At 60.1% G+C, this 57,671-nt stretch carries 47 protein-coding genes, 1 pseudogene and 1 riboswitch (2 of these 49 running past the window's edge); of the genes and pseudogenes, 26 read left to right on the top strand and 22 right to left on the bottom strand.

All coding sequences use genetic code 11. The features are described 5' to 3' along the window. The 3 genes in view from FHT78_RS10545 to FHT78_RS10535 are tightly spaced (each overlapping or abutting the next) and all read left to right on the top strand, a layout consistent with a single transcriptional unit that may run on beyond the window. A protein-coding gene (locus tag FHT78_RS10545) for an acyltransferase (protein WP_183743207.1) crosses the window boundary here: on the top strand, positions 1 to 626 show its 3' portion. Its footprint begins 94 nt before the window's first position; the window shows 626 of its 720 coding nt (coding positions 95-720); the start codon falls outside the window, past its left edge; its stop codon occupies positions 624 to 626. Further along, entirely contained in the window at positions 623 to 1,597 is a 975-nt protein-coding gene (locus FHT78_RS10540; protein WP_183743205.1) for an NAD-dependent epimerase/dehydratase family protein, read from the top strand. Before FHT78_RS10545 ends, FHT78_RS10540 begins: the two co-directional genes overlap by 4 nt. Beyond that, positions 1,594 to 2,811 (top strand): DegT/DnrJ/EryC1/StrS family aminotransferase, encoded by a 1,218-nt coding sequence (locus tag FHT78_RS10535; RefSeq protein WP_183743203.1) that lies wholly within the window; start codon positions 1,594 to 1,596, stop codon positions 2,809 to 2,811. The genes FHT78_RS10540 and FHT78_RS10535 overlap by 4 nt, the downstream gene beginning before the upstream one ends. Before the next feature lie 74 nt (positions 2,812 to 2,885). Here the strand turns inward: FHT78_RS10535 and FHT78_RS10530 are convergent, their stop codons facing one another. The 4 genes from FHT78_RS10530 to FHT78_RS10515 all read right to left on the bottom strand — a co-directional run bounded on the left by FHT78_RS10530 (position 2,886) and on the right by FHT78_RS10515 (position 7,291). Next, positions 2,886 to 4,394 (bottom strand): O-antigen translocase, encoded by a 1,509-nt coding sequence (locus tag FHT78_RS10530; protein ID WP_183743201.1) that lies wholly within the window; start codon positions 4,392 to 4,394, stop codon positions 2,886 to 2,888. Between the two features lie 80 nt (positions 4,395 to 4,474). Continuing rightward, complete coding sequence (locus FHT78_RS10525; RefSeq protein WP_183743199.1) at positions 4,475 to 5,785, bottom strand: polysaccharide biosynthesis/export family protein; 1,311 nt, start codon at positions 5,783 to 5,785, stop codon at positions 4,475 to 4,477. Between the two features lie 284 nt (positions 5,786 to 6,069). Beyond that, complete coding sequence (locus FHT78_RS10520) at positions 6,070 to 6,606, bottom strand: OmpA family protein (RefSeq protein WP_183743197.1); 537 nt, start codon at positions 6,604 to 6,606, stop codon at positions 6,070 to 6,072. Positions 6,607 to 6,619: 13 nt separating this feature from the next. After that, complete coding sequence (locus FHT78_RS10515; protein ID WP_183743195.1) at positions 6,620 to 7,291, bottom strand: L,D-transpeptidase; 672 nt, start codon at positions 7,289 to 7,291, stop codon at positions 6,620 to 6,622. Positions 7,292 to 8,164: 873 nt separating this feature from the next. On the opposite strand from FHT78_RS10515, the gene FHT78_RS10510 reads away from it, so the two are divergent. Then, positions 8,165 to 9,889: a penicillin-binding protein 2 gene (locus tag FHT78_RS10510; protein WP_183743193.1), complete on the top strand. Its 1,725-nt coding sequence runs from the start codon at positions 8,165 to 8,167 to the stop codon at positions 9,887 to 9,889. 103 nt (positions 9,890 to 9,992) lie between these two features. On the opposite strand, the gene FHT78_RS10505 is transcribed toward FHT78_RS10510, so the two are convergent. The 3 genes from FHT78_RS10505 to FHT78_RS10495 all read right to left on the bottom strand — a co-directional run bounded on the left by FHT78_RS10505 (position 9,993) and on the right by FHT78_RS10495 (position 13,847). Next, the gene (locus FHT78_RS10505) at positions 9,993 to 10,739 is read right to left on the bottom strand and encodes a phosphoglycerate mutase family protein (protein ID WP_183743191.1); all 747 of its coding nucleotides are present in this window, start codon (positions 10,737 to 10,739) and stop codon (positions 9,993 to 9,995) included. Between the two features lie 456 nt (positions 10,740 to 11,195). Then, positions 11,196 to 12,329, bottom strand: coding sequence for a sn-glycerol-3-phosphate ABC transporter ATP-binding protein UgpC (gene ugpC / locus FHT78_RS10500; RefSeq protein WP_183743189.1), 1,134 nt, complete (start codon positions 12,327 to 12,329; stop codon positions 11,196 to 11,198). A gap of 315 nt (positions 12,330 to 12,644) precedes the next feature. After that, positions 12,645 to 13,847 (bottom strand): ROK family transcriptional regulator, encoded by a 1,203-nt coding sequence (locus FHT78_RS10495; protein ID WP_183743187.1) that lies wholly within the window; start codon positions 13,845 to 13,847, stop codon positions 12,645 to 12,647. On the opposite strand from FHT78_RS10495, the gene FHT78_RS10490 reads away from it, so the two are divergent. Both FHT78_RS10490 and FHT78_RS10485 read left to right on the top strand, forming a co-directional pair. Further along, positions 13,841 to 14,974, top strand: a complete 1,134-nt coding sequence (locus tag FHT78_RS10490) for an ROK family protein (protein WP_183743185.1) — start codon at positions 13,841 to 13,843, stop codon at positions 14,972 to 14,974. The genes FHT78_RS10495 and FHT78_RS10490 overlap by 7 nt on opposite strands. A 16-nt stretch (positions 14,975 to 14,990) precedes the next feature. Then, entirely contained in the window at positions 14,991 to 16,733 is a 1,743-nt protein-coding gene (locus tag FHT78_RS10485) for a GH116 family glycosyl hydrolase (RefSeq protein ID WP_183743183.1), read from the top strand. Positions 16,734 to 16,829: 96 nt separating this feature from the next. Here the strand turns inward: FHT78_RS10485 and FHT78_RS10480 are convergent, their stop codons facing one another. Genes FHT78_RS10480 through FHT78_RS10470 form a run of 3 tightly spaced genes read right to left on the bottom strand, consistent with a single transcriptional unit; the run spans position 16,830 to position 19,785 of the window. Beyond that, entirely contained in the window at positions 16,830 to 17,648 is an 819-nt protein-coding gene (locus tag FHT78_RS10480; RefSeq protein ID WP_183743181.1) for a carbohydrate ABC transporter permease, read from the bottom strand. Then, positions 17,645 to 18,598, bottom strand: a complete 954-nt coding sequence (locus tag FHT78_RS10475) for a sugar ABC transporter permease (protein ID WP_183743178.1) — start codon at positions 18,596 to 18,598, stop codon at positions 17,645 to 17,647. The genes FHT78_RS10480 and FHT78_RS10475 overlap by 4 nt, the downstream gene beginning before the upstream one ends. Continuing rightward, positions 18,595 to 19,785, bottom strand: coding sequence for an extracellular solute-binding protein (locus FHT78_RS10470; RefSeq protein ID WP_246715225.1), 1,191 nt, complete (start codon positions 19,783 to 19,785; stop codon positions 18,595 to 18,597). Before FHT78_RS10470 ends, FHT78_RS10475 begins: the two co-directional genes overlap by 4 nt. 266 nt (positions 19,786 to 20,051) lie before the next feature. On the opposite strand from FHT78_RS10470, the gene FHT78_RS10465 reads away from it, so the two are divergent. Further along, on the top strand, positions 20,052 to 21,353 hold the full coding sequence (locus FHT78_RS10465; RefSeq protein WP_183743174.1) for a glycoside hydrolase family 28 protein: 1,302 nt from the start codon (positions 20,052 to 20,054) through the stop codon (positions 21,351 to 21,353). A 300-nt stretch (positions 21,354 to 21,653) separates the two neighbouring features. Here the strand turns inward: FHT78_RS10465 and FHT78_RS10460 are convergent, their stop codons facing one another. Then, a complete protein-coding gene (locus tag FHT78_RS10460; protein ID WP_183743172.1) occupies positions 21,654 to 22,940 on the bottom strand; it encodes an ISNCY family transposase in 1,287 nt (428 codons plus the stop codon). Between the two features lie 260 nt (positions 22,941 to 23,200). Between FHT78_RS10460 and FHT78_RS10455 the strand changes: the two genes are divergently transcribed. Further along, positions 23,201 to 23,470 (top strand): antitoxin, encoded by a 270-nt coding sequence (locus FHT78_RS10455; protein WP_183743170.1) that lies wholly within the window; start codon positions 23,201 to 23,203, stop codon positions 23,468 to 23,470. Then, positions 23,467 to 23,870: pseudogene (locus tag FHT78_RS10450) on the top strand (type II toxin-antitoxin system VapC family toxin). Before FHT78_RS10455 ends, FHT78_RS10450 begins: the two are co-directional and overlap by 4 nt. 296 nt (positions 23,871 to 24,166) lie before the next feature. On the opposite strand, the gene FHT78_RS10445 reads toward FHT78_RS10450, so the two are convergent. The 5 genes from FHT78_RS10445 to FHT78_RS10425 are packed head-to-tail and all read right to left on the bottom strand — an operon-like array spanning position 24,167 to position 30,492. Beyond that, positions 24,167 to 25,396: an amidohydrolase family protein gene (locus tag FHT78_RS10445; protein ID WP_183743168.1), complete on the bottom strand. Its 1,230-nt coding sequence runs from the start codon at positions 25,394 to 25,396 to the stop codon at positions 24,167 to 24,169. 9 nt (positions 25,397 to 25,405) lie between these two features. Continuing rightward, positions 25,406 to 26,755, bottom strand: a complete 1,350-nt coding sequence (locus FHT78_RS10440) for an 8-oxoguanine deaminase (RefSeq protein WP_183743166.1) — start codon at positions 26,753 to 26,755, stop codon at positions 25,406 to 25,408. A gap of 37 nt (positions 26,756 to 26,792) precedes the next feature. Continuing rightward, positions 26,793 to 27,989 (bottom strand): amidohydrolase, encoded by a 1,197-nt coding sequence (locus FHT78_RS10435; protein ID WP_183743164.1) that lies wholly within the window; start codon positions 27,987 to 27,989, stop codon positions 26,793 to 26,795. Between the two features lie 17 nt (positions 27,990 to 28,006). Further along, on the bottom strand, positions 28,007 to 29,044 hold the full coding sequence (locus FHT78_RS10430; protein ID WP_183743163.1) for a questin oxidase family protein: 1,038 nt from the start codon (positions 29,042 to 29,044) through the stop codon (positions 28,007 to 28,009). Continuing rightward, positions 29,041 to 30,492, bottom strand: coding sequence for an NAD(P)/FAD-dependent oxidoreductase (locus tag FHT78_RS10425; RefSeq protein WP_183743161.1), 1,452 nt, complete (start codon positions 30,490 to 30,492; stop codon positions 29,041 to 29,043). The genes FHT78_RS10430 and FHT78_RS10425 overlap by 4 nt, the downstream gene beginning before the upstream one ends. 220 nt (positions 30,493 to 30,712) lie before the next feature. Here FHT78_RS10425 and FHT78_RS10420 point away from each other — a divergent pair, with 220 nt between their 5' ends. The 3 genes from FHT78_RS10420 (at position 30,713) to FHT78_RS10410 (ending at position 34,023) form a co-directional block, all read left to right on the top strand. Then, positions 30,713 to 31,999 carry a sugar ABC transporter substrate-binding protein gene (locus FHT78_RS10420; protein WP_183743159.1) on the top strand — a complete coding sequence of 429 codons (1,287 nt, stop codon included), beginning with the start codon at positions 30,713 to 30,715 and terminating at the stop codon, positions 31,997 to 31,999. Between the two features lie 267 nt (positions 32,000 to 32,266). Beyond that, positions 32,267 to 33,208 carry a sugar ABC transporter permease gene (locus tag FHT78_RS10415; RefSeq protein ID WP_348644726.1) on the top strand — a complete coding sequence of 314 codons (942 nt, stop codon included), beginning with the start codon at positions 32,267 to 32,269 and terminating at the stop codon, positions 33,206 to 33,208. Beyond that, positions 33,205 to 34,023, top strand: coding sequence for a carbohydrate ABC transporter permease (locus tag FHT78_RS10410; RefSeq protein ID WP_183743157.1), 819 nt, complete (start codon positions 33,205 to 33,207; stop codon positions 34,021 to 34,023). The genes FHT78_RS10415 and FHT78_RS10410 overlap by 4 nt, the downstream gene beginning before the upstream one ends. A 13-nt stretch (positions 34,024 to 34,036) precedes the next feature. On the opposite strand, the gene ugpC (FHT78_RS10405) is transcribed toward FHT78_RS10410, so the two are convergent. Then, positions 34,037 to 35,185, bottom strand: a complete 1,149-nt coding sequence (gene ugpC / locus FHT78_RS10405) for a sn-glycerol-3-phosphate ABC transporter ATP-binding protein UgpC (protein ID WP_183743155.1) — start codon at positions 35,183 to 35,185, stop codon at positions 34,037 to 34,039. 44 nt (positions 35,186 to 35,229) lie between these two features. Beyond that, positions 35,230 to 36,015: an SDR family NAD(P)-dependent oxidoreductase gene (locus FHT78_RS10400; RefSeq protein ID WP_183743153.1), complete on the bottom strand. Its 786-nt coding sequence runs from the start codon at positions 36,013 to 36,015 to the stop codon at positions 35,230 to 35,232. Between the two features lie 161 nt (positions 36,016 to 36,176). Between FHT78_RS10400 and FHT78_RS10395 the strand changes: the two genes are divergently transcribed. The 13 genes from FHT78_RS10395 (at position 36,177) to atzF (ending at position 52,265) form a co-directional block, all read left to right on the top strand. Next, positions 36,177 to 37,028, top strand: coding sequence for a DeoR/GlpR family DNA-binding transcription regulator (locus FHT78_RS10395; RefSeq protein WP_183743151.1), 852 nt, complete (start codon positions 36,177 to 36,179; stop codon positions 37,026 to 37,028). A gap of 69 nt (positions 37,029 to 37,097) precedes the next feature. Beyond that, a complete protein-coding gene (locus tag FHT78_RS10390; RefSeq protein ID WP_183743149.1) occupies positions 37,098 to 37,898 on the top strand; it encodes a BtpA/SgcQ family protein in 801 nt (266 codons plus the stop codon). A 15-nt stretch (positions 37,899 to 37,913) separates the two neighbouring features. Beyond that, positions 37,914 to 39,410, top strand: a complete 1,497-nt coding sequence (locus FHT78_RS10385) for an FGGY-family carbohydrate kinase (RefSeq protein ID WP_183743147.1) — start codon at positions 37,914 to 37,916, stop codon at positions 39,408 to 39,410. 56 nt (positions 39,411 to 39,466) lie between these two features. Further along, positions 39,467 to 41,032: a gamma-glutamyltransferase family protein gene (locus FHT78_RS10380; protein WP_183743507.1), complete on the top strand. Its 1,566-nt coding sequence runs from the start codon at positions 39,467 to 39,469 to the stop codon at positions 41,030 to 41,032. Positions 41,033 to 41,225: 193 nt separating this feature from the next. Beyond that, positions 41,226 to 41,630: a GFA family protein gene (locus FHT78_RS10375; protein WP_183743144.1), complete on the top strand. Its 405-nt coding sequence runs from the start codon at positions 41,226 to 41,228 to the stop codon at positions 41,628 to 41,630. A gap of 245 nt (positions 41,631 to 41,875) precedes the next feature. After that, positions 41,876 to 42,193, top strand: a complete 318-nt coding sequence (locus FHT78_RS10370; protein WP_183743142.1) for a hypothetical protein — start codon at positions 41,876 to 41,878, stop codon at positions 42,191 to 42,193. Positions 42,194 to 42,479: 286 nt separating this feature from the next. After that, a riboswitch (guanidine-I (ykkC/yxkD leader) is annotated at positions 42,480 to 42,591 on the top strand. 73 nt (positions 42,592 to 42,664) lie between these two features. Then, on the top strand, positions 42,665 to 43,738 hold the full coding sequence (locus tag FHT78_RS10365; protein WP_183743140.1) for a putative urea ABC transporter substrate-binding protein: 1,074 nt from the start codon (positions 42,665 to 42,667) through the stop codon (positions 43,736 to 43,738). A 57-nt stretch (positions 43,739 to 43,795) separates the two neighbouring features. Beyond that, a complete protein-coding gene (locus FHT78_RS10360) occupies positions 43,796 to 44,614 on the top strand; it encodes an ABC transporter permease subunit (protein WP_183743138.1) in 819 nt (272 codons plus the stop codon). Beyond that, positions 44,611 to 45,435 carry an ABC transporter ATP-binding protein gene (locus tag FHT78_RS10355; RefSeq protein WP_183743136.1) on the top strand — a complete coding sequence of 275 codons (825 nt, stop codon included), beginning with the start codon at positions 44,611 to 44,613 and terminating at the stop codon, positions 45,433 to 45,435. Before FHT78_RS10360 ends, FHT78_RS10355 begins: the two co-directional genes overlap by 4 nt. Continuing rightward, positions 45,432 to 46,253, top strand: coding sequence for an urea amidolyase associated protein UAAP1 (locus tag FHT78_RS10350; protein ID WP_183743134.1), 822 nt, complete (start codon positions 45,432 to 45,434; stop codon positions 46,251 to 46,253). The genes FHT78_RS10355 and FHT78_RS10350 overlap by 4 nt, the downstream gene beginning before the upstream one ends. 10 nt (positions 46,254 to 46,263) lie before the next feature. Then, complete coding sequence (locus tag FHT78_RS10345; protein ID WP_183743132.1) at positions 46,264 to 46,914, top strand: urea amidolyase associated protein UAAP2; 651 nt, start codon at positions 46,264 to 46,266, stop codon at positions 46,912 to 46,914. A 2-nt stretch (positions 46,915 to 46,916) separates the two neighbouring features. Continuing rightward, the gene (gene uca, locus FHT78_RS10340) at positions 46,917 to 50,456 is read left to right on the top strand and encodes an urea carboxylase (protein ID WP_183743130.1); all 3,540 of its coding nucleotides are present in this window, start codon (positions 46,917 to 46,919) and stop codon (positions 50,454 to 50,456) included. Positions 50,457 to 50,459: 3 nt separating this feature from the next. Continuing rightward, positions 50,460 to 52,265, top strand: coding sequence for an allophanate hydrolase (gene atzF / locus FHT78_RS10335; RefSeq protein WP_183743128.1), 1,806 nt, complete (start codon positions 50,460 to 50,462; stop codon positions 52,263 to 52,265). A gap of 157 nt (positions 52,266 to 52,422) precedes the next feature. Here the strand turns inward: atzF and FHT78_RS10330 are convergent, their stop codons facing one another. Then, on the bottom strand, positions 52,423 to 53,598 hold the full coding sequence (locus FHT78_RS10330) for an adenylate/guanylate cyclase domain-containing protein (RefSeq protein ID WP_183743126.1): 1,176 nt from the start codon (positions 53,596 to 53,598) through the stop codon (positions 52,423 to 52,425). Between the two features lie 231 nt (positions 53,599 to 53,829). Here FHT78_RS10330 and FHT78_RS10325 point away from each other — a divergent pair, with 231 nt between their 5' ends. Beyond that, positions 53,830 to 54,027 (top strand): hypothetical protein, encoded by a 198-nt coding sequence (locus FHT78_RS10325; RefSeq protein ID WP_112545346.1) that lies wholly within the window; start codon positions 53,830 to 53,832, stop codon positions 54,025 to 54,027. Between the two features lie 68 nt (positions 54,028 to 54,095). On the opposite strand, the gene FHT78_RS10320 is transcribed toward FHT78_RS10325, so the two are convergent. The 3 genes in view from FHT78_RS10320 to FHT78_RS10310 are tightly spaced (at most 51 nt apart) and all read right to left on the bottom strand, a layout consistent with a single transcriptional unit that may run on beyond the window. Continuing rightward, complete coding sequence (locus FHT78_RS10320; RefSeq protein ID WP_183743124.1) at positions 54,096 to 55,931, bottom strand: ABC transporter ATP-binding protein; 1,836 nt, start codon at positions 55,929 to 55,931, stop codon at positions 54,096 to 54,098. A gap of 33 nt (positions 55,932 to 55,964) precedes the next feature. Then, a complete protein-coding gene (locus tag FHT78_RS10315; protein ID WP_183743121.1) occupies positions 55,965 to 57,161 on the bottom strand; it encodes an aminotransferase class V-fold PLP-dependent enzyme in 1,197 nt (398 codons plus the stop codon). A 51-nt stretch (positions 57,162 to 57,212) separates the two neighbouring features. Then, positions 57,213 to 57,671 carry the 3' portion of a RidA family protein gene (locus tag FHT78_RS10310; RefSeq protein ID WP_183743120.1) on the bottom strand. Its footprint extends 75 nt past the window's final position, so 459 of the gene's 534 nt are visible here — the last part of the coding sequence; the start codon falls outside the window, past its right edge; its stop codon occupies positions 57,213 to 57,215.

The following is a 57,671-nucleotide window of genomic DNA, read 5'->3' as shown; positions in this document are numbered from 1 at the left end:
CCGAAGAACTCAAGCAATCTTATGGACGCGCTGGCCTTATCGAACTCTACGGTCGCTTTGCAATGGGCGACGGTGTCGTCGACACCCTGATGCGGAAAGCCATCTGGCAGGCGCTCGTGCGCAGTTGCGGTGGAGGATTGCAGGTCGCGGGCGGGGCCGGTTTCAAACATCCGGAGACTTTCGAAATCGGCAATGGCGTGTTCATCGGCGCCCAGGCCTATATCCAAGGGCGCTTCGACGGCACTTGCGTGATCGGCGACAATGTCTGGATCGGCCCGATGGCCTATTTCGACGCGCGCGACCTCGTGATCGAGGATTCTGTCGGCTGGGGGCCAGGCGCCAAGGTGCTGGGCTCGGCCCATACGGCACTGCCGGTCGATGTGCCGATCATCCGCACGGATCTGGAAATCAAGCCGGTCCGCATCGGCGCATGGGCCGATATCGGCACGAACGCGACAATTCTTCCCGGCGTCAGCGTAGGGAAGGGGGCAATCGTCGGAGCAGGCGCAGTCGTCGTCTCCAATGTCGAACCGTTTTCGGTCGTCGCCGGTGTGCCGGCGAAGTTCATACGCTGGCGCGAGGAAGCCGATCCTGTGCTGGATATATCGCGTGGAGGAAGATCGTGAGAAATCAACGAGTGCTCATTACCGGTGGAGCCGGCCTGATCGGGTCGCATATTGCCGATCTCGTCGCATTGGAAAAGCCGCGCGAGATCATCATCCTCGACAACTTCGTGCGTGGACGCCGGGACAATCTCAGCACGGCAATAGCCGGCGGAGCCGTTAACATCGTCGAGGGAGATATCCGCGACAGAGCGCTGCTCGCAAAAACCTTCGAGGGCGTCGACATCGTCTTCCATCAGGCGGCCATCCGTATCACGCAATGCGCGGAAGATCCGCGGCTCGCTTTCGACGTTTTGGCCGAGGGCACGTTCAATGTCCTCGAAGCAGCCGTCAAGGCAGGTGTGTCGAAGGTCGTCGCTGCTTCCTCGGCCTCTGTGCTGGGTTTGGCCGAGAGCTTTCCAACCACTGAAGCGCATCATCCCTATAATAACAGGACGATCTACGGTGCGGCGAAGACATTCAACGAGGGGCTGCTGCGCAGCTTCGCTGACATGTACGGCCTGCGCTATGTGGCGCTTCGCTATTTCAACGTCTACGGGCCGCGAATGGACGTTTACGGCGCCTATACCGAAGTGCTGATCCGCTGGATGGAGCGTCTTGCCGCCGGAATGCCGCCCGTCGTCTATGGAGACGGGAGTCAGACGATGGACTTCGTCGATGCACGCGATATTGCGCGGGCAAACCTGTTGGCTGCGAAGAGCGATGTCACGGACGAAGTGTTCAATGTCGCGAGCGGCAGGGAAATAAGCCTCCTGGAACTCGCGCAGATGCTGAGCAGCATCATGGGGGTATCACTGGAACCGCAACACAAAGAGGCTCGTGCGGTCAATGGCGTGACCCGGCGCCTTGCAGATATCACCAAGGCCGAGAAACTCCTGGGATTCAAAGCGGAAATATCGATGGAACAGGGGCTCCGCGACCTTGTGGCCTGGTGGCAGCTGAAGACTGCTGCGGCAGGAGGTCAAGCTGCATGAGCCCGTCACCATCGACAATTCCGGTCGCCAAGCCTGTTCTTGGAGAGGAGGAGGCCGAGGCCGCACGCCGCGTTATTCTGTCAGGATGGGTGACGCAGGGGCCGGAGGTCGCCGCTTTCGAGAGCGAATTTGCCGCCTTTGTCGGTGCGGCGCATGCCTGCGCCGTCTCCAACTGCACGACTGCGCTGCATCTTGCTTTGATGGCTGTCGGTGTCAGTGCCGGCGATGAAGTCATCACGGTCAGCCATTCGTTCATCGCAACCGCGAATGCCGTTCGCTACTGCGATGGGGTGCCTGTTTTTGTCGACATCGAGGCGGACGGCTACAATATCGATGCCAGCCTGATCGAAGCGGCAATCACACCCCGCACCAAGGCAATTCTCTGCGTGCATCAGCTCGGCATGCCTTGCGATCTCCGCTCGATCGTGGAGATCGGCAGGCGCCATCAGATACCGGTTATCGAAGATGCGGCCTGCGCGACGGGGAGCGAAATCCTCTGGGATGGACGCTGGGAAAAGATCGGCAAAGCGCATGGCGACATTGCCTGCTTCTCCTTCCATCCCCGGAAGGTCGTCACGACGGGTGATGGCGGCATGTTGACCACCGCTAATCCCGAATATGACCGGAAGTTCCGGCTGTGGCGCCAGCATGGCATGAGCATCACGGATACTGTCCGTCACGGCTCGAAACAGGTTATTTTCGAAGACTATGACGAACTGGGTTATAACTACCGTATGACTGACCTTCAGGCCGCTGTTGGACGCGAGCAGTTGCGGCGGCTGCCGGAGCTGATTGCGCAGCGCAGGCTGCTCGCCGAGCAGTATTGCGAACGCCTGTCCACGATACCCGGATTATCTTTGCCGGCCGAACCGCGTTGGGCTCGCAGCAATTGGCAGAGTTTTTGTGTGAGACTGCCCGATACCGTCGACCAGCGCGCCGTCATGCAGATCCTGCTCGATCAGGGGATCTCGACGCGGCGCGGGGTGATGAACATTCATCTGGAGGGAGCCTACTCCGACAAGAGCTCCCACCGCGCTGCCACGAGCCTGCTGCAAAGTGTGTCAGCGCAGCAGCACACGATCATCCTGCCGCTCTATGCCCAGATGACGGTAGCCGATACCGAAAGGGTTGTTGAGGCGCTTCGCGAAGCCCTTTCGGTGGTTGCTATCGAACCCTCGGGCGTACAACGCATCGTGGACGTTGCTCTCGCCTGATTAGACTATTCGCTCGACGAAAATATTCGCATCCAAAAAACAATGCGCGCATCGGGCGATGCGCGCATTGTTCGTTATGCGGATTTCGCAATCCATCCACGGACGATGGAAGGCACGGATTCCGGCGGAAGCAGGTCGATCAGCATACGCAGCGAATAGAGCCCGCAGACTGCTACGGCAACGAAGCCAATTGCCGTCGCCGGCCAGAGTGGCAGGACCGCGAAGGTCAGGAATACCAGTGCCGATGCGGGCAGGAAAAGCAGCGCGTGTCTATGATTGGCGGACGACCAGCGAAAGCCGGTCAGACGCCGCACGATCACGTAGACCAGGATGCTGTGCCAGACATAGAGACCGAAAAACGCCATGCCGGCTCCTGGCGTGCCGAGCAGCGATACGAAGAGCCAGGCGAGCCCCACATGCACGACTGCTGCCGCTACCTCCGTCCAGAAGAAAATCGCCTGAGTGCGCTTCGCGACGACAATGAAGCCCATTGGCCACGAGATAATCCGGAGCATCATTCCAAGGCAGATCCAGCGTAAGAGATCTACTGCCCCGTGAAACTCTGCGGAATAGAATAAGCTCATCATGAGCGGCGCCAGGGTCAGCGTGGCGAGCAGGCCGGGACCGGCAAGCAGCATGCTGATTTCCGCCTGTTCGTTGACCAGGCGATTGCATTCGGCATTGTTGTCCGCTGCTGCGGTCAGGCGCGGATAGAAATCCGTTCCCATCGCCTGCAGGATGAAGCCGGCGTAGAGGCCGCCAAGGCCCCAGGCTGCCTGATACAATCCCGCCGCCATGACGCCCCCCTCCTTTAGCACGATGAGCCGGATGGCATAGGCTGCACCGAAGGTCAGAAGCCCGCTTGCCATGAAGACGAAGCCGAGCCTGAGCAGTGCCGACACTTCCCGGCCGAACTGGCGCGCGGGCATTGGCGAAGGATGCGGGCAGATCCGCCGGCTGTACCACCAGCTCGGAAGGATCGAGGCAGCCGCGATCACCACAAGGGACGGTGCGATCGCCTGCATGCCAAACAGATAAATCAGCGGGATGCTGACCGCTGTGCCGAAAAGCCCGGCAAGCACATTGATGCGGGCAAGATCTGCAATGCCCCGCAGGCCCTGGATCAACGCAGTCTGCCCCGCAGAAACCAGTCGACAGAAGATTGCCAGCGACAGCAATGCAATGCCACTTGCATGCTGGTAGTCGCCGAAGGTGAAATTCGAGACTGGGAATGCCAGCGCGGCGAGCAGGAGCGCACCAAGCAATGCGAGCACCATCGATAGGCGTCTGAGCACTGTCGCCGATCGCGCGATCCTTTCTGCGTCATCGGTGCCCGCAGCTTCGGCAATCTGGCGCACGCCGCTGCTTCCCACACCGAGCCCGGCAATCGCTTGCGCGATGTCGAGGATTGATCCGTAAAGGCCCATGAGCCCGACACCTTCGGGCCCGAGCAGAACGGCCACGGCCTTGTTTCTGATAATGCTGAGTGCGACGTTCACGAGCGAGGAGCCGCCCATCAGCATCGTCGATTTGAGGATTTGAGTGTAAGTCTGGCTGCTGGGTGGGGTCATGCGCAAAGTCATCAGGTGCCCCTAGCCATTTATCCAATGATGATGCTCAACCGTCCGCAGAAAGCCTGGCTGCGGAACGTGCGTTTCGCGCCTCACCGGCTCACCTGACTCATATGCGCCTCTGTCTGAACAGGCAGCGCAGCAGCGTCTTCGGAGGGCGTATCCGCAATGCGGTTCTGGGTTACTCTGACCACGTCACCTGGCGCCAGTTCCGTCGTTTCGGAGGCCTGGAATTCTGCAACCTGTCCGTTGTCGCGCCGGCTTACGGTGAAGGTCAGCGGAAGTTCTTCACCGCGTTCATTCACGTTGCCGCTGCTGGCGAGTTCTTCGAGAAGCAGTTGTTGCGTCGTGTCGCGCTTTAATCTCAGTTGATCGAGATTGGCCTTCTCCGACTGTACTTCGGAAGCGACTTCATTCCGGCGCGTGTCGGAAAGTCCCTCGAGATTGCGCGTCGTCTCGTTGATCGCTTGACGCCCTCGCATGATAGCTGTGACAAGATCCAGCTTGTCAGACCGATAGGTGTTGAGCAACCGCTCCAGATCCATCTGGCGCGAGGTGATCGTGAGGCCTTTTTCGACCAGCGTCTTGACGCTGACCAGCTGTTCCTCCACGGACTGGATATTGTCATCCGAGCCTTTCAGCTTCTCCTCAAGCGCATCGATTTCCGCCTTCAGGAGATCGCGCAATTCGACGAGCGCCGTCGACTGCCTTTCCAGCGCACTTGCGCGAGCCTGAAATATGACCCTCTCCTCGTCATAGATACTGGCCGCATATTGCTGGTCGGCGGCGGGCGGCCGCTCGAAGGTTATCTCCTTCGCTCCGGCCATCTCCGCTTGAAGCCGCGCGAGCTTTGCGGAGCTGCGCAGCAGTGAATGCTCTATTTCCCGCAGGTCTCCGGCAAGCGTGATCGTCTGCGATCGCTGCCGTGCCGCCGGCCGCAGCGGGCCGCCGCTCATAGCCAGGGATTGCAGGACGCTGAGGCCAGACCGGAACTTGTATTCCCCCGGCGTGGTTACGTCTCCCACGACGTAAATGGACGGGTAGTCGAGAACGTCGATGGTGACCGCAGGTATCTGGGCCAAACCCATCTTTTCCTGCAGGCGTTTGGCGATTTCCCGGGTGAGGCCGGCATTGTCGAGATTTCCAACGGACAGCGATCCCAGAAAGGGCAGGGAGACTGCGCCCTCATTCGAAACTGTGTATTCGCCGCCGATCGCATCCCATCGCTCAAACTCACCCTTGGATGGCATCCATTGGACAACCGTCAGGCGGATTTTCGTTTGCGGAGCAAAGGGCGTGCTGTCGGCGAGAGCTGGCGACGCAATACCGGTGAGAAGGACGAGTGCACTGACGGCAAACGTCGCACGAAGGAACATGCGAGGAACGCGGTACGAAAGCTTCATGTACATGTCCAGCCTGCAAAGCATCCTTAAACGGATACAGGTTCAATGCCTTAGACGCTGCGCGCGCGCCGAACGCCGGGTCCGCGGCCGCATTACCAGTGTGCAGCCTGGCGGAGCCTTGAGGAAGATGAAGGCCGGATGCTTGGCTTCATCACTATTGATGAGACGGGGTAGGGGGCTTCAACCCAAATCGAGCGCCGACATTTCGTCGGCTCACGAATGGCCGTTGGATGCGGAGGGGTTAAGCCTCCCACGGGTTGACGTCATAAGCCAGGAAATTGCAATCAGGTTGCATCGCGCTCCGTGCGCAAATTGGCGACGACACGCCTGTTCTGCACTTTGCAGGAACGTTGCGTGCAGTCGCGAACTTCGCGGTCCGCACCGTAACCCTTGGCCCACATGCGTCTGGCGTCGACGCCCTTCGAGACAAGATAGGCCATGACGGCATCGGCGCGCTGCTGCGACAGGGTCTTCATTTTCGACTCCGAACCGGAATCATCGGCAAATCCCTGCAGCTTGATCAGCCAGGCCGGGTTCCTGTTCAGCCAGGCAGCCTGATTGTCCAGCGTTGTCATGGCGACGGTATCGAGCTTGGCGGAATCTTGCGTGAAGTAGATCCGTCGGCCGACACTGAGAATGAAATCCTCTTCGCTGCCAGCCTTGACGTTCTCGAAACCAGGCGCGGGATCATTGGTCTGGCCGGTCAGCGGTGCTGCTGTAGGCTCCTCTACGGAAGCAATATCGGTAGTGGTGCAGGCGGTGAGCGCCAGGAGCATGGCCGAGGCGGCAAGGCGTCTCGCATATGCGGTCAACACAGACATCAGAGTGGTTTCCTCATTCGACCGGGGTGGCCTGGCTGACTTCGGCGGCGGGCGCCTGGTCGGCAATATGCGGCAGAACCTGCACCGCGGTGCCGATTGGACAACGCTGGTAAAGATCGATGGCGTCTTCGTTGAACATCCGGATGCAGCCACTGGAGGCATCCTTGCCGATGCTCCATGGTTCCAAAGTGCCATGGAAGCGATAGCCGGTATCGACGCCGTCACGCAAAAGATACATGGCTCGGGGGCCGAGCGGATTCTTCGGTGAGCCTCCCGCCACGAATTCGGGCAGTTCGGGATGCCGCTTGCGCATCTCCGGCGGCGGCGTCCAGCGCGGCCACAGCGATTTGCTATCGATCGTGGCGCGGCCAAACCATTTGAAACCCTCGCGGCCGACGCCGACGCCGTAGCGAATGGCCGTCTTGTTCTCCATGATCAAATAGAGAAAATGATGCCGTGTATCGACAACAACGGTGCCGATCGGCTCGCTGCTGAAATACTTGACAACTTGGCGGTGCCATTGCTTCTCGATCTTGGCGAAATTCGTCGCCCTGAACGTCACGCCATTGTCGACGGCGGTGCCGGCAAAATAGGAAGCCGCCTGGCCAAAAGCCGGCTTTTGTACTGCGCCTGCGCCAAGTAACGCCAATCCACCAAGCAGAATATCCCTGCGGGTCCACACCATCGGCCATATCCCCCTCAAAGCCAAGCAGCGTGGTGCCAGTAAATCAGATTTTTCATCTGCGACAACATAAAACTCCTCCCGTCTCCCAAAAGGTTGAGGTCGAGTTTCTGATGTCCCAGGGAGTGTTGCTCTGATCGTTACTCTGCGAGGACGGCGCTACACCCGCACGCGGCACTACGGCCAGTGACTATGCGCCTATTTTGGAATTCGTACTCGGCAATGATCAAAAACGGGAGCGCAGTCCGCTTCCTGTCTCGCCAAACCGCGTTCCAACCAGATCTTCCCGGGTGCGAATGACTGAGGCCGATAGCGGTCGTCCAAAAAATCAAAGCCGGTTGCGGATCACTACCAAGCCGTCCGTGCGGTGCTGAGCGCGAACGTAAGGGAAGAGGTGACAAGGGCCACGTGAGCCTTGAGCGAAACGGCACAGTTTCCCGGATAGGAGAGGTTGTGCTGGATTAGATGCTTGAGCAACTCCTCAGCATTGCGCTTTTCGGTCAGCGGAAATGTCACAGTCATATGCGTTCCTCCGAGGAGCAAATTCGACCTTTGGAGAGATTTACGCTCGAATTCTTTTGCGCTGCAACAAGAAAATTTTAACTATAAAATTAAAATCGATTAGCTTTCGAGGTGGTTATTTTAAAATCGTTTTAAATTCTGCAGTGGTCGGGCCGGAGCCGCTGCGACAAAATGCACACGGTCCGATAAGATCTTGTTAATCATCCAGGTCGCAGATGGAAGGAAGTTTAAACGTTCTACCAGCGTCGCGAGAATACGTTCCGCCCTGTAGGGCTTTAAATCCGCAGGCCCACGTGAGAGCCGACGCTGATGGCTGGGTTATGCGCTGGTGCGTTCTGTTCGCGGTGTGTGGCAATGTCGATCATTCATAGTATCAGCGTCAGAAGCGGTCGACTGGTAAGGCTCACCTTCGAATCCGCCCCCTTCATGCGGGCCGCTCGTAGGACCGCCGGAACGGCACGTCAGGCGAGAAGCCGCATCGTCACCCTCGCAGGCGTCCTAGGCATCGTCTACGCTGGAATGTTCGGCAAGCTGATCTATTACGGCCTTGCCGCCAACATGACGACATCGAGCATTCCGCCCAATCCGATCATGGCTTCCCGGCCCGACATTCTCGATCGCAATGGCGAACTTCTGGCGACTGATATCCGCACGGTATCGATGTTTGCCGAACCGAGTCATATGGTCGATGTCGATGAAGCAGTTGAGAAGTTGACCCAGCTCTTCCCCGAACTCGACCGGAAGGCACTCTATCAGAAGCTCTCGGACAAGCGTTCGCAATTCACCTGGCTGCGTCGCCAGCTGACGCCGAAGCAGCAAAGCGAGGTTTTGGCTCTTGGCCTTCCTGCCATCGGCTTCCGTCCCGAGGTGAAGCGCTTCTATCCTGGCGGGCGCACGGCGGCCCACATTCTCGGCTATGTCGATATCGATAACAAGGGCATGGCCGGCATGGAGAAATATCTCGATATGCAGGGCCTTTCGGATCTGGAATCGACCGGACTGGCAGTGCGTGAAAACCTGGAGCCGGTGAAGCTGTCGATCGACATCCGCGCGCAGAATGTCGTTCATGACGTCGTCACCGACGCGATCACAACCTACAAGGGCAAGGCTGCTGGCGCCGTTATTCTCGACATCCATACCGGCGAAGTGCTCGCCATGGCGTCCGCTCCCGATTTTGATCCGAACGACCCGCAGGCGACCGGCAGCGAAGGCTGGCTGAATCGCATGTCGAACGGCACCTTCGAAATGGGCTCCACCTTCAAGACTTTCTCGATGGCATTGGCACTCGACAGCGGCACGGTGAAACTCTCCGACAGTTTTGACGCGACCGGGCCGTTGCATTACGGCGGCTTCACCATCCATGACGACCGTGACGTGCCGCGCCGCTGGCTGACAATTCCGGAAATCTTCCGTTATTCCTCCAATATCGGCACGGCAAGGATGATGGATTTGGTCGGCATGGATCGTCAGAAGGACTATTTGACACGCTTTGGCCTCTTAACCAAAATGCAGACCGAGCTGCCGGAGGTGAAAACGCCGACACAGCCGAAGGTTTGGAAGAAGATCAATTCGATCACGATCTCCTTCGGCCACGGCGTCGCAACCACGCCGCTGCAGACAGCCGTCGCCGGTGCCGCTCTGGTCGATGGCGGCGAGCTCATAGAGCCAACCTTCCTGCCGCGCTCGGCCGAAGAGGCGGCGAAAACCGAACAACAGATCGTCAAGAAAAGCACCAGTGATACGATCCGCTATCTCTTCAAGCTGAATGGCGAGCAGGGCTCGGGGCGCACGGCGGACGTGCCGGGCTTCCATGTCGGCGGCAAGACGGGCACGGCAAACAAGGTCGTGAACGGCCATTATTCGCACACTCTCAGTTTCAACGCCTATCTGGCGGCCTTCCCGATCGATGCACCGAAATATGTCGTGCTGTCCTTCATCGACGAACCGCTGACCGGGCAGCATGGGCTTACTTTCGCGACGAATACTGCCGCTCCGATGGTGCATGACATCATCAGTCGCGTTGCACCGATCCTGGGCGTTGAACCCGACTTCGGACAGAACTTGCTGGCCTCGTATTGAGGGTGGCACCAAAAAGCGTGCCGCGCATCAGATGCTGCGCCATAAGTCTTTGTGTTCAGCATATCATTTGTGAAAACCGCTGCGCACTTTTGGGCGATAAGCCTTAGACGCGAGACTTCGGTGTGATCGTCAGTGCCGAACCATGAGCGCAGCGCATTTCCGTCGCAGCGGACGGGTCGCGGTCGTCGGCCTTGTGCAGAAGCGTCGAGCGATAGCCTTCCGTATGCGTGCCGTGGATTAGCGTTACATCGGCATTGCCCGGATTGTCGGAGCGCTCGAACCATTCGACGCTGTGATGTAGGAAATTCATCTCGAAGGCACGGTTGGTGACGCCGTGGCCGACGATGATTGCAGTGTCGTTGCCACTGCCGATGTCATGCATGACTGTCTGCAGAAACAGCCGCACCCGCTGGGCAACGTCTGCACGGCTCTCTCCATCAGGCGGACGGGCATAGAATTTGCCGCTGTTATTGCGAAGCCGCGCCCATTTCTCAAACTCTTCAGGAAATTTCCGCCGCTGCTCGGCCCGGTCGTAAATCTCGGTAAACAGACCAAAATCTTGCTCCCGCAGCAGATAATCCTCACGCACATCACCGATCGCGTCTGCAGGCGAGGCCTCGACGATCGCGTCCTTGGTCTGACGCGTTCGCAAATATGGCGAATGCCAGATGGTCGCTTTCGGCGCAACGACAGGCAGCGTTGCCAGATAGGACGCGATGGCTCGCCCGGCTGCCAGCGCTTGTCGATAACCCCATTCCGTCAGCGGAACATTGTGATCGCCGAACTGACGGTAGGCGCTCTCGGTGATGTTGCCGAGAGATTCGCCGTGTCGAACGAGAAAAATGCGCATGGCTATCCGTGTCTGCCGAGGAGGAGCGCATCATGAAGGGCGCGAGCTCTGTGTGCAATGGTCGTAGGCCTAGCCGCATCTTTTGCGCAGGTTAAGACAGGTGGTGTCATGCGACCCTGGAATAGCCGATACCATTCCTCGCAGAAATGCTGCAGAGACGATATCTCCAAGGCTGCTTGAGCCCTCGCTCCTTGCGGGGTTGCTCCTGCGGCTTCATGAAATGTGCAGTCCTGGCAGCATCGAGCCGAAAATCGGCGTCGATCTTCGGGTAGTCTGATGCCTTCAAAGAGTTAGAGCGCCCGTGTGTCCGAACGGACACGGCGCTCCAGCGCCCGCCGTGGGGTGCCCTTCCAATGCCGCTCCGCGATGTGACTCCTGCAGGCATCATCGCGCAGACCAGCGTCGTGGGATCAACGGTACACCCACGCAATCCTCAAGCGAAACGGAATAGAGGCGTTATGCTGGTGTGGCGATCGGAGTGTCGGCTTTCAGTCTCGTAAATGCCGCACCCGAATGCGTGTCGAAAACGTAGACACGATGCGGCTCCACGACAAGTTCGAGAATTGCTCCGTCTGCGATCGCCACATGATCGGGAAGATGGACGACCGCGGCGGTTTCGCAGGATTCGACGGTGCCGTAAACATAGGTTTCCGTTCCGATGCTTTCAGCATAGTCGACCTGAAAACGAACGCGAAAACCGTCGTGAACCCGATCACGCTCCAAACCGAAATGACTGGGACGGATACCGAGTGTGACCGCCTGGCCGACCTTGGCATCCGCAGCCTCCAGCGGCAGGTTGAGCGCACCGAATCCCGGCACCTGCACGGCTATCCCGCCTGGGCCGCAGGAAAGTAACTCGCCTTCGAAGAAATTCATCTGCGGAGAACCGATGAAGCCCGCAACGAACCGGTTCGCCGGAGTTTCGAAAAGCTCCAGGGGCGTGCCAATCTGTTCGACACGGCCGGCATTGAGTACGACGATGCGATCCGCCATCGTCATCGCCTCGATCTGATCGTGGGTGACGTAGATCATGGTCGCTCCCAGCCGCTTGTGGAGGCGGCTGATTTCTCCTCTTGTCTGTACCCGAAGTGCAGCATCGAGGTTGGAGAGCGGTTCGTCGAAAAGAAAGAGCTTCGGGTTTCGAACGATGGCTCGCCCGATCGCAACGCGTTGCCTCTGCCCTCCTGACAACTGCTTGGGACGCCGGTCAAGAAGTGGTTCAATGGCCAGCATCCGGGCTGCTTCCTGCACCCGGGCGTCAATTTCAGTGCGCGTCAACTTGGTATTTTCCAGTCCGAACGACAGGTTTCTCGCAACGGTCATATGCGGGTAGAGGGCGTAGGACTGAAACACCATCGCAATCTCCCGCTCGCCTGGAGCGGCATGCGTTACATCCTTGTCGCCGATAGCAACGCTTCCGCTCGTGACGCTTTCGAGGCCGGCAATCAAGCGCAGAAGGGTCGACTTGCCGCAACCGGATGGGCCGACAAGGACAACAAATTCACCCTCGCTGACATCAAGATCGACGCCGTGGAGAATGGCATGATGACCGAAGCTCTTTCGAACATCGTTTAATGTTAAGCCAGCCATTCGCCAGTTCCTTCTAAAACCAATTCGAACAAATTTGTCGTCGCGTGGGCCGCAGTTTGGAAGGTATGAATTAGTTCGTCAAGATGACGAACATGAAATTCAGGATCTGAGCCGTTTTCACTCCCGATTCTTCGACTCGAAGTCGCGACCAAGCGTGTCTGAGGGAAGGGGCACGGCCTATCGCTTTCAGGACAGCGTTGTTCAATTAGAGAGCTGCTTCACTGGCTGCTCCTCAAGCTGGTGGGCACGTTGCTGCCGCATTCAATTTGGAACGGGCTGTGACAGCAAGACGAGCCTGGTCCCAGACGTTCGGGATCAGCGAGGCGGCGGCGGCAAACGCCGTTGCTCTGGAAGGGCCTGCGGTGAGAAGAGAAGGTTGTGAAGGTGGGTCAAGGCAATTGCAAGCGCCCCGATGAGCGTTGCGCGGCTGCCAAGCGCGCTCGCTTCCACCTTTATATTGCGCCGACTTGCCTTGGCTATGCCTTCGCGAATCCGCTCGACCATCAATGGATGGGAGCCAATGCTACCTCCAAGGACAACGATGGTCGGATCGACGATCGCGTTCACGGACACGATCAGGAGTGCTGCGATATCCGCGACTTTGCGGATGACGTTTGCGGCGATCGGATCTTCCTTTTCTGCAAGCCTCAGAATATCTCGGACGGACGTGTCCTTTATACCGCCTGAGCGGTGATAGAAATCGCTAATTCCCTGCGCTGCGATGGCGCATTCGAGTGCGCCGCGCTCCAAGCTGTCCTCCGCATAGGGATCAGCCCCGAACGGAAGGTAGGAGATCTCGCCGGCTGCCCCACTCGCGCCGCGCATCAACTTGCCGCCTTGAAGTACGCCAAGACCGATACCTGTTCCAAGCGAGATGAAGGCCAGGGTATCGATCTCAACTGCACGTCCCTGCCAGGACTCGCCGATGACGGCTGCGTTGACGTCGTTTTCAAGCACAACCGGACAACCAAGCCTTTCGCGAAGTGTTCTGACAATATCGATGCCGGCAAGATCGACAAGGTTCGGTGCCATTGAGAGCGCGCCGGTCGTCGGTTCGACCACGCCGGGCGTGGCGATGGACGCTACCAGAACATAATCACGCGCCACACCGCTTTCGGCAAGAATCCGCCCAAGCGCCGCTTCTATCTGTTCGAGCTGATGATAGCCGCCTCGATGGTCGGAGGGATATTCAATCTCATTCACAATTCTGCCGACGATATTGCCGAGCACGATCCGCGTTGTCGTGGCACCCATGTCGATGGCGACGGCGTAGCCGGCCGTGCCATTCACCTCATAGGTAATGGCGCTGCGGCCGATGCGGCCGGTCGTAACGCCTTTTTCGCGAACCCAGCCAGCCTCTTCCAGCGTCCTGATGACCTCGGACATCGTCTGCTTCGAGAGGCCGGTGATCTTGGAAAGTTCGGCACGGGACGTGGGACCCGTGTGGAGCAAGACATCCATGACAGCGCGAACCGAAATCTGTCGCAGCATCGGGGGCGCGTTTTCAGTCAATGCCATGGGCCAAATATTCCGGTCGATCTAAGATTTTGCTGTTCGTCTGCTTCTGCTTTTTCCACGAATGCCCGTCAATTTCAAACTGGTTGTTGACAGACCGGAAGGCCGGCAATAATAAATTCGTCAACCTGCCGAACAAATATAGAAAAGAGCTGCGTTTGTCAAATATTTCAACTATCGCGCCAGATCTGCGGCCGGCGGTTGACAATCGTCGCGCGAGCGTTTCGGGTCTCATTGCTGGCGTTGATCTCGGTGGTACCAAGGTGCTCGCCGGCCTATCCGATCTTAACGGCGTTCTCTTGGCGAAGATGGAAGAGCCGACCGCCCACGGCGAAGGCGCTCCCGTCCTCAAGCAAATTGTGCGCATGATCTTGACCCTAGCGGAGCGGCATCATGACCGGGGGCCTCTCCTTAGCGCCGTCGTTGGCGTACCGAGCGCCGTTTCGCCCTCTACTGGTCTTGCTTCGCTGTCGCCGAATCTCGCAATCCCTGCGGACCAGCCACTTGCAGGGCTTCTTGAGGCCGGATTGCCCTGCGGTGTGATTGTCGAGAACGACGTCAATCTGGCGGCATTTGCTGAGGCGACGCTCGGAAGAGCCCGCGATTGCACTTCCGTGGCCTTCATCGCCTTCGGAACTGGGGTGGGCATGGGGCTCGTTATCGACGGCAGGCTTTTTCGCGGTCACCACGGCCGCGCGGGGGAACTTGGTCTTCTGCCGCTCGGCGCAGATCCGCACGATGCCGCGCCGAAAGCAAGGGCGGGCCTCTTTGAGGACCAAGTCGATTCACCGGCCATACGCTCTCTCTATCGAGATGGAACTGTGCCGGTGAGTGAAATCTTTCTCAGGGCGGGTTCGGGAGACCCAGAGGCGTCTGCTGCCATCGCGGCGCTCGCAAAGTCCGCGTCGGTCGGGCTGGCGTCCATTCAAGCGGTATTCGATCCGGCATTGATGGTACTTGGAGGCGGCATCGGCTCGCGCCCGGAGTTCATCGAGCTCGTCTCGCAGCATATGTCGTCTCTGCTGCCGTTTGCCGTGCAGATTGAACCGACTTCTCTCGGTCCGGAGGCAGGAATGCGCGGTGCCTTGATGCTTGGTTTGCACGAACTTTCCAGCCAGAAGGCCGCATAAGAACTGGAGCTCGCTCATGACGAAGCCACGCACGAAGCCGCGTGTCCTTAGCCCGCTTGCCGATGGACAACTCGTATCGGAAAAGCCGGTCCTGCTGCCATTCATGGCACCACGCCTGCAGGGTGATTGCTGGCCGGACGGCAAGATCGAAATTTCTGTCTGGGGCTGTGGCAAGATCGCGAACCTGACCTTCAGCGGTTGGCGTGGGCCTTTCACGTATGCCCCGAACCGCGTCGAAACCAGCGGCGGCGGCCTTTATGTGGCTCAGTCGGCACCGGTGCTGTTTTTGAAGGGAGCGAAACTGCAGACACTCGTACCCTCGCGTCGTTGCGCTTGGTGGGGAAGCACCACGAAACGCCAACCGGTAGAGCGGCTGGGTGAACGACGGATTGCCCGAACCGGATGGGGTGTGGTTATTGTCGAGCAAAGACCCGGCGGCATATTCCTCAGCGCTGGCGCGTCGAGCGACGAAGCCACCAAGGGCCTCGACCTCGCTCAAGAGGAGGTAGTGGCCGAAGCTAACGCCTATGTAGCGCGCTGCGATGAAATGCCGGAAGCTTCGCCGCTGATGCGCAGCATGATTTCGCAGAGCCTTCATGCCGCACTTTCGAGCATTCGTCAGAACGAGCATGGCGATTTTGGCGGCCTTGCTGCAGGCCAGGCTTACAGCGCACCGGCACGAACCTATTATCGCGACGGATACTGGACGCTTCAGGCGCTGTTAGCGCGTGAACCCGATGCCGTACGCTCGCAGATCGAGCTGCTGGCGCGCGGCATCCAGCCCGATGGAGAGGCGCCGAGCGGTGTCATCCTGACCGGGCCGGCACAGGCCGAAGAATGGGAGAAGGTTCGCAGATCGCACCCGCAGATCAAAGAGGAGCACCTTCGTCCGGGAGATTGGTGGAGTGACCACTTCGACAGCCCGTTGTTCTTCATCCTGACGATCGGCGACTATGTCCGTACGACCGGGGACAGTTCCCCGCTGACTGTTCATTGGGATAAAGTTATTGCCATCTTTGATCGTTACTGCGACTTGGATAGGGCAGGGAACGGCTTGCCGGTCAAGCCTCGCCATGATCGCGATTGGGCCGACAATGTCTTTCGCCATGGTTACGTTTCCTATGACATCGGCTTATGGATCGGTGCTCTCGACGTGATTGCCGCTTACGGCGGGACGATCGACGAAAATGTCGCCGCCAAGGCTGCCGCAACTGCCAAAAAGGCTCGCGCATCGATCGACGACGTCCTTCTCCAGGCAGGCGGAGCCTACGCCGACTACGGGGAGAAACAGGATTTCGTCGAGGATCATCTGACGCTCGACAGTCTCACCCTGCTTCGATACCGAGCCGTTTCGGCAGAACGTGCAAGAACGGTCCTTGCGAAGGTGGAGGCGTTCCTGGAAACCCGCAACAACGCCAGTCAGCCCTACGGGGACTGGGGTGTCATGTGTGCCTTTCCGCCCTTCAAGCGGCCAAAAGACACCCGCTCGAAGTCCGCCTTCGCATACCGCTACCACAACGGATCGGATTGGCCTTACCTGTCGGGTCTTTATGCCGAACAGCGTCTGATCCATGACCTTTCGGGCGCGGAATATCCCTTGCTGCGCTGGTGGGAAACCTGCCTGGAAGAAGGGTGGGTGGGCGCTGTGGAATATTTTGCCCCGCCGTGGGGGCGTGGATCGCTGCTCCAGGGGTGGAGCAGCATGCCGGCGATGGCCGCCCTCGCGCACAAGGACAAGCTGCGCCCGCCGCTTGCCTGAAACGTCCTCAGAACATGGTCGCAATCTTTTACAGACCAGGAAGCAAATGCAAAAGCCGCCCGAGGCGGCTTTTCATTTGACTGGCACCGGCTTTCGCTACTCTTTGGTCGCTCCGGCCATTAGGCCGCTCATCAGCATTCGTTGCAGGGCCGTGAACATGACGAGCACCGGCAGGACGGAGAGAACTGACATCGACAGCAATCTTGGCCAGTTGATGCCAAATCGTCCGACAGTGTTGGCGAGCGCAACCTGAACAGTCCATTTGTCCTGATCCGTGATGACCAGGAATGGCCACAGATAATCGTTCCAACGCCAGACGAGATTGAAAGCCAGAAGCGTGCCGATCGCGGGTATGGATAACGGCACGATAATCCTCAGCAAGATGCGCCACTCCGGCGTTCCGTCAATCCGGGCTGCCTCCAAAAGGCTGTCGGGAATGTTCGTGATGTATTGCCGCATCAGGAACACCCCTGTCGGAGTTGCGGCTGGAGCGATGATGATGCCCGCGAGCGTATCAAGAAGGTGGAGATCGCGCAGAACCAGAAAGACCGGGATCATGACGATCTGCAACGGCACCATCAGCGATGACATGATCAGCAGGAAAAACAGCGTGTCGCCTTTAAACCTGAATTTCGCAAGCGCATAACCTGCCATGACGCTGATGGTGACGGACAGCAGTGCCGAGAGCACGGAGACGATTGCCGAATTGCGGAAAAAGACCAGAAATTTTGCCCGCGATACCGTTTCGATGAAATTCTGCAGTGTTATATGGGCCGGAAAAATGGTTGGCGGCCACTGGAATATCTCCTGTTGCGATTTCAGCGACGACAGGAAGAGCCACACCGGCGGCATCAGGAAGATGAAGAGCGCCAAGGCCACGAACGCGAGCCGCCAGGGCGAATAGATCCGTGTCATTTCTCGCTCCTAGACAGGCGCAACTGAACGATCGTCAGCAGCAAGAGAATTGCAAAGAGAACCATCGACTGGGCGGCGGCAACGCCGGCCTGCATCGGCTTTTGAAATGCCGTGTCGTAGATCGTCTGGATCAGGTAGACGGTAGCCTTGCCGGGTCCTCCTCCGGTCAACGACACGACGAGTTCATAAACCTTGAAGGCTTCGATCGACGACAGCACCAGGACCACCGCCATCGTCGGCCTGAGAAGCGGCAATGTGATATGCGTGAACTGGCGCCATCTGGTGGTGCCGTCGATGGACGAGGCTTCGTAGTAGTCCGCCGGGATCGCAGTCAGGCCGGCGATGAAAATCATCATGTTAAAGCCGGCTTGGGCCCACACCCATGCGATGATCATCGCAATCTGAGCCATGGTATCTTGTTCGAGCCACGGAACCGGAGCAATTCCCACCAGTGACAGCAGATAATTGACGAGACCGTTGTTCAGGCCGAAAAGCCAGCGCCACGAGACGCCAATGATCAAAAGACTGATCATCGAGGGGAAGAAGACAACCGTCCGTACAATCGCGAAAAATTTCGTCTGCGGCGAGAGAAGCAGTGCCAGCGCCAAGGAGGCGATAATGTTCAGTGGTACCGCGATGACGACGAAGACAACCGTCTTGACGAGGGACGTCTGGAAGTCGGCATTGCTCAAAAGCCCTAAAAAATTATCAAAGCCCACATATTGCGGCAGGGTGCTTGGGACTTGTGGAACCACCACCACGCCCCGCTTGAAGAATGCCATCAGCAGGCCTTGCACCAGCGGATAAAGCGTAAAAGTGACGAGCAGTGCGATCGTCGGCAGCATGAGCAGATACGGCCAACCGACATTGAAGAGGCTGTTGCGGCGGCCCTTCGGCACCGGGTGGGGACCCAGTGCCGAACTGCCTTGCTGTGTGATCACTGCCGTCACTTGCTCGCCTCGAGCGAGTCGTCGGCGGATTTCTTGATCTGCGCGATCGCCTCGGCTGAGGAAATCTGACCGGCGACAGCCTGGGTAACAGCCGCTTTCACCGTCCCCCAGACCGACTGCATCTGCGGCCAGGCCTGGTCTGTTGCCGCGTAGGCCGGGCTCGCGTTCAATTCATTCTGCATTGCGGTGATTGCAGCCGTTGCGGCCGGATTGTCATACTTGACCGGCGGCGCCTTGAGGTTGGCAGGGATCATGCCGAAGGTCTTGGCGTATTGCGCCTGGATCTCCGGGGATGTGATCCATTTTATGAACTCGACGGCTTCCGGCAGGTGCTGGCTTGTGTTGAAGGCAACGATGTAATCGCCGCCGTAGATCGATGAAGCAACCGTCCCGCGTGGCGTCGGTCCGGCTTGCCAAGCGAATTGTGCGTTGGTTGCCAGCCCGGCAATCTGCCAGCTCCCGGACATGTAGGCCGCTGCCTGACCTGCAGTGAAAAGTTCCTTAGGATTGTCCGAACTTGCGCCGCTCCACAGGCCGGGCGGCATGGCAGCCTTGGTGATTTCGATGAATTTGTCGAGCGTGCTCGTCCAGGCCGCCTCGTCCATCACGACCTTGACGGGCTCCTTCTCGGTGTAGATGTGGTTGCCATATTGATATTCGTGAACGATCCACCGGCTCGCGGAAACGTCCCAGACCAGAGGATAGCGGATGCCGGATTTCTCTGCTGCCTCCTTGACCTTCGGGATGAACTCTTCCCATGTCCAACCGGTCGCCTGGTCCGGAATGGCAACACCTGCCTTTTTGAAGGCATCGGCGTTCAGGAAGATCCCTGTCGAGGTGACACGCAGGGGGGCGGCAATGACCTTGTCGCCAAGCCTGGCTCCATCGGCCCAGCCCTTGACGAAGTCGTTGATCCATTCCGGTCCGATCTCCTTGCTGAGGTCTGCCAGGAAGGGCCGAATAACCGGCTCCATGGAGGAGGTCAGGGACAGATCCGGCATGATCCCCGAGGCTGCATATTGCTGGAATTTCTGGATCATCCCGTCGTAAGGGGTGATTTCCAGATCGAAGGTCGTTTCGGGATGCAGCTTCGTGTACTGATCGAGCAGCGCGCGCGTGTCCGCTTCCTCCTGATCGTTGTCGACATACCACACGAGCTTGAGCTCCGAGGCTGCGGCGAACGACATTGTTATCGCCATAGCGCTGGCGGTCATTAGGATTGTCTTTAGCGTTTTCATAGGGCTCCCTCTCTGGCTTGTCATTCATTTTGACATCCGAAACGAAAGGCCTGCAATAGAACTCCCTGAGGCCTTTGTTCGTAACCATGACGAATTAAATACGAGTTTGGCGGCCTGTCAACACAACAGATCCGATCCGGCGAGATTTAGTTCGTCCTGTTGACGAATAAATGAGCCGCATCTATGAATCCGGTGGAAATAGGCGGAGACATGTGATGGAAATATTCGTTGAAGCCGTGGAAGGTGGTATCCAGACGGCGCTTGACACGCTCGCGTCAGCAGGGGGCGGGACGGTCTTCCTTCGGCCGGGCCGTCACTCGGCGAGTGCGCTCCGATTGAGAAGCGATATCACCTTGCATATCGAAGAAGGCGCAGTCCTGACCTTCGTAGCTGACTATGAGTGCTATTCCGAAAACACTGTCAGCGTATACGCCGAGGCTTCGGATCGTGCCTATATCGTCGCGCAGAACGCCTCGAATGTCACCATCACAGGCAAAGGCATGATCGATGGACGCGGCGATGCCTTCCACACTGGCTTCGACGAGGGCGTCGGAACTTTCACTCCGGTAGCAGAACGGCCGCGTGTGATCGTTTTTGAGGATTGCACGAACGTTCGTTTGGAAGGCGTTCATATTGCGGATTCGCCCATGTGGACGATCCACCTCGTGCGCTGCCGCGATATCGTCGCTCGAGGGCTTCGTGTCTCCAATAACCGCCAACTCCCAAATACGGACGGGATCGTTATCGATAGTTGCAGCGACGTCACGATTTCTGAAGTCATCATTCGCACCGCCGATGACGGTGTCTGCCTCAAGACGAGCTTGAGCGACAGAGGAATTGGACGTTGTGAACGGATCGAGATCTCCGACAGTGTGATCGAGAGCAAAAGCTGTGCCCTCAAGATCGGCACCGAGAGCTTCGGCGACATATCTCAAGTCCGCTTCCTGCGCTGCCGGATCGAGAATTCCAACCGTGGTCTCGGCATCTTTTCGCGCGATGGCGGCAAGATTGAAGATGTCGTCTTCCGCGACATAGAGCTCGATTGCAGCGAGACGCCCGATGGGTTCTGGGGTTCCGGTGAACCGTTCACGATGACCAAGCTCACGCGCCGTCCGGAGCGCCCCGCAGGAGCAATCCGGACTGTGCTCGTCGAGAACGTCTCGGGGCGAAGTCACGGCGCCATCAATCTCTTTGCGGAGGAGCCGGGCGGTATCGAAGATGTCGTTCTTCGCGAGATCAATATCAAAATGGACGAAGGGCCGCTTGGCACTGCAAAGCGGTACGACTTGCGGCCGACAAATGCTGATCTCGCACCGCCGAAGGACGTGTCGGGGCGCGGCAACGCTTGGGTTCGGGGACAGGACGGCAAGATCGTCGGGCTTTTCGACTATCCGGGGGGATTGCCGGGTGTGTTTGCGCAAAATGTGACAGGTCTTGCGTTGGAAGACGTAAAGATCCGCCGGCCCGAACCGCTGCCCGCAGGATGGAACCAGGTAAACATCGCGTTGATCTCCTGAGGGAGCTTGTAATCTTGCTGGAAGCACCTTGGTGGTTGGACTAAGGCTCTTCTCATCGGCGGATGGCTACAGGGCGTTGAGCTTCCGAGCGGTCTCGCATCGATGGGAGACGCGTCCGCGTTCGTGGCATCGTCCGACTGGCATGTGGCGGGGAAGCTGGAATGTGGGATTGTGTGCAAAGTTGATATGTCCCTTTTGCCGCCGCACGGCACGCCGACCAGCCCCGATCTGAGCGGTTGATCCGCTTGCAAGATCAGATCGGGGCGGGTGAGGGGCACCTCTTCGGCTTTAGCTTTGAGACTATGTGATCGACGATTCACTCCGCAGCATCAAGCCGGAAAGCGCTGCCTCTCGCCGCGCAATCACCGCAGGATCGTCCATGAAATCCCTGGGGCGTCCCGGCTTGCGGCCTCGCGGTGTGTAGCCGATTTGCTCGCTGTTGGTCTTCACCTTGGGCGCCGGTCGCTCGTCCTGGCGCTCCTTGATATAGGCCAGGACGTCGCCGAGCCGCTTGTTCTCGGTAATCGCCGCATGCGTTACCCGCTGGTCCTTGTCGAACACGCGGTAGGGCAGGGAATGACCCTTCCACCGCACATCCAGTCGACCGTCCGCATAAGCATAGGTCTCGACATTGCGGCCAGCCAAACCGCGCGTCACCTCGGTCTCCTCCAGCATGATCCGCTGGCGTTCGAACGAAAACGTCAACTGCGATCCGACATAGCGCTGCTCGCGCTTGCACAGGATCTCGCCCAACCGATCCGGCGCCAGGTTCATCGGCCGATGCAAGTCCTCGGACCGGGCAGGGACGATCGCAAAGCGCCCATTGTAGTCCTCCACGAAGCCCGGCAAAAAACCATTGCCTGCCTCCGTATTGTCGATGCCAGCCAGCCGTAATTCCTTGACCAGCCGATCCTGCAGCGTCCGATTCATCCGCTCGACACGGCCCTTGGCCTGGCTCGAATTTGCACAAAGGATCTCGATGTTTAGCTCGCACAGCGCCCGCCCGAACTGGGTCATGCCCTGGCCACCTTTGGCGTCCTTCTTCGCCACCCGAAACACAGAATGCTTGTCGGAATAAAAGGCAATTGGTGAGCCGTGGCGCTTGAGGTAGAGCGCCAGTGCCTCGAAGTAGGTGAATGCACTTTCGGAACGCACGAAGCGCAGCTGCATCAACCTGCCCGTCGCATCGTCAACGAACACCAGCAGCGAGCAAGGCGGTCCGCGATCCTCGAACCAGCGATGCTCCGACCCATCGATCTGCACCAATTCACCATAAGCCTCGCGTCGCAGCCGCGGCTGATGAAACGTCCGCCGCTGCTTGCGCGACAAGGTTGGTCCGAAATCGGCATAACGCTCGCGAACCAGTGTCATCGCGTAATCGCGCACACCGTCACTGATCCGGTTGTTCGACGGCCGGCCGATCGCCTTGTGCCGGATCGACGCCGCACCGCCAGTGCTGATCCGCTCCAGCAGCCGGCGCACCTGGCGCTCGCTCAGATCAAGCACATGCGCCGCCGACACCATCGTCATCCGGCCGTCGATCACCTTCGACAAAATCTCAATCCGCTGCAGGTGACGCTCGCTCATCGCAATCAGTCCCTCCGCAACCTCCCAGGTCCTCAGAACCCGGGGAGAGTGACATTCTTACTTTGCAGAAACAGGACACTTCAACTTTGCGGCTACACAAAAAGATCGCATAAGATAGGTTATGGAACATTTGGGCGGTTTTGCTGCTGTTGGTTCATTTACCGCGAATGCTTCCAATGCACCCCCACCTTATGCCGTAGTAAACGATAAGCCGCTGGACTTGAAAGAGCAGGCCACGGCATATACAAAGGAGGTTTACTATGCCTGTTTCAATGCCCTCAAGACCCAAAGAAGTGAAGCTGTTCCGCAACAATCGTAGCCAGGCGGTGCGCATCCCTGCGGAATTTGAGTTGCCAGGGGATCGGGTGTTGATTCACCGCGAAGGCGATAAGCTCATCATCGAGCCCGTTACCAAGCCGTCCAACATCGTCGAGCTCATCGCCGCGCGGAAAACGGAATCCCCCCTCGGGCTGAAAGACGAATTCCCGGAGATCGAGGATATGCCTGCTAAGCCGGAGAACATTTTTTGAACGAGTACTTGCTTGATACGAACATTATTAGTGACATCATACGCAATCCCTTCGGACCGGTGGCACGCCGTATCGAAGATATAGGTCCCAAAGAGATTTGCACTAGCATCATCGTCGCATCGGAGTTGCGATACGGCTGCGAAAAAAAAGATCGGCCAAGCTGCTGGCTAAGGTCGAGAGCATACTTAGAACGCTTCCCATACTGCCGCTGGATGTCCCCGCCGATATAAAGTACTGTGACATTCGTGCGGAGTTAGAAGCTGCCGGCCAGACGATTGGCCTCAACGATCTGCTCATTGCCGCGCATGCTCGTGCGCTGGATCTGACACTGGTGACGGACAATATACGCGAGTTCCGGCGCAATCGTGGCCTCAACCTCCAGAACTGGCTTGAGAGATAGCAAAGGACATCATGGGCGCCGGTACCCTACCCCTTTGAGAAGTTCGCCGACACCAGCGGCATCCAACTCTCTGCGTAGCTTGCTCATATGGACGTCTACGGTCCGATCGACCGCGTCGCCCTCGGGAGGGCATCAACACTTTCGCTCCTTTCGAAAGCCCGGTTCGGGAATCCCGGTCCACTGCCTCCCCACTCACTGCAACTGGTAGCCAGTTCGAAATTAAACTTGCTCGACCGATGTAGCTGTCGAAACGGGACAACGGTTTGCGATAGGCCCAGGCGACACCATGCGCCCCTTTACACCAAGAAAAGCTGCGGCTGGGGTCGGAAGAAACTTCGGCGGCCTTTTTTCCAGCCGATGAACGCGGGCGCGATGGTCGCAACGGCGTCGGCGGCCGACGGAGCGTCGAGGACGACGACATCTGCAGCGTTTCCGATCGCGATGCCGTAGCTGCTCTCTATTCCGAGGAGGATGGCCGCTTGCGTCGTGATCATGGCGAAGATCTCGTCAAGGCCATTGGGGGTGCCGATCTGGGAGATATTGGCGTAGAGATTGGCCATGCGCATCAGGTTAACGTCGCCGAAAGGGGTGAACGGGTTCAGAACGTTGTTGGTCGAGATGGTTGTGATGACGCCGAGTGTTGCCAGGCGGTGAGCGGGTGTAACGCCGCGCGGAACGAGATGGGTGGAATTGCGGCCGGTCAGAAACAGATCGGTGGCAGGCAGGACGGTCAACGCCACGCCAGCCTCGGCGAGTGCGCGGCCGATTGGCTCCAGCTCTTCCGGGCGCAAAGCCGAGAGCTTGGTCACATGGCCGACCGACACGCGCCCTTGATAGCGGCGAGCGACGGTCTCGGCCATAACGGCCGGAAGATCAGAGCCCGAGGGGTCGAGGTCGAAATCGAGATGAAAATCGACGGCGACGTCATGGCGCATGGCGAGGTCGAAGATCCGGCGGATGTGTTCGGCCGGTTCGGGATCGGTATAGGGGCACCCCCCCACCAGATCGGCCCCCGCTTTCAACGCCTGTTCCAGCATCTCCTCCGTGCCGGGATCGTTCGTCAGGCCCTCCTGTGCAAAGGCGCAGATTTCGATATCGATGAGATCGCGATAATCGGCTTTCAGATGCCGGATCGCCTCAAATGAGCGGAAGCCGGCGCGCGGATCGATCTCGACGAAGGTGCGCAGGCGGCTGGTGCCGTTGAGGATCGCCTTTTCGACGACCGCGGCGGCACGTGCATAAACATCTTCCTCGGTGAAGGCGGCCTTGGCCCGGGAGGTTTCGCTGACAGCCTCCGCGAGTGTCCCGGTGCAGAGGTTGCAACGGCTGATGATACCAGCCTTGTCGAGATGGATATGAGTCTCGATGAGACCGCCGCAGGCGAATTTCCCTCTGGCATCATAATGCGGAGCATCGCAGACGATGCGAGGCGCGATTGCCGCGATGCGATTGGCCTCGAAGGCAATATCGGTCGGTTCGGTCAAACCTGCCAGCCGGGCGTTGCGGATGACGAAGTCGATCGCCATGGGACCTCCTCAGACCGACAAAAGAAAATTGCGGGCGGCGCGGTTGTGATCGGCGATCAGTGCCTCGATGTCGACACCCGTAGGCATACCGTCGGTGACGCGCCATTCGCCTGCGATCATGACGCGGTCGGCCGTTGTGGCGCCGCAGAGAACCAGGGCGGCCAGCGGATCACCGGCGCCGGAGAAACGCAGTTCGTCAAGCTTGTAAAAGGCGAGATCGGCCTGGCGGCCCGGCGTGATGGCGCCGATGTCATCGCGGCCGAGCAGTTTTGCCGAGCCGGCGGTTCCCCAGCGCAGCGCGTCGAAATGGGTGACGGCCTCCGCACCGTAGGTCAGCCGGTTCAGCATCAGCGCATGGCGCACGGCTTCCATCAAATTGGAATTGTCGTTAGAAGCCGAGCCATCGACGCCGAGCCCGACTGGCACGCCTGCGGCTTCCAGCTCGCTGGTGCGGCACATACCAGATGCAAGCACCATGTTCGAGGTCGGGCAATGACAGACGCCGACGCCGTGTCGGCTAAGCTCGGCGATTTCGGCATCATCGAAATGGATGCCGTGGGCAAGCCAGGTGCGCGAATTCAGCCAGTTGCAGCGGTCGAGATATTCCACCGGCGTGCAGGCAAATTTGCTGCGGCAAAATTCCGCTTCCACGCGTGTCTCGACCAGATGGGTGTGGAGCCGGCAGTCATGGCGCTCCGCCAGTTCCGCCGTTTTTTGCATCAGGTCCAACGTGACGTCGAAAGGCGCACAGGGCGCGAGCGCCACCTGCGTCATCGCCCCCTCCGAGCGGTCGTGATAGCGCCATAGCACACGCTCGCTATCGGCAAGGATCACGTCATCGTCCTGTACAACATTGCCGGGCGAAATGACGCCTTGCTGGTCCTTGATGTTAAGGCTGCCGCGCGTCAGCGTGATGCGTATGCCAAGGCGGGCCGCCTCCTCGGCCTCGACATCCATCGCGTCTTCGAGGCCGGCGGCATAGAGATAGTGGTGGTCGGAGGTCGTGGTGCACCCGGAAAGCAGGAGTTCCGTCAAGCCGAGACGGACGGCAAGACGGAAGGCTTCAGGGGTCATATGCTTTGCCCAGATAGGGTAGAGCGCGCGGATCCACGGCCAGAGCGACTTGTTGATCGCGGCCGGATGAGCGCGCGTCAGGGTCTGGAACATATGGTGATGGGCGTTGACAAGACCGGGAATGACGACGTGCCGGCCGGCATCGAAGCGAGCATCGACGGGCCGCGTCGGCTGCCGTCCAGCTGCGACCAGCTCGACGATACGACCATTTTCGATGACGACGCCACCCCCAGCGCCCTCGGCCATGATGGCAAGTGGCGATTGTATCCAGAGCCGGCCCTTCATCAGCGATGCTCCTATGCGCTGCGCATTGACGGAAAATTCAGGCGACCAACCGGCCGCCACGGGCGATGATGACACCACGGCGGAAGACGGTTCGATCAAGAGGACGAACGGCGACGGCCTCTGCCAACGACGCGGAAGGCAGGATGACAAAATCGGCAGGTGAGCCGGCTTGGAGCGGGCCGACGGGGCGGCCGAGGATTTCGGCCGGCGCCTGCGTCGCCAAACGAAAGGCCGCAACCAAGTCCGCATCCGAACGGAAGTCCTGGCGATCGCAGAGGATGCCGACGCGCTCCAGCATGTCGCCATTGCCGAAAGGCGACCAGGCATCGCGGATGTTGTCATTGGCACAGAAGAGGCGAACGCCGGCGGCAGCGAGCCGCTTGACGGGCGGCATGGGGACGGGTCCCGGCGCGCTGGTCATGATCGCCACACCCGATCTGGCGAGTGCCGCAGCCGTGTGGCCGAAATCGACATCTTCTAACGCGCCAAGGCAGAACGCATGGCTGACGACCACCTTGCCTTCGAGGCCGAGGGCTGCCGTGCGGTCGGCAATCTGCCGAAGCTCGAACGCGCCGAGCGCGCCGCCGTCATGCAGGTGGATATCCAGCCCGACACCGTATTTACCGGCGACGGCGAAGATCGCGTCGAGATGCCCGGTCACATCGTTGTCGATGCCGGCGGGATCGAGGCCACCGACGAGGTCGGCGCCTGCGGCGATGGCCGCGTCGAGCAGCGCCGCGGTGCCGGGATTGCGCAGCACACCGGATTGCGGAAAGGCGACGGTCTGGATATCGACGAGATGACCATGGCTCTGCTTCAGCGAGAGCACGGCCTCGAGGCCTTTCAAGCCGACGTCGGTATCGATATCGACGTGGCTGCGAACGGAGAGTGTGCCGTAGGCTGCGAGCCTCTCCAGCAGGGCGCCGCCGCGGGCTTCGACCGGCAGAGCCACCGTGCGCAGCAGAGATTTTTCCGCCTCGATACGCTTGGCGACCGTATCGCCCGGGATATGGGGAATGAAAGGTAAGCCAATCAGTGTCTTATCCAGGTGAACGTGACCGTCGACGAAGGGAGGGCAGAGCAGGCCGCCTGCCGCATCGAAACGCGGCACTGCGGGACCGACGCCGGCCGTTACATTCTGGCCGATCGCGGCGATCCGGTCATTGTCGAGAACGAGCGAGACGATCTCGCCGGCTTCGGTTCTGGCGTTTTCGATTACGAGGCTCGGCGTCATCTACTTTCCATCATCCGCTATGCAATCAGCCCAACCCTGCGCGCCGCTACGACGCGATAGAGCGGATCCTTCCAAACCTCCTCCTCCTGCAAGGCGGAGAAGACCAGGCTGATATCGTGTTCGTCATCCGAAGCAATCGCGGCTTGTTTGATCTCCTGCCAGGCGGGCGCTTGCCGATCGCGCATCTCTTCTAGTGCCTCGGCGGTAGGGAGTGCTGGAAAACCGATCTTCGGTACCAGCGCGGCGATCACCTGCCAAAAAGCTCGGTAGAAAGGCTCGGCGTCTTGGAGGTGCCGGGAAACGAGGCGCAGCCAGTGCAAGCCGGTGACGGAATGGAGTGCGGAGAAATCCATAGTTCCGGCGAAGAGTGCGAGCGAGGTCGCGGCCATGCGGCGCGGCGTATCGGCCTTGAAAGCAAGGCGGTCGATAACAGGACGGAAGCCCGGAAGTGCGGCGACGGCGCGGATGTTATGCCAAAGCAGATCCGTTTCAGGCTCGTAGCTGCGAATACCTTCGATATTGCCGACGTCGGCAAGGACGCGTCCTGGATCATCCGTATCGGGAGCACGGCCGGTCGCGGGCGGCAGCGGCAGATAACAGGCCGCCCAATAACCGAGCGCGGTGCCGACCTCGTCGTCATCCTTCTTGAGGACACCGTAGGCAAGGCGCATCAGCGGATGCGTGGCGCTGCCGGCAAGGCCGTTCACCATCGCAGGGAGATAGGTGCGGATAACGGCATCGATGCCGAGCCTGCGGGTTTCGGCGATGAAGAAGGCGCGATAATCCGCCTCGCGCGTGCGATCGCCAAGCGCGTCGATCCAGGCTGCCCGGGCAATTGGAGCAACCGGTGGCGGCATAGGCGGAAGGCCATTGCTCGCGCGATACTGCTCGTACCATTGCTCCAGCCGTTCCGGCGAGGCGCCGAGGCGATCGAGCGCGATCAGCACCATCGGCGCGTGGTTGGCGAGGAGATAGGGAAATTCGACGCTGTCTTCGCGTGCCCGCGAAAGGACGGTCTCCAATCCCGAAACTTGAACGGCGGCAGCCTGCCTCATGTCAAAACCTCCCTTGGTGTCGTGACGGTCTCGTCTATGCCAGGATCGAAATGTGGTTCACCATAGGCGGCCAATGATTCAAGATACCGGTTGGAGTCCTCGATGAACAGCGCTTTCACCAGGGCGCCGACGATGCGCGGCACGCCGTATTTGAGGCCGGTGACGCCGTTGCTGATCGGCCCGAGACTGACCAGAGCGCCGGCATTGAACATGTGGATGCGCGAGACCCAGCCGGCTTCGGACTGTCTTGGAATGAGCTCGAAACCAGGACCAAGATAGGGATGGCACGCGAGCAGGGCGCTTTCCTCTCCCTGAGGCGGCTGAAAGCGGTGCTTCCAAAGCGCGACGGAATCGACGAGGCCGGCAAGCTCGGGCCTGAGCGCGAAATCAATCTCGTAGCCGGTGCCCAGCAGAAGATGATCGGCCCGGAAGATGCCGCTTGCGGTCGTCAGCCGGATGCTGCCGCCGTCCATCGAGAGTTCGCGGACATCGCAGCCGAGGCGCAGGGTGAAACCGGGGTGGCTGCAGGCCCGGTCATATTGCTCCTGTGTCGGCGGTACCTTGAAATTGAAGTAGAGATTAGCGAACCGCCAACGTTCAAGATCCGGCAGGTCGGCGAAATGGCCGAGAAAACCGGGGAAGTTGGTCCAGGCGAGAACCTCCGTGCGCGGCAGATCGGCGCTTCGCGCAAACATCGTGACCTCTCGGGCTCCGGCCTCCAAGGCCGCCACCGCCCAGTCGAAGCTCGACGTGCCGCCGCCAAGGATTGCGACATCCCTGCCCTCGAGAAAATCGATGGGTATCGGCTCGCTGCTATGCGTCCATGCGGATTTCGGAAGCGTCTTGACCATCGCGGGTATGCGTGGGCCGCCGCAGCCATCGATACCGGTGGCCATCACCAAATGGCGACAGGTGAGCGTGCGGCTGGTGCCGTCGCTTTTTGCCAGAGCGAGAGCAAGTCCGCCCTCAGCCGGATCTATCGAAGAAAGAGTTGTCCCGTTTTCTACGTCGATGCCGACAGTCCTGCGGAACCAGGTGAGATATGCCATCCAATCCTGACGGCTGACCTTGTCGAGCGTTTCCCAGGCATCGGCGCCATGCATCGCCTCGTACCAGGAGCGCAGCGTCAGGCTCGGAATGCCAAGGTCTGGGCCTGACAGATATTTCGGTGAACGCAGGGTCCGCATGCGGGCGCACGTCATCCAGGGGCCCTCCCTGCCCTCTTCGCTCTGATCTATCACATGGACCGACCTGACGCCGCGCCGTTTCAGGGCGAAGGCGATCGACAGGCCGGAGAGGCCGGCACCGCAGATGACGACGGAATGGAAGTTGTCGCGGTCTTCATCGCCGAGTTTCGGCCAGTCGGCGCAGAACGCCTCTATGCGCGCCATCTCATCATCGGCGCGACGTTCCAGCTCTCTCAGGCGCTCGTCCGGCGTGGTCTTCATGAATGTGCAGCTCGTGAGCGTTGGACGGGATAGTATAGACGCGCAGAAAACGGTCAGTTCACTTCTATTTTTTATGCAACGCGCACAAAATATGGACATTTATGCGCGAATATGTTCTAATTTGTGATTTTTAATGTTTAGTGTTTTTTGTCAAGTGCGCTTGAGTGCGATTTTGTTTGATGTATATTGCCTCTGGTCAACCAAAAAAAGGGGAGCAAACATGACATCGCTCAGCAGTATTGCAGGGAAATTTGCGATCGCAGGCCTCGTCTCCGTCGCATTCGTGGGCTCCGCCATCGGCGCCGACAGGAAATACGAAGGCATCGCTCTGACGCTCGCCTCGCAAAACGACCAGTTCGCAGCTGTTCTGGCTGCCATCGCGCCGAAATTCACCGAGGAGACAGGCGCCACCGTCAAGGTCGACATTCTCGACTACGGCTCGCTTCTGACGAAGACGACGACCGATTTCGTCGGCGGCACCGGCGGCTACGACCTGGTGACGATGGATATCGTCTGGGCCGGCCAGTATGCCGAAAACAAATACACTGTCGACCTCACCGAATGGATGAAACGCGACGCCGCCGAATTGAAGCTCGATGACATTTATCCGACGCTTCTCAACGCGCTTGGCCATTGGGGCGACAAACAGGTTGCCTTCCCCTTTGCAGGTTATGCCAACGTGCTTGCTTATCGCAAGGATCTGTTCGATGCGGCCGGACTGAAGGCGCCGGCGACGATGGAAGAAATGATTGCGGCAGCCTACAAGCTGACCGATCCCGGCAAGAAGATTTACGGATTCGTTGCCAACGGCCAGAAAGGCCCTGCGGTCGCCCAGGACTGGATGCAGTATAATACCGAGATGGGCGGTTCGATCCTCGGCTCGGATGGCAAGCCGGCACTCAATTCCGAAGCCAATATCAAGAGCCTGACCGTCTATAAGGACCTCTTCATGAAGGCCGCTCCTCCCGGGGCCGTTAACTATGACTGGGGCGGGCGCGAGGAAAGCTTCCGCCAGGGCATCGCCGCGACCATGCAGACATGGTCGGTCGGCGCTCCCGGCTACTACGATCCTGCGATTTCCAAGATCGTCGACAAGGTAGCGATCACGACCGCCCCGCGCGGCGCCGGCCTGCCGAAGCTTTACGGGATCGGCGGCTGGGGCATGGCGATCAACGCCGGCATCAAGGACGCGCAGAAGGAAGCGGCCTGGGCCTTCATCAAATGGCTGGTCAGCCCGTCGGTGCACAAGGAATTCAACATGATGGGCGCCGGCAGCTTCCTGCGCAAGAGCGAGATGACCGATCCCGATCTGCTGAAGAAGTTCCCCTTCCTGCCGGTGATCGCCGAGACATTCGAGCATGGTGACGGCGAATATCGTCCGCGCATCCCGCAATATCCGGAGATTCAGGACCTGCTGGGCACCGCCGTCAACGACGTACTCGTCGGCAACGCCGATCCAAAGAAGGCACTTGATGCCGCCCAGGAAGCGGCTGCGAAGCTCTTTTGACGACGGTTGACGCTGCACAGTTCCCTCCCCTGGGCCGCGCCTGAAGCGCTCTGCCGAAAATAGAAGTGGTTTTCGGCAGAAGCTCTTCCTCTTCGATTTGGATGCAGCTTCGGATCTTGGTCAACGCGACCGAAGTCATCCGGATCCTGGGCGCGCTTCCCACTGTTTCCAGCCCATTGATCCGACGCGCCACAGGCTTCATGATCGGTTGAACTCCGGGCTCGATCCCCATGCCGCGCATCGGACCAGGAACCTGATGGATGTAACGTGACCCTATCTCTCGTTTCCGCGCTGAAGCCCTCTCCCGCCTTGAGCGTTTCTTATCTCGAGCGCAGGCGCCTGTTCTTCATCCTGATGACCCTGCCGGCCGTCATTTACGTGCTTGTCATCGGTGTCTGGCCGCTGGCGCAGGGCATCTGGTTCAGTCTCTACGAATACAATCTGTTGAAACCGGCGCGGACGCATTTCGTCGGGCTCGGCAATTATGTCGATCTTCTTTCGGATACCGTGACGCGCGGTGCGTTCGTCAACACCGTCATTTTCACGGTCGGTGCCGTGAGCGTCGAATTGCTGCTCGGTTTTGCTATTGCGCTGGCGCTCTGGCGCGACGACCGCTTCAACCGGATCTGCCTGGCGCTGATCCTAATTCCAGTCACGATCACGCCGCTCGTCGTCGGGCTGATCTTCAGGGCGCTGCTGCTCGCCGACTACGGTCTCATCGGCTATTATCTCGCCGATTTCGGGATTTCCGACCCGCGCGGGCTTTTCGCCAATCCGAACTCGGCGTTGGCGACCCTTATCTTCGTCGACATCTGGGAATGGACGCCGCTGGTGGCACTGATCCTGCTTGCGGGCCTGAAAGCGCTGCCGGGCGATATTCTCGAGGCCTCTGAAGTGGATGGAGCAACAGCGCTGCAGCGGCTGAGGATCATCGTCATCCCCTTGATGCTGCCTTCGATCTTGCTGGCGTTGACGCTGCGCACCATCGATGCCTTCCGGGTTTTCGACAGCGTCTATGTGACGACTGGCGGCGGGCCGGGCAACGCGACCAACACATTGATGCTGCATGCGGTAAAGCAGGGGCTGGAATTCTTCAATATCGGCCGCGCCTCGGCGATCGCCAACCTGACGCTGATTTGCATTGCCGTGATCGCGGCAGGCTTCATTCTGTTGATCCGCAAGGCGGACAGAAAGGCAAACGGGCGATGAGCAAACGCAGTCTCAGCCGCATCGGCGAGCGCGGCTTCATTCTGGTCATGCTAGCCTTTTTCCTGCTGCCTTTCCTGTGGCTGGCCTCGACCGCCTACAAGCCGTCGCGTGACATCTTTTCGATCCCCCCGAAACTGACCTTCATGCCGACCTTCGAGCAATTTGCGACGGTCTTCCGTCTCTTCGACGTGTGGAGCCTGCTATCATCGAGCCTCCTGATCGCCGGCGGCTCCGTCATCCTCTCATTGGTGCTCGGCGTACCGGCCGGTTATGCGCTGGCGCGCTCGACGAGCCGCTATGCCGTTGCCGTTGCCTATTTCTTCATGGCGATCCGCATGGTGCCGGCCGTCGCTGCGCTGATCCCCTTCTATCTTATGATGCGCAATATCGGGCTGCTCGGCAGCTGGATCGCCGTCGTCCTCATCAACGCGATGCTGAACTCGGCCTTCGTCTCCTGGATGATGTTTTCCTATTTCCGCAGTCTGCCGAAGGAACTGGAGGAAGCTGCGCTGACGGATGGATGCACGCTGTTCGGCTCCTTCCGGCGCGTGGCTCTGCCAGCGGTGCGCTCGGGCGTCATTGCCTCTGCGCTCTTCTGTCTGATGTTCTCCTGGAACGACTTCCTCTACCCGATGTTCCTGACCCGGCTGGATTCCAAACCAATCTCGGTCGCGCTGCTTTCAGCGTACGGGACGAAAGACATCACCTGGGGCACGCTCGGCGCGCTGGCGCATTTCTCGACGATCCCAATCGTGCTGATCGTGCTCTTCCTCAACCGCTATTTCGTGCAGGGCTTAACGAAGGGTATTCACTAAAAAGGCGACGCGCTCAGGCGCGGATCGCCGCCTCAGTCGCGGCATCAAAGACATGGATGCGGGCGGGATCGGCGGCAAGCGACAGGCGCTCGCCGATTTTCACACGGCTGGTCCCGTCAATGATGACACGCAGGCGTGGAGCCGATAGCGGCACGTCATCCTCTTCGGCCGAGAGCGATTTGAGCCGGTCGGCGGCTTCGACCTCGACATGGACGAGAAGACTGGCGCCGAGATCCTCAACGAAAGTGACAGTTCCAGCCAGACCGCCTGCGTCGACCGGCTGAAACGCTTCCGGGCGGATGCCAAGCACGACGGGGCGGCCGGCAGCAGCGGCGATGGCCGGCCGTTCCGCAAGCGCCTCGCCGGAAAACAGGATGGAAGCCCTGCCGAAGCGGGCTTCAGGTCCGTCATCCGTCGTAAAGAGATCGACGGCCAACAGATTTATCGCCGGCGAGCCCATGAAGCTTGCGACAAAGAGATTGGCCGGCTGATCATAAAGACTGCGCGGCGTGCCAAGCTGCTGCAGCACACCACTCTTCATGACGGCGACGCGGTCGCCCATGGTCATGGCCTCGACCTGGTCATGGGTGACATAGACCGTCGTGATGCCCGATATTTTCTGCATGCGGGCAATTTCGGCACGCATCTGGCCGCGCAGGCGAGCATCGAGATTGGAAAGCGGCTCATCCATCAAGAAGGCCTGCGGGCTGCGGGCGAGCGCCCGCCCCATGGCGACGCGCTGGCGCTGGCCGCCGGAGAGTTGAGCAGGTTTGCGGGCGAGATAGTCCTCGAGCTCCAGGAGCTTCGCTGTCTCCTGCACCTTGCGGGCGATTTCTGCCTTGTCGAGGCCGCGCACGCGAAGGCCGAAGCCGATATTGTCGGCCACGGTCAGATGTGGGTAGAGTGCATAGGACTGGAAGACCATAGCGATATCGCGGTCGCGCGGGGCAAGGTCGTTGACGACGGCGCCGTTGATCGTCAGCCGGCCATCGGTAATCTCTTCGAGGCCCGCGATCATGCGCAACGCCGTCGACTTGCCGCAGCCGGAGGGGCCGACCAGGACCAGGAATTCGCCGTTGCGGATGGTCATGTTGAGGTTGCGGATTGCCGCATAACTATCGCCATAGCTCTTGCTGACCTGGTCGAAGACGATTTCAGCCATGCTCTTTCCCTGATGAACGAAGGCCTGTTGGGATCCTGGAAGGCTCAGGTCGTATAGACGCCGCCGGTGACATTGATGCCCTGCCCGGTCATGAAGCGAGCCGAATTCGAGCAGAGGAAAACGACGACATCGGCCACATCCTCCGGCGTTTCCAGCCGGCCAAGCGGCGTCTGAGCGATATAATCCGCAACGACGCGTTCGGGCGTGACGCCGCGAAGGCTCGCCTCCCAGGCGATCTCGCGCTCCTGCATGCCCGTCTTGACGAAACCGGGACAGACGGCGTTGACGCGGATGCCCGAAGCTGCAAGCTCACGGGCGAGCGCCTGCGTCCAGCCGAGCACGGCAAATTTGCTGGCAGAATAATGGGCCAACAGCGGAGCGCCGATCTTTGCGGCAAGCGAGGCCGTATTGACGATGACGCCAGTGCCGGTACGCGTGAAACGGCGGGCGGCAATCTGGTTGGTCAGGAAGATGCCGCGAATGTTGACGTCGAAATTATAGTCCCACTCCTCGTCCGTCAGTTCCAGCGCATGCTGCATCGTGGAGACGCCGGCATTGGCGCAGAGGATATCGTAACCACCCACCTTCTCGACCACCTCGGAAAAAGTCGCCTCGACGGAGGCGCGCTTACGAACGTCGATCGCATGCGCGGTCGCGCCGTTGCCGATCTCGGCCGCCGTCTGTTCGGCGGCAGCCAGATTGATGTCGCAGATTGCGACCTGGATTGCCTGACGGGACAGGGAAGTCGCGATCGCGCGCCCTATCCCCGTCGCTCCGCCGGTGACGATGGCACGCTTGCCGGAGAGTTCTGGATAGTTCGGAGACTGCATGCCCGCCCTCGTGGAATGGAAACATCGTCGATCATATATCAACAAAATCGTACACGACAAGAGAAATTTGTGTTTGAATTTGTTCGAATTATTCGGTACACAGGAGGCAACAATCAGACAGGTGCAGCCGCGAACTGCGGCGGGAGGATGAGAAGCGTATCATGGACGCGGAACAGCAGATGGTCGCCGCAGCGGAGAAGCCTAAGGTTCTGGCCCATGTGCGGCATGCGCGCATCCTGGAGACGCTGGCACGCAAAGGCGCGGTCTCCGTCAGTGATATCGCCTCGCAGCTTGCCGTTTCCGAAATGACCGTGCGCCGCGACCTGATTGAACTCGAAAAAGATGGCAGGCTGGTGCGCACGCATGGTGGCGCGGTGCGCAGCGGCAAGGCCTTTGAGCCAGTTGCCGGTGAAGTTGTCGATCGCGAGGAGCCGACCTTCGAATCCCGGCTGACACGCAATGCCGCCGCCAAGCGGGCTATCGCGATGGCGGCGGCAGGCATTGCTGCCGGCGCGCGCACGCTGGCGCTTGACGTCGGCACCACGACCTATCTGTTGTCCGGTCTGCTGCTCAACCAGCCGCATATGAAGATATTCACCAACAGCGTGCGCAACGCCATGCAGCTCGGCACTGGCATCGGCGAGGTCTACTTGCCCGGTGGACGCATGCGCGGCGAAGAAATGGCGATCAGCAGCCAATCGGCCGTCGCGCAATTCGAGGAGCTTTGGTTCGACATTGCCTTCGTCGGCGTATCCGGAATCACGGCGCAGGGAATTTATGACTATTCCTTCGAGGACACCGATATGAAGCGGGTCTATCTGCGTCGCGCGACGCAGAAGGTGGTGCTTTGCGATTCCACCAAGTTCAAGCGCATGTCGCTGGTGCATATTGCGCCACTGCAGCAATTCGACGTGCTGATCACCGATGCCATGCCGCCGGCCGAACTTGCCGATGCGCTCGCTGCCGCCGGCGTCCAGGTGCGCATCGCGCCCGAGGAGCAGCCGCTGCTTTGATGTGCCCTCTCCCGCATCCGTCCCCCCGCGGATGCCCGTCCATCCGATTGCGCTTCAAGGAGTTCTCGCATGATCTTTGATTTTTTTGGCGTCAAGAAGAAAGCGGTCATCGCGATGGCGCATATCGGCGCCTTGCCCGGCTCGCCAGCCTATGACGCTGCCGGTGGGGTGAACAGGCTCGTCGACGACGTGCTTTCCGATGTCGAGAAACTGCAGGCGGGCGGTGTCGACGCCATCATGTTCGGGAACGAGAACGACAGGCCCTACGTCTTCCAGGCGCCGCCCGAGGGATTGGCGGCGATGACCTCTATCGTCGAGCGGGTGAAGCCGCATCTGGCCGTGCCATTCGGCGTGAACTATCTCTGGGATCCTTCGGCAAGCGTTGCGATCGGCGCGGTAACCGGCGCGAGCTTCGTTCGCGAGATATTCACTGGGGTGTTCGCCTCTGACATGGGTGTCTGGCAGCCCGATTGCGCCAAGGCAGCGCGGCTGCGGCATAGTCTCGGCCGCGCAGATATGAAGATGCTCTTCAACATCAACGCCGAATTTGCCCATTCGTTGGACCAGCGCCCGATTGAGCTCAGGGCAAAAAGCGCCGTATTCTCGTCGCTCGCCGATGCCATCCTGGTTTCAGGACCGCTGACAGGGCAGGCCGTCGATCAATCGGACCTGAGGCGCGTCTGCGAGACGGTCCGGGACGTTCCGGTCTTTGCTAATACGGGCGTCAACAAAGACAATGTGCGCGAGATATTGAGCGTTGCCAGCGGCGTCGTCATCGGCACCCATTTCAAGGTGGATGGCAATACATGGAACCCCGTCGACGGCGACCGGGTGAGGCGTTTCATGGAGATCGTCGAAAAGCTGCGCTAAACGACCGGAACCTTTATGTCCATTACGCTCGGCCTCGATATCGGCACCACCTCCACCATCGGCATCTTGATCGAACTGCCAAACCGCGTGCTGGGGCTTGCCTCGCGGCCTTCGACGCTTCATTCGCCGCAGCACGGCTGGGCCGAGGAAGACCCGGCGGAATGGTGGGCGAATGTTTGCGAAATTACCAGGGAATTGATCGCGACGAGCGGGATCGAGGCACGGCAAATAGCGGCCGTCGGTGTGACCGGCATGTTGCCGGCCGTTGTGCTCCTTGATGACGCCGGCAGGGTGCTGAGGCCCAGCATCCAGCAGAGCGACGGGCGCTGCGGCGAGGAAGTCGAGGAGCTCAGGGCCGAGTGGAATGAGGCGGATTTTCTCCGCAGAGCGGGAAACGGCATCAATCAGCAGCTGGTGACGGCTAAGCTGCGCTGGATCGCCCGGCATGAGCCCGAGGTCTTCGCGCGCATTGCAACCATTATGGGTTCCTATGATTTCGTCAATTGGAAGCTGACTGGAAAGAAGGCGATCGAGCAGAACTGGGCACTGGAAGCGGGTTTCATCGATATCAGTACCGGCAGGCTCGACGACGAATTGATCGCGTTTGCCAGGATTCGACGGGATGCCATTCCTCGGAAGATATTATCGCACGAAGTGCTTGGCCATGTCAGCCGCGAGGCCGCCAGGGCGACGGGACTTTCACCTGGAACGCCTGTTATCGGCGGGGCAGCCGACATGGTCGCCTCGGCCTTCGGCGCGGGGATCAATAAGGCGGGCGACGTGTTGCTGAAATTCGGCGGCGCGGTGGATATCCTGACAGCGACGGATGTCGCCCGGCCCGATCCGCGCATGTTCCTCGATTATCATCTGGTGCCGGGGCTCTATATGCCGAACGGCTGCATGTCGACCGGCGGCTCGGGACTTAACTGGTTCGTCCGCACCTTCGCCGGACGCGAGGAGATCGCGGCAAAGGCGGAGGGAATATCGGTACACCGCTATCTCGACCGGCTGGCCGCGGAATGCGCGGCCGGCGCGGACGGGCTGACGATCCTGCCCTACTTCCTCGGCGAGAAGACGCCGATCCACGATGCCAGCGCGCGCGGCTTGATTGACGGGCTGACGCTCTCGCACCATATCGGCCATCTCTGGCGGGCGCTGCTGGAGGCCTATGCATATGCGCTACGCCATCATATCGACGTCTTGAACGATATCGGTCATCCGACGACGCGTTTCATCGTCTCGGACGGGGGATCGCAGAGCCCTATCTGGATGCAGATTGTGTCCGACGTGCTGCAGCAGCCACTGCAGGGTCTCACCGGCCATCCCGGCTCCTGTCTCGGCGTCGCCTGGGCCGCAGCGATCGGCGCGAGGCTCACCGAGGATTGGTCCGGCGTGACCGCCTTTGTCGGCCAGGGCGAATGGATCACCCCCAATCCCGACAATGCTGCCGTTTATGATCGGGGCTACCGGACCTATCGCGCGCATTACAGACCTGGATCCAACGGGATTTGAACATGGCGATACCGGCAGGCCGGGACTTCGGAAAACAGGCGGCCGGACGCAGCGGCATGGTGACGTCTCCGCATGCGCTGGCGAGCGAGGCAGGTGCGGCGATCCTGCAGGCTGGCGGCAACGCGCTGGAGGCAGCGATCGCCATCGGCAGCACGATTGCCGTTGTCTATCCGCATTTCTGCGGGCTCGGCGGCGATTCCGTCTGGATCGTTGCTGATCGCAGCGGACGGAGGACATGTTTTCTCGGCATCGGCCAGGCGGCGCGGGAACTGCCGAGTTTCGACGGCAGCATTCCACTGCGGGGACCGCTTTCTGCGCTGACTTCGGCCTGCGCCGTCGACGCCTGGCGCCACGCGTACGACTATTCCACGCGGCACTGGGGCGGAAAGATCGGTTTCTCCGTCTTGCTTGCCGATGCGATCCGCCACGCCGAAGAGGGATTTCCGGTCACGCGCTCGCAAAGCTTCTGGCTCACATTCCGACAGGCGGAAGTGGCCGGCTGGTCGGGTTTTTCAACGCTCTTCATGCCGGATGGCGCAGCACCTGAAACCGGCAGTCTGTTTCGGCAGAGGAATTTGGCGCACTCGCTTTCGCTGATCGCCCGCGACGGGCCGCGCTCCTTCTACGAGGGCGAACTCGGCACGAGGATCGCGGCAGGGCTTCAGGCGGCGGGCTCCCCCTTAACCGCCGCCGATCTCATGGCGACCGGAACGCGCGAAGTAGCGCCACTCAGCCTCCCCTACCGCGGCTTCGAGCTGCTTGCTCCGCCGCCGCCGACACAGGGTCTGTCGACGCTGGCGATCATGGGCATTCTCGCCCATTTCGATCTCGCCGCCCAAAAAGCCGGCAGCGCCGACCATCTGCACCTCTGTATCGAAGCCGTCAAACGCGCCTTTCTCGACCGTGGCGGCATTGCCGATCCCGATGCCGCACCGCAGCCGGTGGGGGACTGGCTGAGCACGCAACATCTCGCGCAGGCGGCAGCTTCGATCGATCCCCTAAGAGCCCTCGAATGGCCAGCCCCCTTTCGTAGCGGCGATACCGTGTTCTTCGCCGCAACCGATGCAGCGGGGGGCAGCGTCAGCGTTTTGCAGAGCACCTATTTCGATTGGGGCAGCGGCGTGGTCGTCGGCGATACCGGAATTCTCTGGCAGAACCGCGGTGCCGCTTTCTCGCCCGATCCCAAACATGTAAATGGTATCGCTCCAGGCAAACGGCCATTCTACACCTTGAATCCCGGCCTCGGCCTGCGAAACGGCAGACCCGCTCTGCTCTACGGCACGCAGGGTGCCGATGGCCAGCCACAGACGCTGGCGATGCTGCTGACGCGGCTGATCGACTTCGAGGAGGAACCGGCAGCCGCACTGGCCGGTCCGCGCTTTCTGCTCGGCAAAACCTTTTCCGACAGCCGCGACAGCCTGAAGCTGGAAAGCGATGCCGGTGAAGCGGTGCTTGCCGAACTGCTGACACGAGGCCACGCGCTATCACCGATCGAGGCGCAGAGCCCGCTTGCAGGACAGGCAGGCGTGATTGCCATCGACGCGGAAGGCTTGGCACTTGGCGCCCATGATCCACGTGGCGACGGACTGGCGATTGGGATCTCTTCCGACGGCAGGAGTTAGGTGGCCACGCGTCCGCGAGACGCCTTCAAAGCGCCGAGGCGGGCAAAACCAAAATTTGACTGCGTATGTTCGTAACCGCCGGACGATCTGCAAGCTGGAGACCTGGCTTGTCACGGGTCGCGAGCCGCACGTTGACGCCGGGCAGCGAGCCGCTACCTTCAGCCATGTTCGTGCGGTGAGAGGAGCAGCCTTCATGAATATCGACGGGCAATGTCATTGCGGCTTCGTTACCTATGAGGCCGACATCGATCCCGACGCGATCTCCATCTGCCATTGCACGGATTGCCAGCGGCTAACCGGCTCACCCTATCGCGTCACCGCAAGTGTGCCGCGCGAGGCCGTGCGCCTGACCGGCAATCCACCGAAGCTCTATACCAAGACCGCCGATAACGGCCGCAAGCGCCTGCAATACTTTTGCCCGGAATGTGGCTCGCCGCTCTTCACCACGGGCGTCGACGAGGACGCCCGCAGCTGGGGCATCCGCTGGGGCAGCATCAACCAGCGTGTCACGCTGAAGCCGAAGAGCCAGATCTGGTGCAGTTCCGCACTCGACTGGTTCGGCGAAACGGCAGCACTTCCCGGCGTGCCGGGAGATTGAAAACGGCGGTTCTTTCAGATCTTAAGAAGCGGATCAGCGGCATCGAACTCATCGCCGACTGCTGGCACGGCTTTGCGGCACAGGCACGAACCTGAACCCAGGGAGGCATCTCCCATCGATCATGAGCGTGATCGTTCACCATTCCCTGAAAAGTCAAAGCTGGTCGGCGCGCCATCGGATGATCTGGCAGGCAATTTCAGATAATAGCAGCGGCATCGATAGCTGAATTGTCTGGGAGTACCGTCGTGAAATCTCGATTGCCGCTCAAACTTTTACTGTCAGCATTTGCCCTGCTCGTTAGTTCGGCGCTTGTTTCCGCCGCCGGCTGGCAAACCGATACGCAAGGCACGTCTAATTGGCATGTGTCGCCGCCGATCGGGCAATGCAACGTCAGCCGGGCGAAGAACAGAGCGATACGCGCCGGTATTTACCGAAGCGAGATCGTCTATCGCGACGAGAACGTGCTGATCTTCAGGGGACTGACACTTGACGGAGATCGCAAGGAGATCATTTTCGGAAACGAAGAAAGCTGCCCGGAACTGGAGTCGAGAGACATTCCGTAGATCGTCAGACCGCAGTTGGGCGCGCACTACGCTTCCGACGAGCCGGCAATCTGAATTTCTAGCAGTGCAGGCACCAAGGAACCATCTTCTTGGCGCGAATATACGGCGCTCTTGTTCAGTCGTGGAGGCGCGCCAATTTTATGCACTCCGCTTACACATAGCCATGTTTTGCCTGTAAATTAAGCATCAGTATGCACTTTTATCTGCTAAATGGAGCGGTGCATCTGCCGATCTTTGAAAATCAAGGACATTTATAAACTGGCACAGTGCTTGCTTCGATAAAAGCAGAGTTGGTGGCTAGGGTTCCGGCGTTTTCAAAAAGCGCGGCTGGTCCGAGAGCTACTACCGGCGGGGGAGAAATCCTGTCGGGTGCACGGCGGGACAAAAGCCCGGGAGACCTCGTAAGCCAAGGGATTGGCGGCACGATGGTCATTGCCGATCCCTTTTGAGAAAAGCAAAAGGGGAATTTCAATGCAGACTTTTTCGAAGATCCTTTCCATCACCGCGCTTTCCGCCTCGCTGGCCTTGGGTTTCAGCTCCATCGCCAAGGCCGAGCAGAAGACCGAATTCAAGGTCGCCTGGTCCATCTATGTCGGCTGGATGCCCTGGGGCTATGCGGCTGACCACGGCATCGTCAAGAAATGGGCCGACAAATACGGCATCAAGATCGATGTCACGCAGTTCAACGACTACGTGGAATCGATGAACCAGTACACGGCAGGCGCCTTCGACGCAGTAACGCTGACCAACATGGATGGCTTGTCGATTCCGGCTGCCGGCGGCGTCGACACGACGGCTGTGATCGTGGGTGACTTCTCGAACGGCAATGACGCCGTCATCCTGAAGGACAAGGCGAGCCTTGCCGATATCAAGGGCCAGAACGTTAATCTCGTCGAATTCTCCGTCTCGCACTATCTGCTGGCCCGCGCGCTCGAAAGCATCAAACTGGCCGAGCGTGACGTGAAGGTAGTCAACACGTCGGACGCCGATATGGTTGCGGCCTACAAGACATCAGATGTCACCGCCGTCGTCACCTGGAACCCGCTGGTCTCCACCATCCTCGAAGATCCCACGGCAAAGAAAGTTTTCGACAGTTCGCAGGTGCCGGGCGAAATCATCGACCTGATGGTCGCCAATAGCGGCGTACTCAAGGACAATCCGAACTTCGGCAAGGCGCTGGCCGGCATCTGGTACGAGACAGCCGCTCTTCTGCGTGCCGATACTGCCGAGGGCAAGGCAGCCCGTGAAGCAATGGGGTCCGCTTCGGGCACCGATCTCGCCGGTTTTGAAGCCCAGCTTGCCGCCACCAAGCTCTTCGACAAGCCGGCCGATGCCGTTGCCTTCACCGCGTCGCCGAACCTGCCGAAGACCATGGATCTGGTTCGTAACTTCCTCTTCGAGAAGGGCCTGCTCGGCAACGGCGCGCCCTCTGCGAACGTCATTGGCATCGAAATGCCCGACGGCAAGGTGCTGGGCGATACGGGCAATGTGAAGCTGCGTTTCACCGAGACCTACATGAAGGCAGCCGCCGACGGTTCGCTCTGATCGCAATGGCGGCGCGGCTTAGCCGCGTCCCGTCCCTTCACCAGCGGAGCATTTCCCATGCGTTGGATCAACACGAGGCCGAGCCGGGGCGCGCAATTTGCCCTGATGCTGCTGCCCTTCGTGCTGCTCGTTGTAGCCTATGCCTTCGGCTCGGCCGCACGACTGGCGGAAAACGCCAATGACAAGCTTCTGCCAAGCCTTACCGGCTTTGCTGATGCGATCAACCGTCTGGCGTTCGTCGCCGACCAGCGTACCGGCGAATTTCTGCTCTGGTCGGACACGGGCGCGAGCCTGATCCGCCTGCTTTCCGGCCTCGGCATCTCCACGGCCATCGCGCTCGCAGTTGGCATGTTGATCGGCATGCTGCCCTATCTGAGGGTGCTGCTTGCCCCTTTCGTTGCCGCAATCTCCATGGTTCCGCCGCTGGCGCTGCTGCCGATCCTCTTCATAGTCATGGGGCTTGGCGAAACCTCGAAGATCGCCCTCATCGTCATCGGTGTCGCGCCGACGATGATCCGCGACCTGGCACTGAAGGCACTGGAACTGCCGCGCGAGCAGATCGTCAAGGCAGAGACGCTTGGCGGCTCCTCCTGGCAGATCGGCCTGCGGGTCGTGCTGCCGCAGATCCTGCCGCGTCTGATCACCTGCCTGAGACTCCAGCTCGGCCCAGCCTGGCTGTTCCTGATTGCGGCTGAAGCGATCTCCTCGGATTCCGGTCTCGGCTACCGCATCTTCCTCGTCCGCCGCTATCTCTCGATGGACATCATCTTCCCCTATGTCGTCTGGATCACGCTGCTTGCCGTGGTCATGAATGCACTGCTCGATCGCCTGCGCATTGCCGTCTTCCCCTGGTCGGAACTGGAGAAGCAGGTATGAGCGAGTTGAAGATCGAAAAAGTCTGGAAGGAATATGGCGACCAGATCGTGCTCGAGGACGTGTCGCTGACCGTCGCCTCCCGCGCCTTCGTCGCCCTCGTCGGCCCGTCCGGCTGCGGCAAGACCACCTTCCTGCGTATGCTGCTCGGCCAGGAGCAACCGACGAAAGGCAAGATCCTGCTCGACGGCGAGCCGCTGCCGCCGGAACCGGGACCGGATCGTGGCGTCGTCTATCAGCGCTATTCCGTCTTTCCGCATCTGACGGTGCTCGGCAATGTGCTGCTCGGCAAGGAATTGTCCGCGGCGCGCTACAAGGCCAAGCTCTTCGGCGCAGCTCGCCGCAGTGCCATCGAGGAAGCACGTCAGCTGATTGCCGAGGTCGGGCTTGCCGGTTCGGAGAGCAAATTTCCGGCGCAGCTTTCCGGCGGCATGCAGCAGCGCTTGGCGCTCGCCCAAGCGCTCATCATGAAGCCGAAGGTGCTGCTGCTCGACGAACCTTTCGGCGCACTCGACCCCGGCATCCGCGCAGAGATCCACACGTTGATGAAGCGGCTCTGGCACGAAACGCAGATGACCGTCGTCATGGTCACGCATGACATGCGCGAGGCCTTCACGCTCGCAAGCCGCGTCGTCGCCTTCGAACGCCGCCGCGACCGGCCCGAAGAGAAAGAGCGCTACGGCGCCACTATCACCAAGGACATTTCCATCTGGCCGCCGCGCCTTGCCGGCCAGTCATCGATTTTCAGCCCCGACCGGGACGGCCCGGTCGCTTCCCTGGGGCATGGCCGGGACGACTTGGCACCATCAGGAGAGATGCTATGATGCATGTGAGACGCTCGCCCGAAGAGATCGCCGCCAATCGCGCGCGCTACGAAGAGCATCAGAAGAAGGGTCTGGAATTCGCGCCCAAGGCCTTGCCCGGCCCAAGCGCGCTGCCGGCGCCGGCGATCGAAGCCGCCGCGGTCATCCATCAGGAAACCATTCCCGGCGGCTGGTACTGGTCCACCAAACTTCAGCGCGGCGAGGCGATCCGGGTCGATCAGGCCGAGGGCAATTCAACGGTGGCGCTCGTCGCCTGGAATGCCACCGATACGAGCGAGCGGATCAACCTTGTCGATACGGCCAAGGTTCAGTGGACGACGGCGCTCGGCAAGGGACGTGTGATTTTTTCCGACATGGGCCGCGTTATGTTCTCGATGATTGAGGATAGTTCCGGCGCACACGACTGCCTGACGGGAGGCTCGACGGCAGCCTCGAACGCGGCGAAATATCCCGACGAAAAGACCCGCAACACCCGGGACAACCTTATCCTCGTTGCCGTCAAGCTCGGCCTCGACCGTCGCGATATTCCTGCTATCCTCAACCTCTTTGCGCCGGTGCGCCTTGCCGAGGCCGGCGGTTTCGCCTGGCAGGGGAAACGTTCCAATAGTGGCGATTATGTGGAACTGCGCGCCGAGATGGACATGCTGGTCGGCTTCTCCAATTGCCCGCATCCGCTCGATCCTGATCCCGCCTACCAGCCCAAGCCCGTTGTCATCACCCGCTACAAGGCGGCGGCTCCGACCAAGGATGATCTTTGCCGCACGGCAACCGCCGAAGCTGTGCGCGGTTTCGAAAACAACGCCCTGATGCAGGCCTGAGGAGAGACCGATGTCCGATTTCATCCAGACCTCCCCTGCTCGCAGCCTGCAGAATGCCGCCCAGGATCATCTCATTGCAGCAGAAGCCCCGTGGTCCGGCATCGTGCGCAAGGGCCAGACGATCCGCATCGAGGACAGCTATGGCCAGCAGGCGATCGACACGCTGTTTTACCGTGCCGATGACTTCTCCGAGCGCTATTCCAATCAGGATACAATGCGCATGCAGGGCGCCGCCTATATCGGCATCGGCACGAAGATTATGTCGAACGAGGGCAATGTCATGCTGACCATGACGGCCGACAGCTGCGGCCGCCATGATACGTCCGCCGGCGCCTGCTCCTGCGAGAGCAATACTGTGCGCTTCGGGCATGGCACCAAATATCTCCACGCCTGCCGCGACAATTTCGTGCTCGAAGTCAGCAAGCACGGCATGAGCAAGCGCGATATCGTGCCGAACATCAACTTCTTCATGAACGTGCCGATCAAGCCGAATGGCGAGATGACCATCGTGGACGGCATTTCCGCACCGGGCGACCATGTCGAACTTGTCGCCGAGATGGACGTCCTCTGCGTCATCTCCAACTGCCCGCAGATCAACAACCCTTGTAATGGCTTCGACCCGACGCCGATCCTGGTGCTGATCTGGGATGGCGAGGCCTGATCATGTTCAAGAAAGTCCTGATTGCCAACCGGGGCGAAATCGCCATTCGGGTCATCAAGACACTGCGACGAATGGGGATTGCGTCCGTCGCCGTCTATTCCGATGCCGACCGTTTCGCCAGGCCCACGCTGATGGCGGATGAAGCCGTCCGTCTTGGGCCGGCGCCGGCGAGCGAAAGCTATCTCAATGCCGAGGCCGTCATCGCCGCCTGCAAGGCGACTGGAGCCGAGGCCGTTCATCCCGGCTACGGCTTCCTGTCGGAAAATATCGGTTTTGCCGAACGGCTTGCCGCCGAGGGCATCGCCTTCATTGGCCCCCGTCCCGAACACCTCTCGGCCTTCGGCCTGAAACATACCGCTCGCGAACTTGCCAAGGTGAACGGCGTGCCACTGCTCCCCGGCACCACCTTACTTTCAAGCGCCGATGAAGCGCTCGCTGCCGCCGAAACGATCGGCTATCCTGTCATGCTTAAAAGCACAGCCGGCGGCGGCGGCATCGGCATGCAGCTCTGCGCCGACGCCGAAAGCCTGAAGGCATCGTTCGAAAGCGTGCAGCGGACCGCGCGGGCAAGCTTTGGCGATGCGCGCGTCTACATCGAGCGTTTCGTGGCCAAGGCACGGCATGTTGAAGTGCAGATCTTCGGCAATGGCAAAGGCAAGGTCGTTGCGCTCGGTGAGCGCGATTGCTCGCTGCAGCGGCGGAACCAGAAGGTCGTCGAGGAGACCCCTGCCCCCGGTCTTTCGGCTGCAACCCGCGCCCGCCTGCACAAGGCGGCCTCGGATCTCGGCTCGGCCGTCTCCTACGAATCCGCCGGTACCGTCGAATTCATCTATGATCCCGGACGTGAGGAATTCTATTTCCTTGAGGTGAACACCCGCCTGCAGGTCGAACATCCTGTTACGGAAGCCGTGTTCGGCATCGACCTGGTCGAATGGATGATCCGCCAGGCCGCCGGCGAGGACGTGCTTTCGGGCACAGAGGCGCTGCGGCCGGAGGGGGCAGCGATCGAAGTGCGCGTCTATGCCGAGATGCCGCATGCAGACTTCCGCCCGAGCGCCGGTCTACTGACGGAGGTTGTCTTTCCCGAAGATGTACGCGTCGACAGCTGGATCGAGACCGGCACAGAGGTGACGCCTTTCTATGATCCAATGCTCGCCAAGCTGATCGTGTCGGCCGAGGATCGTCCGGCGGCAATCGAGAAGCTAAAGGCAGCACTCTCGGGAACGTCGATATCAGGCATCGAGACCAATCTGGATTATCTTCGCGCCATCGCCGGCTCAGACCTTCTCGCCAGCGGCAAGATGGTGACGACAGCGTTGCGGGACTTTTCCTTCGTGCCCGATGTGATCGAGGTGATCGCACCCGGCGCGCAATCGACCATTCAGGAACTGCCAGGCCGGCTTGGCCTCTGGCATGTCGGCGTACCACCGAGCGGTCCGATGGACGAACGCTCCTTTCGCCACGCCAATCGTCTCGTCGGCAATGATGATACAGTCACGACGCTGGAGCTGACGGTGTCCGGCCCGGTGCTGAAATTCTATACGGACACGGTGGTCGCACTTGCCGGCGCCAGAATGGCGATGAGTGTCGATGGCGTAAAACTGCGCCATGATGCGCCGGCCACCATTCGTGCAGGCCAGACCCTTTCGATCGGCAGCATCGATGGTCCGGGGCAGCGGGCCTACCTTGCTGTGGCAGGCGGGTTTGCCGCTCCTGTCGTTCTCGGCTCACGCGCCACCTTCGGGCTTGGCCAGTTCGGCGGCAACGCTACCGGTGCGCTGAAGACAGGCCATGTGTTGCATCTTGCCCGTCAGGCCGCAGCCCAGCCGCCTAAGCCGGCGATAGAGCCGGCGCATCTGACGCGCGATTGGGACGTCGGTGTCGTCTATGGTCCGCATGGCGCACCTGATTTCTTCCAGGAAGGCGATATCGAGACGCTATTTTCCACGAATTACGAGATACATTTCAACAGTGCCCGCACGGGAGTGCGCCTGATCGGTCCCGCACCGAAATGGGCGCGCAGCGATGGCGGCGAAGCCGGCCTTCACCCCTCCAATCTGCATGACAATGCCTATGCGATCGGCGCGATCGATTTCACCGGCGACATGCCGATCATCCTCGGGCCAGACGGACCGAGCCTCGGCGGCTTCGTCTGCCCGGCAGTGATCGCTCGCGACGAGCAATGGAAAATGGGTCAGTTCAAGCCGGGTGATCGCATCCGATTCCATCCGGTCGCACGTCCTGAAGACCCGATTGCCGGTCCAGCGGTGCATCGGGCAAAGGAGGAAGCGGGCTCGCCTGTTATCGGCAAGAGCAATGACGGACCAGTCTCGGTCGTCTACCGCCGCCAGGGTGATGACAATCTGCTGGTGGAATATGGGCCGATGACGCTGGATTTCGCCCTGCGGCTCAGGGTGCATCTCTTGATGCAGGCCGTCTCGCAGGCGCGCCTGCCCGGAATCATCGATCTCACACCCGGCATCCGCTCGCTGCAGATACACTATGACGGTAAGGCATTGACCCGTAAACGCCTGCTTGGCCTACTGGCCGAGATCGAGGCGAGCCTGCCGGCGGTCCAGGACGTCAAAGTACCGAGCCGCATCGTGCATCTGCCGCTTTCCTGGAACGATCCGGATGCGGAACTTGCCATGCGCAAGTATCAGGAACTCGTGCGGCCGAATGCGCCCTGGTGCCCGTCCAATATCGAATTCATTCGCCGTATCAACGGGCTGGCGGATGAGCAGGCGGTGCGCGACGTCGTCTTCGATGCGAGCTATCTCGTGCTCGGCCTCGGTGACGTCTATCTCGGCGCTCCGGTCGCGACCCCGATCGATCCGCGCCATAGGCTGGTGACGACGAAATATAACCCGGCTCGCACATGGACGCCGGAAAACGCCGTCGGCATCGGTGGCGCCTATATGTGCATCTACGGCATGGAAGGTCCCGGCGGTTATCAGCTTTTCGGCCGCACCATCCAGGTGTGGAACACCTGGCGGCAGACACCGGTCTTTGCCAGGGGCAAGCCCTGGCTGCTGAACTTCTTCGATCAGATCCGCTTCTTTCCCGTCAGCCACCAGGAGCTCACGGAGGCGCGCAGTGCCTTCCCGCATGGCGGCTATCCGGTGAGGATCGAGGAAACGGAATTCTCCTATGCCGCTTATGAGAGGGAGTTGCAGGTCAGTGCCGCCTCGATCGGAACCTTCAAGGCAAGCCAACAGGCGGCCTTCGACGCTGAGCGCCAGCGCTGGAAGGAGGCAGGACTCGACAGCTTCGTCACCGACGAAGGCGCCGGTGAAAGCCCTGACGGAGATATTCCTGAAGGCTGCTTCGGCGTTGCCAGCGCCGTGCCCGGCAATATCTGGAAACTGCTGGTCGAGCCGGGCGCACCGGTTGCGGCCGGCGACACACTTGCCATCATCGAATCCATGAAAATGGAAATCAACGTCACTGCACATGCGCCGGGCCGCGTTCGTGACCTGCGTGCCGGCCCCGGACGAAATGTCAAAGCGGGCGATATCATTGTTGTTCTGGAGGAATGCTGAACCATGCTGCCGACCATTCTTGATCTGACAGGCCTTCGCGCAGTCTATGAGGCCGGCCTAAGCCCGCTCGATGTGATCGAGACCGTCATTGCGCGTCGTGCCGCCTCGAAGGATCCGGCAATCTTCATCACGCCGACGCCCGAGGATACATTGCGGGCTGAAGCACGATCTCTGATGGAACGTGCCCCCGAGCCGAACAGCCTGCCGCTCTGGGGTATTCCTTTCGCGGTGAAAGACAATATCGACGTGGCGGGACTACCGACGACAGCCGCCTGCCCGGCTTTCGCTTATAATCCCGGGAAGGACGCAACTGTCGTTGCACGGCTGCGGGCGGCAGGTGCGATCGTGATCGGCAAGACCAATCTCGACCAGTTCGCGACCGGCCTCAACGGTACGCGCTCACCCTACGGGGCGCCGCGCTCGGTCTTCGATGCCGACTATATTTCGGGCGGCTCAAGCTCCGGTTCTGCGGTGACGGTGGCCTCCGGCCTCGCCACCTTCGCCCTCGGCACGGATACGGCCGGTTCGGGCCGCGTGCCGGCTGCTTTCAACAATCTCGTCGGCATCAAGCCGACACCAGGACTGCTGTCAAATACCGGCGCCGTACCGGCCTGCAAGAGCGTCGACTGCATCACCATCTTTGCCGCGACTGTCGGCGACGGCGTCTCAATCCGCAAGGTTGCCGAGGGCTTCGATGCGGCCGACGCGTTTTCCAGGCGTGGCAAGCCGGCTTCCCTTCCGGTCGCGGGCCTGCGCGTCGGCGTTCTCGCGGGTGCGGAACGCGAGTTCTTCGGCGATGCCAATGTCGAAGCACTCTACGATCAGGCAATCGAGCGGGCCGAAGAGCTCGGCGCGACGATCGTTCCCTTCGATTATGCGCCCTTCCGTGAGGCGGCTTCTCTCCTCTATGACGGCCCATGGGTTGCCGAGCGTCTGGCAGCCGTCGAAGATTTCCTGTCGAGTAATGCCGCCGATTTCGATCCCACGGTTCGCAAGATAATCGAAGGCGCGAAAGGCAAGACTGCCGTCGAAGCCTTCAATGGCCGTTACAAGCTCGAAGATCTCAGGCGCAAAACCGAAGGCGAATGGGCAAAGGCCGATCTGCTGCTGCTGCCGACAGCACCGACGACTTATAAGGTTGCAGATATGCTCGCCGACCCGATCGTGCTCAACGGCCGGCTTGGCCGCTACACGAACTTCGTCAATCTGCTCGATTGCGCGGCCATCGCCGTTCCCGCCGGCTTCGGTACTAATGGTCTGCCCGGTGGCGTGACGCTGATTGCGCCGGCTTTCACCGACGATGCGCTGGCCCCTCTTGCCGATGCGCTGCATCGCGCAGCCGCAGCCGGCATGGGCATCGACCGCGCTGCGGCTATCCCCGAGCAGAGCCGTGTCGCTTCGCTCTCAGACGATACTGTCGCCATCGCCGTGGTCGGCGCGCATCTGACTGGCATGCCGCTCAATCACGAGCTGACGACATTGGGCGGCAAGTTGGTAAGGACGTGCCGCACTGCAGGCGATTATCGCCTCTTCCTGCTCCCGAATACCATCCCGCAGAAGCCCGGTCTCCTCCGTGAACCGGGGCATGACGGGCATGGAGTGGAGATTGAGGTCTGGGCGCTGCCACCTGATGGATTCGGCCGTTTCGTTGCCAAGATCCCTGCCCCGCTCGGCATCGGCAAGGTCACGCTGGAGGATGGCTCCAGCGTATCGTGCTTCCTCTGCGAAGCCCATGCTGTAAAGGGCGCAGAAGAGATCACGGCACTTGGCGGCTGGCGAGGCTATATACGCAGCATATCTGTTGTCTGAACCGGAGGCGGCGGTGAGATTCATACTTCGGCTGCTGATGAATGGACTGGTGGCGCGCGCGAGCGCGCTACATGCACAACCGATTCATTTCACCGATCGCGATAATGATGGACCGCCGGCCGGCGGCCGCGCAGAATCGGATGGCCGGGCCCAATGATCAATTCGGCCAGGCGTAAATTGCGGCAGGACGAGCAACACCTTTGAGCGGAAATATGCCGGCTTTCTCGAAACGGCCTGGCGCCTGCAAGACGAAATCGGCGGATGCCAGCAGGCTGTGGCCGATATCGTCGGCCAGCTTCTCCATGCGTGCCGCCTCGTTGACCGCTCTGCCGATGGCAGTGAAATCAAGGCGGCGGGCCGCGCCGACGTTCCCATAGAACACTTCGCCGACATGCAGGACGATGTCAACGAGAAGCTCCGGCTCTCCCGCTTCTGCTCGCCCGCGGTTGACATCGGCATTGGCATCCACGGCAGTTCGGGCCGCCGATAGCGCGCGCCAGCACGCCTCAGCCGGGTTGTCGATGTCGGTAGGGAAGATGGCAAGCAGACTGTCGCCCATGAACTTCAGGATCTCGCCGCCTTCCTGTTCGACCGGAGCGCCAATCGCTTCGAAGTGCTCGTTGAGCCAGGCGACGATGCGTTCGGGCTGATGCTTTTCATTGAGCGACGTGAAGTTCTTGAGATCGGCAAGAAGGATCGCGGCATAAACCGCCGTACCGTCGCCGCGCCTGATATGACCGCTGAGGATATGTTCGCTGGTCCTTGTGCCCGTATAGACAGCCAGGACATCCCTCGCAATCCGCGTGGTCGCGATGCGGCAACAGGCGAGTGAGAGCGCCGGCACCAACCTCTCCAGATCGGCAATCAGACTGTTCGAAAAGCCGTCGGGATCATCAACGGCGATTGAGAAACTAACGCCCGCCAACCTCGTATCGCCGGGGAACGGAACAAGCCTCATCAGATAATCGGTAGCTCCGAGTTCCGCCAGCTCGGTCAAGAGTGGAATCGGCGGAGCATCCGGTCCCGGCGGCAATCGCCAACGCGCATATTGCTGATTGTTTTCCAGGAGGTAGGAGATGGGAGAGCGCCGGAACAATTCCTGACCCGCTTCATCATGCCCTTGAACCTCTGTCGAGAAACCGGAAGAACGATACCAGGCAACCGAAATCCCCCGCTGCAGAGGATCGATCGACGGCATCGCGATCGATGCACGAAGGATTGGACATCCGAGTTCCGTCAGTCGTTCCGCGACGCCCAGCAAAAGCGTCTCAATGGTATCCGCCGATAGTCCTTCGGCAATGATCCAGTCTATCAGGTCTTGCAATCGCGGCATTGTCACGGTCCCTCCGGCCTCCGGATTTGATGGAGGTCTGTCGTTCTACCGCAATTTCGTCCGCGGTCCATCGCAGCAGCAGATAAGCGCCGTTGCAAATCTTCAACGCTCGCAATGGTCGATGGAACAAAACCGGCGCTGCTGCGTATCTTCCCTCTGGGACGCACAAAAACCTGTTATCGCTCTAACAAGAAGCACAACCCCACTTCGAGGAAGAAAAGGAATGTGTCTATGACCGCACGGATTGCTGAAGTTGTGCCGCATGACGATCACGTGGTTACGGCCAAAGAGGCCCTTGAGGGACTGTATCTAAGGCTTGAAATGGAGGCGGAGGTTCGGCTCGTTGCTGCGGCATTGCGCGCCGGTTGGACGGCAGACGAAGCGCTTGACGCGATCGACCAGCTTCGAGCCGACGATACGAAGCACTGAGTGTTCCTAGCGCCGACAGTTTGCAGTTCGTGGCAGCGAAAGCCAACAGCCACGGTTGGCCGGCGTCATCAGACTGCGACCAGATGGCCCGGCGATACCTCGCGATACTCAAGGGGCTTGATCTTGTAATCGACGGGCCGGATTGGGCTCTTGATCTCGTCGTTGGCGACAGCCCGCTTCTCGCGGCGTCGCTCGGGATCGGGAACGGGGACGGCTGACATCAGCTTCCTGGTGTAGGCATGCTGCGGGTCGCCGAAGACGGCAGCGCGCGGGCCGATTTCGACGATTTCGCCTAGATACATGACGGCAACGCGATGGCTGACACGCTCGACGACGGCCATGTCGTGAGAAATAAACAAGAACGCAAGGTTGAGGCTCTGCTGCAAGTCCAGCATCAGATTGATGACCTGCGCCTTGATCGACACGTCGAGAGCCGACACGCTTTCATCTGCTACGATGACCTTGGGTTCCAATGCAAGCGCACGCGCAATACAGATGCGCTGGCGCTGACCGCCGGAAAATTCATGCGGGAAGCGTGAGGCCATGTCGGGCGTCAGGCCGACTTTGATGAGGAGGTCTGAGACGCGTTCCTTTGCCTGCTTTGCCGTTCCCATTCTATGTTCCAGATAAGGCTCGGCAATGGCGTCGCCGACGCGAATGCGCGGATTGAGGCTGGCAAATGGATCCTGGAAGATCATCTGCACGGTCTTGCGGACCTCGCGCATGCCCGCCTTATCGAGCGCCAGCACATCCTTGCCGTCGGCGATGACGGAACCGCTCTGAGCATCGATCAAGCGCATGATCGCACGCCCGGTCGTTGATTTGCCGCAGCCGGACTCGCCGACGAGCGACAGTGTCTCGCCGGCATGAAGGTCGAAGGAGACGTTTTCGACCGCATGGATGCGGCCGGTCAACTTGCCGAACATGCCGGAATGAATGTCGAAGCGTTTGGTGAGGTTCTTCACCTCGAGCACCGGGCGGGCAGCCGCGGCGACCGTATCGGCGGTCTCGACCGGAATGTCTGATTCTCCTGTTGCCGTATTGACGACAGGAAATCGTAGCGGCCGCTCGTAACCCTGCATGGAACCGAGCACCGGCACCGCCGACAGAAGCGCTCTGGTATAGGGATGTTTGCCGCGATGGAAGATATCGGCGGTCGCTCCCGTCTCCACCTGTTCGCCGCGATACATGACGACGGTTCGGTCGGCGATCTCGGCCACGACACCCATGTCATGTGTGATAAAGAGAACCGAGGTCCCCTCTTCCTCCTGCAGCATTTTGATCAGATCGAGGATCTGGCCCTGGATCGTCACGTCGAGCGCCGTCGTCGGCTCATCGGCGATCAAAAGCTTCGGCCGCGAGGCAAGAGCCATGGCGATCATCACGCGCTGGCGCATGCCGCCGGAAAAGCGATGGGGATATTCGTTAAAACGCGAGGTAGCCGAGGGAATGCGCACCTTTTCGAGCAAGCGGATCGTCTCGGCGCGGGCTTCGGCCTTCGACATCGACCGATGGCAGAGCAACGCTTCGGAAATCTGGTCACCGATCGTGAAGAGCGGATTGAGGCTCGTCATCGGCTCCTGGAAGATCATCGCAACGTCATTGCCTCGGACCTTGCGCATCTCGCCCTCCGGCAGGGCCAGAAGATCGCGCCCGCCGAGTATGATCCTGCCTTCGATACGGCTTGAATCCGCCTGCAGCAGCCGCATAATCGACAGCGAAGTCACGCTCTTGCCGGAGCCGCTTTCGCCGACGATGGCGACGGTCTCTCCCGGATCGACATCGAAGGAGACATTGCGAACGACCGGCTTCCAGGCGCCATCGACCAGAAACGATGTCGTCAGCTTCCGGACGGAGAGAACGGGCTCTGGCCTGGCGGTGGATTGTGCCTGGATGCCTGTCATGATCGCTTCCTTAGTTTATCCTGATATTTCTGATCAGTCCGGCCACTTCAGAACGCCCTCGAAGCGACGCTTGCTGCGGTTTTCGATCGGGGTCGCGATGATTTCGTTGGAAGCACGTGCCTTGTCGAGTTCCTCGGCCAGACGACTGGCAACGATCTTCTCCTGGCCCGGATGCAGATTGCAGGGATCAAGATAGAAGTAGCGGTGCTCGACTTCGTGGTCGCGCACGATGATCGGTGGAGAACCGCGGCCGAGCGCGTCGGCGAGATCCCAGGCGGTGATATGCGCTTCTTCGGTATCGATGATCACGCGCATGCGATCGAGCGGGTTGTTGGTCGGATCCGGCTCGATCAATGCAGTTACGCCGGGGCGGCCATCGAGTGTCTGTTTCCAGAGCTTGAGATAGCTTGTTTCGCGCTCACGGATGCCGGCGTGGTCGCGCTTTTCCCAGGCCTCAAGTGCTGCCATGACGCCGAAGATGCTTTCCTTGCCGACCTTCATGCCACGGCCGATGCCCATATTCTGCAGGAAGGCGTTGCGCACCAGCTCCTTCTCGCCGGCGACGATGCCCGAGGTCGGGCCGCCCAGGAACTTGTGACCGGAATAGAGCACCACATCGGCCCCCTGCTGCAGGAATATCCTCAGATCATATTCCGAGGCCGCATCGACGATGACGGGAACGCCCTTGCCATGGGCGATCTCGACGAATTCCTTGAGATTCAGCAGACCATAATCGACGACATGGTGCGAAACGACATAGACGGCAGCCGCGGTCTTTTCGGTAATCGCATGTTCCATGTGGAAGCGATGCGTGGAGGTTGCCTGACCGACCAGCACGACCTTGCCGCCGGCAAGGCGGATCGCCTGATCGACCGGCGCGCCGTAACTGACGACATGACCCATCTGGACGAGAACTTCATTCTTCTCCGGAACCACATCCGGCAGCTTCTCAATGGCGAGAAGATTATTGCCAGTGATCGCGCCCGCGACAGCGAGCGATATTCCGGCCGAGCAGGAGGCGGTGACGAAACCGGCCTCGCCGCCGGTCAACCGCGCAATGACGGCGCTCGCCTTGCGCTGCAGATCGTTGATTTCGACGAACTGCGGCAGGATCGACGACATGGCGGCAATCGCCTCGGGAACGACGATCGAGGCGCCGAGGCTGGTCATCGTGCCGGAAACGTTGATGACCGGGCGAAGGCCGATCGATGTGCGGATGTCCTCAGACATGGGTGTCTCCAATTTCAATCTGTTGGGCTGGAACAATCATGCGCATCCTCATTAATCCCTGAGCGCGACGATCGCCTCGATTTCAACGGTGATATTGCCCGGCAGCGATCCGAAGCCGACGGCCGAGCGGGCATGTTGTCCAACCTCTTCGCCGAAGACATTGATAAGGAGATCCGAGCAGCCGTTGATGACCGAGGGATGGTCGACGAAATACGGCACGGCATTGACCATGCCGAGCAGTTTGACGACACGCTTGACGCGGCCGAGATCGCCGAGCGCCTCATGCATGACGGAAAGCAGATTGATGCCGGTGAGTTTTGCATGTGCATAGGCGGCTTCGACGCCGACCTCGGCGCCGACTTTGCCGACATGCATGAATCCATCAGCCTCGCGCGGCCCCTGCCCCGACAGGTAAAGCATGTTGCCCTCCTGCACATGGGTGACGAAATTGGCGATTGGCGGCGGTGGGGCAGGAAGTTCTATGCCAAGCGCTGATAGTCGCTCATACGG

Origin of the sequence: Rhizobium sp. BK196, assembly GCF_014193255.1 — a bacterium.
Classification (GTDB): Bacteria; Pseudomonadota; Alphaproteobacteria; order Rhizobiales; family Rhizobiaceae; genus Rhizobium.
The sequence above is the reverse complement of the archived record's forward strand: the minus strand, read 5'-3'. Positions and strand labels throughout refer to the sequence as shown.

Excerpts from the sequence above, each read along its gene's own strand:
- FHT78_RS10460 (WP_183743172.1), bottom strand. The coding sequence starts at position 22,940 with ATGAGCGAGCGTCACCTGCAGCGGATTGAGATTTTGTCGAAGGTGATC.
- FHT78_RS10395 (WP_183743151.1), top strand. The coding sequence starts at position 36,177 with ATGGACGCGGAACAGCAGATGGTCGCCGCAGCGGAGAAGCCTAAGGTT.
- FHT78_RS10410 (WP_183743157.1), top strand. The coding sequence starts at position 33,205 with ATGAGCAAACGCAGTCTCAGCCGCATCGGCGAGCGCGGCTTCATTCTG.
- ugpC (WP_183743189.1), bottom strand. The coding sequence starts at position 12,329 with ATGGCTGGCTTAACATTAAACGATGTTCGAAAGAGCTTCGGTCATCAT.
- FHT78_RS10485 (WP_183743183.1), top strand. The coding sequence starts at position 14,991 with ATGACGAAGCCACGCACGAAGCCGCGTGTCCTTAGCCCGCTTGCCGAT.
- FHT78_RS10360 (WP_183743138.1), top strand. The coding sequence starts at position 43,796 with ATGCGTTGGATCAACACGAGGCCGAGCCGGGGCGCGCAATTTGCCCTG.
- FHT78_RS10355 (WP_183743136.1), top strand. The coding sequence starts at position 44,611 with ATGAGCGAGTTGAAGATCGAAAAAGTCTGGAAGGAATATGGCGACCAG.
- FHT78_RS10480 (WP_183743181.1), bottom strand. The coding sequence starts at position 17,648 with ATGACACGGATCTATTCGCCCTGGCGGCTCGCGTTCGTGGCCTTGGCG.
- FHT78_RS10350 (WP_183743134.1), top strand. The coding sequence starts at position 45,432 with ATGATGCATGTGAGACGCTCGCCCGAAGAGATCGCCGCCAATCGCGCG.
- FHT78_RS10365 (WP_183743140.1), top strand. The coding sequence starts at position 42,665 with ATGCAGACTTTTTCGAAGATCCTTTCCATCACCGCGCTTTCCGCCTCG.
- FHT78_RS10495 (WP_183743187.1), bottom strand. The coding sequence starts at position 13,847 with ATGGCATTGACTGAAAACGCGCCCCCGATGCTGCGACAGATTTCGGTT.
- FHT78_RS10385 (WP_183743147.1), top strand. The coding sequence starts at position 37,914 with ATGTCCATTACGCTCGGCCTCGATATCGGCACCACCTCCACCATCGGC.
- FHT78_RS10375 (WP_183743144.1), top strand. The coding sequence starts at position 41,226 with ATGAATATCGACGGGCAATGTCATTGCGGCTTCGTTACCTATGAGGCC.
- FHT78_RS10315 (WP_183743121.1), bottom strand. The coding sequence starts at position 57,161 with ATGTCTGAGGACATCCGCACATCGATCGGCCTTCGCCCGGTCATCAAC.
- FHT78_RS10420 (WP_183743159.1), top strand. The coding sequence starts at position 30,713 with ATGACATCGCTCAGCAGTATTGCAGGGAAATTTGCGATCGCAGGCCTC.
- FHT78_RS10435 (WP_183743164.1), bottom strand. The coding sequence starts at position 27,989 with ATGACGCCGAGCCTCGTAATCGAAAACGCCAGAACCGAAGCCGGCGAG.
- atzF (WP_183743128.1), top strand. The coding sequence starts at position 50,460 with ATGCTGCCGACCATTCTTGATCTGACAGGCCTTCGCGCAGTCTATGAG.
- FHT78_RS10525 (WP_183743199.1), bottom strand. The coding sequence starts at position 5,785 with ATGAAGCTTTCGTACCGCGTTCCTCGCATGTTCCTTCGTGCGACGTTT.
- FHT78_RS10345 (WP_183743132.1), top strand. The coding sequence starts at position 46,264 with ATGTCCGATTTCATCCAGACCTCCCCTGCTCGCAGCCTGCAGAATGCC.
- uca (WP_183743130.1), top strand. The coding sequence starts at position 46,917 with ATGTTCAAGAAAGTCCTGATTGCCAACCGGGGCGAAATCGCCATTCGG.
- FHT78_RS10390 (WP_183743149.1), top strand. The coding sequence starts at position 37,098 with ATGATCTTTGATTTTTTTGGCGTCAAGAAGAAAGCGGTCATCGCGATG.
- FHT78_RS10530 (WP_183743201.1), bottom strand. The coding sequence starts at position 4,394 with ATGACTTTGCGCATGACCCCACCCAGCAGCCAGACTTACACTCAAATC.
- FHT78_RS10430 (WP_183743163.1), bottom strand. The coding sequence starts at position 29,044 with ATGAGGCAGGCTGCCGCCGTTCAAGTTTCGGGATTGGAGACCGTCCTT.
- FHT78_RS10325 (WP_112545346.1), top strand. The coding sequence starts at position 53,830 with ATGACCGCACGGATTGCTGAAGTTGTGCCGCATGACGATCACGTGGTT.
- FHT78_RS10470 (WP_246715225.1), bottom strand. The coding sequence starts at position 19,785 with ATGTCGTTCGCCGCAGCCTCGGAGCTCAAGCTCGTGTGGTATGTCGAC.
- FHT78_RS10510 (WP_183743193.1), top strand. The coding sequence starts at position 8,165 with ATGTCGATCATTCATAGTATCAGCGTCAGAAGCGGTCGACTGGTAAGG.
- FHT78_RS10490 (WP_183743185.1), top strand. The coding sequence starts at position 13,841 with ATGCCATGGGCCAAATATTCCGGTCGATCTAAGATTTTGCTGTTCGTC.
- FHT78_RS10320 (WP_183743124.1), bottom strand. The coding sequence starts at position 55,931 with ATGACAGGCATCCAGGCACAATCCACCGCCAGGCCAGAGCCCGTTCTC.
- FHT78_RS10535 (WP_183743203.1), top strand. The coding sequence starts at position 1,594 with ATGAGCCCGTCACCATCGACAATTCCGGTCGCCAAGCCTGTTCTTGGA.
- FHT78_RS10380 (WP_183743507.1), top strand. The coding sequence starts at position 39,467 with ATGGTGACGTCTCCGCATGCGCTGGCGAGCGAGGCAGGTGCGGCGATC.
- FHT78_RS10425 (WP_183743161.1), bottom strand. The coding sequence starts at position 30,492 with ATGAAGACCACGCCGGACGAGCGCCTGAGAGAGCTGGAACGTCGCGCC.
- FHT78_RS10520 (WP_183743197.1), bottom strand. The coding sequence starts at position 6,606 with ATGTCTGTGTTGACCGCATATGCGAGACGCCTTGCCGCCTCGGCCATG.
- FHT78_RS10330 (WP_183743126.1), bottom strand. The coding sequence starts at position 53,598 with ATGCCGCGATTGCAAGACCTGATAGACTGGATCATTGCCGAAGGACTA.
- FHT78_RS10505 (WP_183743191.1), bottom strand. The coding sequence starts at position 10,739 with ATGCGCATTTTTCTCGTTCGACACGGCGAATCTCTCGGCAACATCACC.
- ugpC (WP_183743155.1), bottom strand. The coding sequence starts at position 35,185 with ATGGCTGAAATCGTCTTCGACCAGGTCAGCAAGAGCTATGGCGATAGT.
- FHT78_RS10400 (WP_183743153.1), bottom strand. The coding sequence starts at position 36,015 with ATGCAGTCTCCGAACTATCCAGAACTCTCCGGCAAGCGTGCCATCGTC.
- FHT78_RS10455 (WP_183743170.1), top strand. The coding sequence starts at position 23,201 with ATGCCTGTTTCAATGCCCTCAAGACCCAAAGAAGTGAAGCTGTTCCGC.
- FHT78_RS10465 (WP_183743174.1), top strand. The coding sequence starts at position 20,052 with ATGGAAATATTCGTTGAAGCCGTGGAAGGTGGTATCCAGACGGCGCTT.
- FHT78_RS10445 (WP_183743168.1), bottom strand. The coding sequence starts at position 25,396 with ATGGCGATCGACTTCGTCATCCGCAACGCCCGGCTGGCAGGTTTGACC.
- FHT78_RS10440 (WP_183743166.1), bottom strand. The coding sequence starts at position 26,755 with ATGAAGGGCCGGCTCTGGATACAATCGCCACTTGCCATCATGGCCGAG.
- FHT78_RS10515 (WP_183743195.1), bottom strand. The coding sequence starts at position 7,291 with ATGGTGTGGACCCGCAGGGATATTCTGCTTGGTGGATTGGCGTTACTT.